Source organism: Streptomyces sp. NPDC127129 (assembly GCF_042671585.1).
In the GTDB taxonomy this organism is placed as follows: Bacteria; Actinomycetota; Actinomycetes; order Streptomycetales; family Streptomycetaceae; genus Streptomyces.
The window spans coordinates 55396-111514 of the sequence record NZ_JBHXTV010000014.1 but is presented as its reverse complement, the minus strand read 5'-3'; the positions used below and the strand labels follow the sequence as shown (position 1 = coordinate 111514).

Sequence of the window (56119 nt, the reverse complement as noted above, 5' to 3'; positions counted from 1 at the left end):
CCTGGTGGTTCATCGCCATGGAGCGGTGCGCCCGGGTGCAGCTGACCGCGCGGGCCGCGGGGAAGCCCGTTCCGATCGGGCACAAGGACGCGATCGCCACCCGCGAGCAGCTCGGCACCGACCTGGCCGCCTGGATCAACTACCAGCCGCTGTGGCGCAGAATCAGCCGCTCCGAGCCCGAACTGCTGTCGTAGAAGGTGGCCTTAACTGTCCTTACGTCAATGTGATGACGGTTCAATCACTCTCGTGCGGGGCGCTCGGAGCAGTCCGGCGGCTCTCGGGTGCGGCACAATTCCCAGAACTGGACGGCCAGTTGACCCATACATCGGGAAGTGAGCTCCGTGGCGGTGCAAGAGGCGAGACAGTGCGGTGACCACGCGGGATGCGCGGAGGGCGGGCGCGCGGGTCACCGGCGAGCGGTAGCCGCCTTCCTCGCCCGGCGGGACGAGCTGGCGGCCGGCCAGGGGGTACCCGCGGCCGTCGCCCATTCGCCGGGCGCCTCGCGGCAGTGGGTCTCCGACGCGCTCGCCCAGTCCGCCCGCGCGGTCGCGGCACGGGGCCGCGCGGCGGACGACGCCTGGCTGCGCCGGGTCCGGTACGGCACGCTCGGCGCCGTCTGGGGCGGGGTGCTCGCCCTGCTCCTCGGACAGGCCCTCACGGCGACCGGCACCGGATGGACGGGTCCGCGTACGGCAGGACTCCTCGCCGCGCTCGTCCTCGCCGTCCCGCTCACCTTCGCCGCTCACGCCCACCGGGACCGCGGCGGCGTCCTCGCCCCGCTGATCGGGGAGGACAACCGGCTCTCCACCTCCCGCGCGGTGGCCGCCGGCTGGCTGCTCTTCGCCGTCTACACCGTCCTCTTCCTCGCGCTGCGCCTGGTCACCGGCGCCGACCGGGTCGGTCTCGGGATCGGCCGGGGCGCCGGACTGCTGACCGTCTTCGCGCTCACGACGGCGGTCGCCGTCGCCGCCCGCCGGATCGTGCGGGCCCGCGTCGTGGGGCAGCGGCTCCAGAAGGTCCGCGCCGACCGGCCCCGCGCCGCCGACCTGCTCTGCGACGACAGCGGCCGGGGCAGCCTCACCGACATCGCCCACGTCCTGGTCTCCGCCGCCGTCCTCGTCCTCGCCGCCGTACGGCTCGGGCGCGACCCCGACCGGCTGCCCGGGGTGCCGTGGTCCCTCGTGCTCCTCGTCGCCGTGGCGGCGGCCGGATACCTCGCGGCCACGTGCACCGAGGGCGGCCGGCCCGCGATCCTCTCCGTCGTCCGGTCCCGCGAGGCGGGCGACCTGGACGCCGCGATCCGCACCGGTGACGACATCGAGATCCGAGGGACCGGTTTCGTCCCGGCCGGGGCCGCGGGACCGGACCCGTTGACCCGATTGGTCGTGCGCGTCGGCTCCGTCCACGCGCACGTTCCCCTCGTCCCCGTCCCGGGCGGCTTCGCCAACCCCACGGACACGGTCCTGACCGTTCCCCTCCCGGTCGACGTGGAGCCGGGGCGGGTCGAGGTGTCGGTGGTGACGGCCTCCGGCGTGGAGACCAACCGGGTCACGATCGACGTCGTCGACTGAACCTTCCGCGTGTCCTCCACGTATCCACGGGGAGGGGGTCCGGGGACAATCGATTCCGCGGACAGTGGCGTGGAGAGGCAGGCCGACGATGGCACAGCACGGCAATGGAACGTCAGGGGCGCCGGGGGCTTCCGGCCCCGCGGGTCCGGCGCGCTCGAACGGTTCGTACGGAACGCCGGGCGGCGGTCACGGGAGCCATGGCGGGCGCGGGGGTCACGGCGGCTCCGGCGGTCCGGGCCGGTCCGGCGGGCTCACCGCGTGGAAGGCCGCCGCCTCGCACTACGCACTGCTGCCGCTGCGTATCTTCCTCGGCGTCACCTTCGTCTACGCCGGGCTCGACAAGCTCACCGACTCCGCCTTCATGTCCGACACCGGCACCGGCTCCATCGGCGAGATGATGCGCGGCGTCCGGGACACCTCGGCCATCCCCGCCCTCGTCGACCTGGCGCTCAAGAGCCCCGTCGGCTTCGGGTACGCCATCGCCTTCGGCGAACTGGCCGTCGGCATCGGCACCCTGGTGGGCCTCTTCGCCCGGGTGGCCGCGCTGGGCGGGGCGCTGATCTCCCTGAGTCTCTGGCTGACGGTGAGCTGGCAGGTCGACCCGTACTACTACGGCAACGACCTCGCCTATCTCATGTCCTGGCTCCCGCTCGTGCTCGCCGGAGCCGCGTACTTCTCGCTCGACGCCGTCCTCGCCGAACGACGGCGCACCCGGTAGGCCACCCAGGTCGCCAGCGCGGCCAGGCCCAGGCCGCCGAAGAGCACCGGGACCACCTCGTACCAGGGTGTCTCCCAGGCGTCCGTGGCATCCCCCGCGTAGAGGGCGGCGAGGGCGAGCGCTGTCGCGCCGGCGATCAGACGGCCCGGCCGGAACTCATGAAGCAGCACGGGTGACCTCCACCTGTCCGAGACCGACCTCCAGAGAGAGGTCGACCGTTCCACCGGGCGTGGTGCCTTCGGCGGGGGGCAGCGTCCGGCGCTCGTCGCGGTCGGGCGCGATGTCGATGTCCTCGGGGCGCTGCTGCGGCAGCTGCACATCGCCCAGGCCCACCTGGGCCCGCAGCTTCACCGTGACGTTCTTCGGCACGATCACCTCCAGCCTGCCCGCGCCGACCTCGGCCTCCGTGCCGACGGTCGTGCCCGCCGGGACCGCGAGCCGTGACAGGTCGAGCGTGCCGACGCCGGTGCCCAGTTCGTAGCGGGGCTCCACGGCGGCGACCGACGCCGGGCTCCAGGTCGTCCGCGCCCACTCCGTGGAGATCTCCTTCGGCAGCGCCGCCGCCGCCGCGAGCAGGCTCGCGGTGACCACCGTCAGGAAGATCGTGCCGAACCCGGTCCGGCCGAGGAAGCTGCTGACCGCCAGACCGAGGCCGAACACCGCCAGCGCGGCGACCAGACCGATCTGCAGGCTCGTGCCGAACGGATGCGTCTCCCAGGACAGTCCGGTGCCGAGGCCGCCCGCGAGCAGCGCGAGGAGGAAGACCAGGCCGCCGATGGAGCGCGGCCCGCGCCGGGCCGCCGCCGTCTCGGGCCGCCGCCCGTACGCCGGGTCGTCCGAACCCCACTGGCTGCCGGGCACCGGGATCTCCCCGTTCGGGAGCCGGCCGTCCGGTCCCACGCCGTGCGGGCCCCAGAGGTAGCCGATGGCGACCTTGCCCGTCGAGCCGTCCTTCACTATGGGGTCCTTCCACCAGGAGGGGAACTCCACGAGCGGCGGCGCCTTCGTCTCCGGCGGAGCCTCCGCGACCGCGGCCGCCGTCGCCGCGTCCATGCGGCCGCCCTCGGCCTCGCCCGTGGTGACCTGCGCGCGCCGCTGCGACCAGACCGCCGCGCCGCACACCGCTATCGACAGCATCACCGCGAACGCGAGCGTCCCGCCGTTGCGCAGCATCGACAGCAGGGCGCCGCACCCCACCAGGGCCATCAGCACGGCCACGAGCGCGGCGCCGTCGACCCGGCCCGCGAGCAGTCTGCGGCCCTCGTTCTCCTCCTCGCCCGCGAGCGGCACGAGCAGCCACGCGAAGCCGTAGAAGATCAGCCCGAAGCCGCCGGTCACGGACAGCACACCGATCGCGATACGGAAGATCACCGGATCGAGGTCGAAGTGCCGTCCGAGGCCACCGCACACACCGGCCACGACCCGGTGCTGCCGCGAGCGGCGCAGGGGCGCGGCAGGGGGAGCCTCCGCCGGCGGCGGGGCCTCGTGCGAAGAAGGCGTCGAACTCGTCATGCGTCCATGGTGACGGCCGCCGTCCCGCCGCGGCACCGGGGCCGACCCTGGCCCGACCCTGATATTCCGGGGGCGGTCCACCCTGAGAACGTCCCCGGGGCCGCCTCCTAGGGGCGATCTCAGGGATCGACCCTGATGTACCCGCCCGGCCGTACGTGTGACGATCGGTGCATGCCAGCAGCCGCCCATGTCACCGAGACCGACGAACCGCCCGTGCGCAAGCTCTACCGGAGCGCCGACGGACGGTGGCTCGGCGGTGTCGCGCGCGGCCTCGCGGGACATCTCGGAGTGCCCGTGGTCTGGGTCCGTGTCCTGTTCCTGGTCCTGCTCCTCGCGGACGGCCTGGGCGCTCTGCTGTACGCGGTGTTCTGGATCGTCGTCCCGCTCGGCGTCGGCGGCCGGAGCACGCCCCGCCCCGTCTTCGAGACCACCGCGGACGGCAGACGCCGGCTGCGCAAGCCCGACCGGGGCCAGCTCTTCGCCCTGATCGCGCTGGCGATCGGCGCCGCGGTCTTCGCCGGCAACATCGACTGGGGCAACCGGACCGACCGCTACGTCTGGCCGACGCTCCTCATCGGCGTCGGCGTCGTCCTCGTCTGGCGGCAGGCGGACAATGCCCGCCGCGAGAGCTGGACCGAGCCGGGCCGCCGCCGGCGCACGCTCCAGCTCGCCCGCGGCTTCGCGGGGGTCGCCCTCGTCGGCATGGGGCTCACGGTCTTCATGGTGGTCCGGGGCTCCGCGGCCCAGCTGGGCACGGCGCTCACCGCCGCGATAGCCGTGCTCACCGGCATAGCGCTGCTCGCCGGGCCGTGGCTGGTGCGGATGTCGCAGGACCTCTCCGAGGAGCGGACCATGAGGATCCGCGCGCAGGAGCGCGCCGAGGTCGCGGCCCATGTCCACGACTCCGTCCTGCACACGCTCACACTGATCCAGCGCAACGCGGACGAGCCGGGCGAGGTGCGCCGGCTGGCCCGCGCGCAGGAGCGGGAGCTGCGGAACTGGCTGTACAAGCCGGAGGGCACCGGCAAGGACGAGAGCGAGGAGCCCGAGACGCTCGCCGAGGCGGTGAAGCGGGCAGCGGCCGAGGTCGAGGACCAGCACGGTGTCCCGCTGGAGGTCGTGGTCGTGGGGGACTGCCCGCTCGACGAGAAGCTGGTCGCACAGATGCAGGCCGCGCGCGAGGCGATGGTCAACGCCGCCAAGTACGGTGGCGAGGGAGGGGCGGTGCAGGTCTACGCGGAGGTCGAGGGCCGTACGGTGTTCGTCTCCGTGCGGGACCGCGGCCCCGGCTTCGACCTCGACGCGGTGCCCGACGACCGGATGGGCGTACGAGAATCGATCATCGGCCGGATGCAGCGCAACGGCGGTTCGGCCCGGCTTCGGTCCGTGCCGGACGGCGGCACCGAAGTGGAGCTTGAGATGGAGAGGGCGGACGGATGAGCGACGAGACCGGAACCGGGACGACGGCGGCACCGACCACGGAGCGTCGGGTGCGGGTCGTGCTCGTCGACGACCACCGGATGTTCCGCACGGGGGTGCAGGCCGAGATCGGCCGGACCGACGTCACCGGCGTCGAGGTGGTCGGGGAGGCCGCCGACGTCGACCAGGCGGTCACCGTGATCACCGCGACCCGCCCCGAGGTCGTCCTGCTCGACGTGCACCTGCCGGGCGGGGGCGGGGTGGAGGTGCTGCGCCGCTGCTCGAGCCTGATGACGGCGCCCGAGAACCCGGTGCGGTTCCTGGCCCTCTCGGTCTCGGACGCCGCCGAGGACGTGATCGGGGTGATCCGGGGCGGCGCCCGGGGCTACGTCACCAAGACGATCACGGGCACCGACCTGGTCGACTCGATCTTCCGGGTCCAGGAGGGCGACGCCGTGTTCTCGCCCCGGCTCGCCGGCTTCGTGCTCGACGCCTTCGCGTCCACCGACGCCCCGCCGGTCGACGAGGACCTCGACCGGCTCACCCAGCGCGAGCGGGAGGTCCTGCGGCTGATCGCCCGGGGATACGCGTACAAGGAGATCGCCAAGCAGCTCTACATCTCGGTGAAGACGGTCGAGTCGCACGTCTCCGCGGTGCTGCGCAAGCTCCAGCTGTCCAACCGGCACGAGCTGACCCGCTGGGCCACGGCCCGCCGGCTGGTCTGAGGCCCGAGCGGGCCGCAGAGCCTCACGGGCCGAGGACTTCACGGGCCTCACGAGACGCGGGTCGCCCCCGCGAAGGGCATCTCGTCGATCGGCGCGACCCGCACCGGCGCGCCCGGCCGGGGCGCGTGGATCATCTGGCCGCCGCCGATGTAGAGCCCGACATGGCTGATTCCCGAGTAGAAGAACACCAGGTCGCCCGGGGCCAGTTCGGAGCGCGAGACCCGCTGCCCCGCGTTGATCTGCGTGTACGTCGTCCGGGGCAGCGCCACCCCGGCCGAGCGCCAGGCGGCCTGCGTCAGCCCCGAGCAGTCGTAGGCCGACGGCCCCGTCGCGCCCCACACGTACGGCTTGCCGAGCTGGGCCCGGGCGAAGGAGATCGCCTGCGCGGCACGGCTGCTGGGCGCCGTGACCGGACCGCGGATCCCCGAGGCCCGGTCGGCCCGGCTCCCCGTCGTACCCGTGGAGGAGCCGTCGGCGTCACTCCGCCCCGCCCCGGACACCGACGCCTCGTACCGCGCCCGCTCCTCGGCGGTCAGCCGGGCCAGCAGGGAGCGCGCCTCGCCGAGCCTGCCCTGCACCGCCGCCTTCTGGCGCCGCAGATCGGCCTCGTGCCCGCGCAGCTGCGTCAGCCGCTCGTCCGACTCGGCCTTCAGCTGCCTGATCCCGGCCAGCTCCCGCCGTACCGAGGTGACGGTCGCCGCCTGCCGCTGACCGGCCTTCTCGGCCAGCGCGGCGCGCTCCAGGTACTGCTCCGGGTCGGAGGTGAGCGCGAGCTGCACGGCGGGGTCGAGGCCCCCGGAGCGGTACTGCGCGGTGGCGACGGAACCGAGCCCGTCGCGCGCCGTGTTGAGCCGGGCGGTCCTCCGCGCGGCCTCGTCCCGCAGTCGGTCGAGGGCGTCCCGTGCCGCGTCCGCCTTCTCCTTCGCGCCGTTGTACCTCTCCGTGGCGACCTCGGCTTCCTGGTACAGCCGGTCGACCTTCGCCTTGACCTGCGCGGGGGTGAGCCGGGGCTCGGCGTGCCCGGAGCCCTCGAAGACGGTCGCCGTCGCCGCGGAGGCGAGGGCGAGCGTGGCGGCGGTCCGTGCCGCCTGGCCACCGAGGGGGGAGTTCCTGGGCTTCCGGTGCGCTGCCACGAGGGCGGGTCACATCCTCTCCCTGAGGGGGTCGTTGCCCACCGGGTCCGGCGATGGACCGCACAGGGGAGACGGCCCACCGCCGGATTCTCGGCGGGGGCGGCCGGCTGCCGCCGGAGGACCGGCGGTGGTGGGGAGCCGGCCACCTGGGGGAGGACGCTAAACCTGCCCGTCACGGGGCGGCGGGGCCTTGACCGCTATTGGCGCCAGTTGTCCCTTCGGGACCGTTCCGCTCCGGCCGCGGCGACGGGTGGGCGCCGTATTCCGGCGCGGGCATGACCGAAGGTCCGGACAAGCTGGACCCGGCCGAACGGGGGTGCTATGCGCCCGGTTAGGCTCCGCCCCATGGACGTACTCATCAATGTCTTCGTCGCCCTGCACATCATCGGAATCGCCTCGCTGCTCGGCGGGTTCCTCACCCAGATGAAGGCGATGGGCGCGGGTACGGCCCGCTTCACGCCTGCCATGCTCCACGGCGCGCTCACCATGCTGGTGACCGGAATCGCCCTGGTCGGCCTCAATCAGGCGGACGACCAGAGCGTCAACAACGTGAAGATCGGCATCAAGATGGCGGTGCTCGTCGTCATCCTCGCCCTCGTGTACGTGAAGCGGGACGAGGAGAGGGTCGACAAGGGCCTCTTCGCCGCCGTCGGCGGCCTGACGATCGCGAACATCTTCATCGCGACCCTCTGGACCTGACGGAGCCGGCCGGGCCCGACGGATCGCCGGGCCCGACGGATCGCCGGGCCCGACGGATCGCCGGGCCTGCGAGATCCGGCTCAGGCCGGGCGGACGCTGCCGTAGATCGGCATGTAGTAGATCGACTCCTCGCGGACGTTCGCGCCCGGCTTCGGCGCGTGGATCATCTTGCCGCCGCCGATGTAGAGACCGACGTGGCTGATGTCGTCGTAGAAGAAGACGAGGTCCCCGGGGAGCAGATCGGCCGTCGCCACCCGGGTGCCCACCTCCACCTGGTCCCAGGTGGTGCGGGGCAGGTCGACGCCCGCGGCGCGCCAGGCGGCCTGGGTGAGCCCCGAGCAGTCGTAGGAGCTGGGGCCGGTCGCGCCCCACACGTACGGCTTGCCGATCTGGGCGCGCGCGAAGGCCAGGGCCTTCTCCGCCTTCGCCGCGTACGTCGAGCCGGTCGATCCACCGGTCGATCCACCGGGCGCCGGCGTGGTGGGCTGCTGCTCCTTCGCCGCCTCCTCCTGCCTGCGCCGCTCGGCCTCCTCCGCCTCGGCCCTGGCCGCGGCCTCCGCCTTGGCCCGCGCCTCCGCCTTGCGCTGCGCCTCCGCCTCCCGCTTGCGCTCCAGCTCCGCGAGCCGCGCCTTCTCCTCGGCCGTCAGCTGGGCCAGCAGCGTCCGCGCCTCGCCCAGCTTGCGCTGGACGGTCTGCTTGGTCGTACGGAGCGTCGCCTGCGACTCGGTCAGGGTCTCCAGGCTCTTCGTCGCCTTCGCACGCTGCTTCGCCGCGGCGACCCGCTTGCTCTCGTACTCCGACACCGCGCTGCGCTCGCGCTCGGTGAGCCGGTCCATGAGATGGGTCTGGTCGAAGTACGACTGCGGGCTGTCCGCGAAGATCAGCGCGGCGGTCGGGCCGACGGCCCCCGCCCGGTACTGCGCCGCCGCGTACGAGCCGAGTGCCCGCCGTGACTCGTTGATCTCGTCCGTCCGCTTGGCCACGTCGTCCAGGAGCCCGTCGACCTTGCGACGCTGCTGGTCGGTGGCCTCCTTGGCGCGGTTGTACTCCTGCGTCGCCGTGCCGGCCTGCCGGTAGAGGTCGTCGACCTTCTTCTGGATCTCCTCCACCGTCGGCTTGGCCGGGGCGGCGGGCGAGGCCTGGGCACTCTGCGTGGTCAGCAGCGTGACCCCGGCGAGTGCCGCCGTCGTGACCCCGACGGCGGGGGAGTGCGACCGGGTGGTGCGCGGCTTGCGATGGGACGCCAAGACCGGCATCTCCTTCCGTGGCCGCCGAGGGGAACGACCGGCGTCAACTGCCGTGGGGCAGGGCCGGCTTCGGCGTGAGCGGCCCGCTCGGCGCGTTTCGCCGTCGGAGCGGACGGGCTGCCTGGGCGAGCACGCTAGCCAACCGGTGAGGGTGCTGTGAAGGCCGATGTTCGATATGCCCGATACTTTTCCGTGACCTTATGTGGATCGTCACCTTCCGTAATCTTCCCCTCACTTCGGGAGGTGGGGGCGGGCTGTCGGTGCGGCGGCCTAGACTCGTGAGTGCGATGAGCAGCCTCTTTGACGACAGCTTCCTGGCGAGCCTCCAGAACCACTCCTCGGAGGAGCCTCCGCCCCCGCCCGAGGACGACGAGCACCACGCGCACGGCGCACCGGCCGCGGAGGAGGTCCCGCACGACCTCTTCGGGGGGCGCTTCGACGCGCCGCCGACCCGAGACGCGTACTACCGCGACGGAGCCGCGCGCCCCGTCGTGGACGCCGCCGCGCTCCTGGACGGGCTGAACGAACAGCAGCGCGCCGCTGTGGTCCACACCGACACCCCGCTGCTCATCGTCGCGGGCGCCGGCTCCGGCAAGACCCGGGTGCTCACCCACCGCATCGCCCACCTGCTGGCCACCCGGCACGTGCACCCTGGCCAGATACTGGCGATCACCTTCACCAACAAGGCCGCCGGCGAGATGAAGGAGCGCGTCGAGCACCTCGTCGGCCCGCGCGCCAACGCCATGTGGGTCATGACGTTCCACAGCGCCTGCGTCCGCATCCTGCGCCGGGAGAGCAAGAAGCTCGGCTTCACGTCCTCCTTCTCGATCTACGACGCCGCCGACTCCAAGCGCCTGATGTCGCTGGTCTGCCGCGACCTGGACCTCGACCCGAAGAAGTTCCCGCCGAAGTCCTTCAGCGCCAAGATCTCGAACCTGAAGAACGAGCTGATCGACGAGGAGACCTTCGCCGACCAGGCCGCCGACGGCTTCGAGAAGACGCTCGCCGAGGCGTACCGGATGTACCAGGCACGGCTGCGCGAGGCCAACGCCCTGGACTTCGACGACATCATCATGACGACGGTCCACCTGCTCCAGGCGTTCCCGGACGTCGCCGAGCACTACCGCCGCCGCTTCCGCCACGTCCTGGTCGACGAGTACCAGGACACCAACCACGCCCAGTACACCCTCGTACGGGAGCTGGTCGGCACCGGCTACGAGGACCTGGACCCGGCCGAGCTGTGCGTCGTCGGTGACGCGGACCAGTCGATCTACGCCTTCCGCGGCGCGACCATCCGCAACATCCTCCAGTTCGAGGAGGACTACCCGAACGCGACGACGATCCTGCTGGAGCAGAACTACCGCTCCACCCAGACGATCCTCTCCGCCGCCAACGCCGTCATCGAGCGCAACGAGTCCCGCCGTCCCAAGAACCTCTGGACCAACGCGGGTGCGGGCGCGCAGATCACCGGCTACGTCGCCGACACCGAGCACGACGAGGCGCAGTTCGTCGCCGACGAGATCGACCGGCTCACGGACGCGGGCGACGCGAAGGCCGGAGACGTCGCCGTCTTCTACCGGACCAACGCCCAGTCCCGTGTCTTCGAAGAGATCTTCATCCGCGTCGGCCTGCCCTACAAGGTCGTCGGCGGCGTGCGCTTCTACGAGCGCAAGGAGGTCCGCGACGTCCTCGCCTACCTGCGCGTCCTCGCCAACCCCGAGGACAACGTGCCGCTGCGCCGCATTCTGAACGTGCCCAAGCGCGGCATCGGCGAGCGCGCCGAGGCGATGATCGACGCCCTCTCCCTCCGGGAGAAGATCACCTTCCCGCAGGCGCTGAAGCGGGTGGACGAGGCGTACGGCATGGCGGCGCGGTCCGCGAACGCGGTCAAGCGCTTCAACGCCCTCATGGAGGAGCTCCGTACGGTCGTCGACTCCGGCGCCGGCCCGGCCGTCGTCCTGGAAGCCGTCCTGGAGCGGACCGGGTACCTCGCCGAACTGCAGGCCTCCACCGACCCGCAGGACGAGACCCGTATCGAGAACCTCCAGGAACTGGCAGCCGTGGCGCTGGAGTTCGAGCAGGAGCGCGGCGAGGAGGAGACCGGCACCCTGGCCGAGTTCCTGGAGAAGGTCGCGCTCGTCGCCGACTCCGACCAGATCCCAGACGAGGACGAAGAGGGGTCGGGCGTCATCACGCTGATGACGCTGCACACCGCCAAGGGCCTCGAATTCCCGGTGGTGTTCCTGACCGGCATGGAGGACGGCGTCTTCCCGCACATGCGCGCGCTCGGCCAGGCCAAGGAGCTGGAGGAGGAACGGCGGCTGGCGTACGTGGGCATCACCCGTGCCCGCGAGCGGCTGTATCTGACGCGCTCCTCGATGCGCAGCGCCTGGGGCCAGCCCTCGTACAACCCGGCCTCGCGCTTCCTGGAGGAGATCCCGGCGTCGTATCTGGAGTGGAAGCGGACCGGTCCCATGGTCAAGCCCGCCGGGCCGACCTCGGGGATCACCTCCTCGCTCTCCTCCTCCCGCGCGCGCTCCGGCCCCTCGGGCTTCGCGACCCGGCGGACCAGCGACAAGCCGGTGATCACGCTCCAGGTCGGCGACCGGGTCACGCACGACCAGTTCGGCCTCGGCACGGTCATGCAGGTGACGGGTGCGGGCGCCGACGCGCAGGCGACGATCGACTTCGGTGACGAGAAGCCCAAGCGGCTGCTGCTGCGGTACGCGCCGGTGGAGAAGCTGTAGGACGGCACATGGGAGAGGGCCCCGGCTGCGGCCGGGGCCCTCTCCCATGGTTCTGCGGATGTGTCAGCCGGTCGGGTTGAGACCGTGGCTGCGCAGCCACGCCTCGGGGTCGATCGCGGCACCGCCGCCCGGACGGACCTCGAAGTGGAGGTGCGGGCCGGTGGAGTTGCCCGAGTTGCCCGAGTACGCGATGACGTCGCCGGCCTTGACCTTGCCCGAGCGGATCTTGGTGCTGCTCAGGTGGCAGTACCAGGTCTCGGTGCCGTCCGGGGCGGTCACGATCGCCATGTTGCCGTAGGCGCTGTTCCACTGGGTGCGGACCGTGCCGTCGGTCGCGGCCATCACCTTCGTGCCGTACTGGACGGGGAAGTCGATGCCGGTGTGCACGGACATCCAGTTGACGCCCGCCTGGCCGTAGCTCGCGCTGAGCTGGTGCAGCTTCACCGGGAGCGTGAACTTGGGACGCATCGCCTCCTTGCGGGCGGCCTCCTCCTCGCGCTTCTTCTTCTCCGCATCCTGGCGCGCCTTGAGGTCGATGCGCTCCTGGGTGCGGCTGGCGCGGTCGCCGAAGTCGCGGGCGTCGGCGCTGAGCGCCGCGAGCTGGGTGTCCAGCTTGTTGTTGGCGGCGACCGGCTTGACCGAGGCGGGGTCGGCGGCGGCGAGCGCCGTCGTGTCGTCCTTGTCCGCACCGGCGTCCGCGAGCCCGCCGACGGAGGCGGCGGCGATCCCGGCGACGCCCATCACACAGGCGGAGGGGACCGCGACGGTCAGGAGCGCGGAGCGCTTGGCGGGCGTACGGCGCCGTCCCCGGCTGCCACCGGAGGAGCGGCGCACGGGGCGGCCGACGGTGGCGGCGGCGGTGGGGGCGGGTTCCGGGGCGGCCGGAGACTCCTCGGGGAACTCGGCGGCCGGTTCCTCGGACTCCGCGGCGGCGTCGTAGTCGTACGCGTAGGTGTAGTCGCCTTCGTGCGACTCCTCGTACGACGCCTCCTCATGGGGCTGGTCGTACGGCTCTTCGTACGCCTGCTGGTATGTGTCCTCGTGGGGCGCTTCGTACGGCGCCTCGTAGGCGTCCGGCTGCTCGGTTTGCGCCTCGGGCGCGGGGACGAACTCGTACTCGGGCGTGTACTGCTGGGGGACGACGGGGTCCGCGACGAGGACGTCCTGCTGTGCCGTGGCGTAGTTCCAGGCCGTGGCGTCGTACGTACCCGTCTCGAAGGCGGGGGTCGTCCACTGGCCGGTGGTGTCGTACGAGGCGAAGTGCGCGGTCTCGTACTGACCCGTCTGCTGGGCCTCGGTCCAGGCGGAGGCATCCCATTGACCGGTGGTGTCGTACTGCCCGGTGGTGTCGTACTGCCCGGTGGTGTCGTACTGCCCGGTGGTGTCGTACTGCCCGGACATGTCGTACTGGCCCGTCGTGGCGTACTGCCCGGTGGTGTCGTACTGACCGGTGGTTCCGTACGCGCCGGACTCCCACTGGTGGCTGCCGCTCCACTGCGTGGTGTCGTACTGGCCGCTGTGACCGGCGTCGTAACCGCCCGGGAGGGCGCCGAAGAGCGGGTCCGTGGCGAAGCCGCCGGTGCTGTGGGCGTCGTCTCCGACGTACCCGGCGTGGGGGTGCTGGTCGTTCACCAACTTCTCTCTCGCCTCGGCGGCAGGACCAGTCCGGGGCGGGCCCGTCGAGGGGTGTCCCGGGGTTAAGCAGTGGCGCGACTGTACCCGGCGGTATACGTGACCGACAATCTTCCGAGGGTTTTGGTTCCACAGGAAACGGGCAATCGGCCGTGTTTCGGCGGCCTCGGGGAAGAGCTTTGGCTTGTGTTCGAGGAACGTTCGAAGAACAGATGCCTTCTGGCGGGTCGTCAGACCCTCTGGAGCCCTCCCGGCTCAGGCGACGGACGCGGCTCCCGGTTCGGCCTCCGGTGTGGCGCCCGGCTCGTCGACGTCCAGCGCCTCGCAGATCCCCGCCGTGACGGTCGGATGCACCGGCAGGGCGAGATGGCCGATGCCGCTGACCTGAACGTTGTGCACCCGCAGATCGGGGTGGTCGAGGCGGGCCGTCTCCACCGGCACCATCACCTGGTCCAGGTCGCTCCAGAAGCTGACGCAGCGCGTCCGGCAGCCCGGCGCGGGCTCGGCGAGCTCCTGCAGTACCTCGGAGCCGGGGCGCATCTGGCGGATCAGGGGATGGGCTCCGACCCAGGCGACGGCGGTGGTGCCGGCGTGCGGGGTCCCGAGCATGACCAACGTCCGCACCCGCGCGTCGCCGCCCAGGCGCTGTACGTAATAACGGGCGATCAGGCCGCCCAGGCTGTGCCCGACGACGTCCACCTCGGTCCGGCCCGTGCGGGCGCAGACCTCTTCGACGTGGCGGCCGAGCAGCTCGGCGGCGGCGCGCAGGTCGCAGGTGAGCGGTGAGTAGTTGAACGACTCGACGGGGTGATGGCCGTGCCGGGCCAGGGCGCGGCGCAGCAGGACGAAGACGCTGCGGTTGTCCACGAAACCGTGGAGGAGGACGACGGGGCGACCCTTCCCGGTCCCGGTCCCCGGCGCGGCGTCGGGATCGGCGGCGGCATCGGGGCGCTCGGAGGCGATGCCTGAGGGGTAGAGGAGCAGATGGCCGGTGAGGATCGCCAGCTCGAGGGCGTTGGCCTTCAGTGCTGTGGTGACCTTGGTGAGCCTGGTGAGCTCCATCGGCTACCTCCGAGCGGCACGCGGGCGCCGAACGGTAGTCCGGTGAGCCGTACGTCCGGGCCGCCGGCTGACGGCCCGGACGTACGGCTACCCCGTTGCGGCTCCCTGGCGCACGACCCTTGCGGCTGGTGGGCCCAGGAGGAGGGCCCGGGGGTCCGGCGCAGGCGAACAATGTCCCACCGTGTGATTTCCCCCTCGCTGCCCACCGCGAAACAGCGGCGTGCGGGATGCTGGCGATAACGTTCGTTCACCTCCCCGGGCAATGAAGCGCGGGGGTCGCATGTGGAGGCAGTGATGGGTGTGACCGGTCCGATCCGCGTGGTGGTGGCCAAGCCGGGTCTCGACGGCCACGATCGCGGGGCCAAGGTGATCGCGCGGGCACTGCGCGACGCCGGCATGGAGGTCATCTACACGGGACTGCACCAGACGCCGGAGCAGATCGTGGACACGGCGATCCAGGAGGACGCCGACGCGATCGGCCTGTCGATCCTCTCGGGTGCGCACAACACGCTGTTCGTGAAGGTCCTGGAGCTTCTGAAGGAGCGCGACGCGGAGGACATCAAGGTCTTCGGCGGCGGCATCATCCCCGAGGCCGACATCGCGCCGCTGAAGGACAAGGGCGTGGCGGAGATCTTCACCCCCGGTGCGACGACGACGTCCATCGTGGAGTGGGTCAACGCGAACGTCCGCGTCGCCGCGTAAGCCCTGCGGGGCGGGCCGGGCCGGCGCGGGCGACCCCGGCGCGGGCCGCTGCCGCGCGCCCTCGTGCCCGACCGCCGTGCCTGACGTCGCCTGACTGCCGGGCCGCTTCCGGACGGGGTGGCACGCGGCCGGAACCGTGGCGGGCTTTCACCCGAACGGCTCAATCCGGCGCCCCGCGGGGCCACCGGCCGCACTGCCTCGCGGTTACCCCGGTGGGGTTGCCGGATCCGTCGGGTCCGTGAGTTCCGTCTGCATCTGCGCGCGCAGGCGGAGCGTCGACACCAGGCGCTGGAACGCCTCCGACCAGTACCCCCCGGCTCCCGGGGACGCGTCCTCCGGGTCCGTCGTCAGGGCGGTCAGTGACTCCAGCTGGCCCGCCGCGTCGGGCGAGAGGCAGCGTTCGGCGAGGCCCATCACTCCGCTGAAGCTCCAGGGGTAGCTGCCCGCGTCCCGCGCGATGTCCAGGGCGTCGATCACCGCCCCGCCCAGCGGCCCGGACCAGGGCACCGTGCAGACCCCGAGGAGCTGGAAGGCCTCCGACAGGCCGTGGGCCGCTATGAACGAGGCGACCCAGCGGGCCCGCTCCTCGTGGGGGAGTATCGAGAGTAGCTTCGCCCGCTCCGCCAGGGACGACGTGCCCGGGCCGGTCGCCGGAGGGGCGGACGGGGCGCCGAGCAGCGCCCGCGACCAGTCGGCGTCCCGCTGGCGGACGGCGGCACGGCACCACGCGGCGTGCAGCTCCCCCTCCCAGTCGTCGGTGACCGGCAGCGCGACGATCTCCTCGGGGGTGCGTCCCGCGAACCGCTCCGGCCAGCAGGACAGCGGCGCCGACTCGACGATCCGGCCCAGCCACCAGGACCGCTCGCCCCGTCCCGTCGGCGGGACGGCGACGACTCCGTCCCGCTGCATACCGGCGTCGCACTCGTGGGGCGCCTCGACGGCGATTCTCGCGGGCCCTTCCGTACGGTCCAGGGAGACGCAGGACGACGCGCGGCCCGCCATGCGGTCGGCGAGGGCCGACGCGGGCAGGGCGGAGAGCAGCTCGGCGGCGGTGGACCGCACGTTACGGCTGCGGTCGGACAGAGCCTCCTCCAGGAACTCCTCGTCCGCGCCGGAGAGTCCGGCCCGCAGCGAGTCCAGGAACATCAGCCGGTCCTCGGCCCGCTCCGCCGTCCAGGTGGAGCGCAGCAGCGCCAGACCGGCCGCGGGATCCTCGGCACGTACGGAGGCGAGCAGCGCGACCCGCTCGGCGAACAGGCCCTCCTCCCAGAGCGCCTCGACCGCCTCGCGGTCCCGGGCGCCGGGGAGCGCGGCGCTGCCTCCCGCCCCGCGCAGCGCGAACTTCCAGTCCGGGTTGAGCCGGGCCAGCCAGAGCCCGCGCGGCCCGGCCAGCGTCAGCGCCTGCGGCCGCAGGTCCGTACGGGCGCGGGCGGCGTCGAGGAGCGCGGGCAGGGCGGACGCGGGTGCCTTGTAACCGTGTTCGTTGGCTGTGGCGAGCCACTGGGGAAGCAGCTCGGCGAGGTCGGGCGCGGCCCCGCGCCGACCGCCGGACGGGGCAGGGGCGGCGCGGCCGGCGAGCAGCTGGCCGAGTCGGTGGCGGGCGGCCTCGGGCAGAGGGCGGCGGTGGTCCTCCGGCGCGGGCTCGGGCGCCGGGGCGGCGGGACCGGGGCGCAGGCCCGCCCTGCGCCGTACGGTGTGGCGCGCGGCGGCGTCGAGCAGGGCGACGGGAGCGCCGCCTGCGGCCGTCGCGGGGAGCGCCGGCGGCCGGCGGTCCGTGCCGAGCAGCGCCGAGGTGACGAGTTCTTCCCAGGCGTCCATGAAGGCCTCCAGGCTGTCGTCGGGCATACGGAGTCGGGCATACGGGGTCGGGCGTACGGGGTCGGTTCGTGGACGTCGCACGGAGTCGGGTTCGTGGACGTCGCACGGAGTCGGGCGGGCGGAGTCAGTGGAGCGGGACCGTCTCGCCGGGAGCGTCCGCCGACCAGGCGGCGAGCGGAGTGAACCCGCGGTGTCCGCACTCGCCGAAGACGGTCACCGGCCCGCCCCCGGAGAGCGCGGCCAGGCGCCACAGGCCCGGCCGGCCGAGCGCGGGGCCGCTGATGGGCAGCGCCGCGCCGCCGTCCGTGGACGGGGCCGCGTCGGCGAGCTGCCAGCCGTGGTCCGTCGGTATCGGTACGACGTCGGAGAGCGTCACCGGCCAGGAGTCCAGCCAGGGGTCCTCGCGCAGGGCGCGGCCGTACACCGCGAGCGCGTCGCCGACGGTGCCGCCGCGGGGTGGGGCGTCGAGCGGGGCCGGGGCGGCGAACCGCTCTCCCAGCTCCGCCCTGAGCGCCCCGGCGCCCGCGTGCGGGACGATCGCGGCGTCGATCACCACGCCCACGGGCAGAGCCAGTTGGGGCGCGCGTCCGACCGCTCCGAAGGAGAGCAGCAGAGCCGTGCGCCCGGTGTCGCGGCCGTGCAGCCAGATGCGCCGCGTCGTCAGCTTGCCGTCACCGGTGTCGTACTGGGCGAGGACGAGCCAGCGGTCCCGCACCGAGGGGCCCTCGGCGGGGGCCGTGAGGCCCACCCGGGTCCGCACCGTCGCCGCGAGCGGATCGGGGAGCCGGTCCACCGAGAGCCAGGCCCGGTCGAGGAGATGGGTCAGGGCGCACTCCTCCAGGAGCCGGACCGGCCAGCCCTGGCCCGAGCCGGGAATGGCGCCCAACTCCCGGACCCGGCCCGCCAGTCCCGGCGCCTGGGCGTCGACCATGCGGGCCGCCGTCTCCTCCCACAGTCCGTATCCCGACTGCTCCGCCGAGGCCAGGCCGCCGCGGAGCAGATCGGCGAGCCGCTGCTCCAACTCCTCGGCGCCCGAGGTGATCCGGGCCGAGCGCCGCTCGGCCCTGCGGCGCGCGGCCTCGGGGTCGGCGGGGGCCGCAGGAGCCGCGCCGTCCGCGCCCTTCGCGCGGACGGCCGCGCGCTCGCGTCTGCCCTCCAGCCAGCCGGAGGCCCAGTCGGGCACGCCGGCGGCCGTGACGGCCGCCGTGTCCGACGCCCAGAGCAGGAGCAGCCCCAGCGCGTGCTTGCACGGGAACTTCCGGCTGGGGCAACTGCACGTGTACGCCGGTCCCGTGGTGTCGACGACCGTCCGGTACGGCTTGCTGCCGCTGCCCTTGCACAGCCCCCACACGGCCCCGTCGCCGCTGCCCGTTCCCGACCAGGGTCCGGCCGTGCCGAGCTTGCTTCCCGCTCTGCGCGAGGCGTCGTCAGGAGCCAGTGCCAGCACCTGATCCGCCGTCCAGCGCACCCCCTGTGTGTTCATGTCCCCGACGGTAGGGGGCCCCACTGACAATGGACTTGACCTGCTCGTTCGAACACGGAGAGGGCCGCGCCGGGTATTTGACTTTGCCTTATCTTTACGATTGTCTGCCCCCGACCCGCCACACGACTCGTACACAGGGGGACCCCTCATGAAGCGCACCATCCGCACCGCCGTCTCGGCGCTCGCCGTCACCGGTCTCGCCTTCGGCCTCGGCGCCTGCTCGGCCGCGGACAAGGCCGCGGACCAGGTCGACAAGGCCGTGAACGAGACCTTCGAGGTCACCTACGAGGTCTCCGGCAAGGGCATCGAGTCGATCGAGTACCACGGCGGCAGCGGCACGGCCATGGAGCCGAAGCTCGAGAAGGAGACGAAGCCGGCCACGCCGTGGAAGAAGACGGTGACGCTGAAGGGGATCATGCCGCCGGCCGTCATGCCGATCGCGCTCGACCCGTCCGACCTCACCTGCAAGGTCATCCACGAGGGCAAGGTCATCAAGGAGGCGAAGGGCCCGGAGGCGATGGCCGGAGGCTGCGTCGCGGTCTCCCCGATCGCCGGCTGATCCCGCGGGCACAGCCGGTTTCGGCCCCTCCGGCCGGCGGCCGGGGCCGACTGTCAGTGCCATGGTGCACGGTGGATCCCACATCAGGTCGACGATCTGGAGGGGGATCCATGACCGTGTCCGAAACCATCGCGAGCGCCGTGCCCGGTGCCGGAACCGACACCGGGGCGGGCGCCGTTCCGGCCGTCCCGGACCTCGGCTCCGAGGTCCTGCGGCCGCACGCCGAACAGGCCTTCGCGGACGAGCTCAAGGCGCTTGCCGCGGCCGACGACCGGCCGCGGCCCGCCCGTTGGCAGCTCTCGCCGTGGGCCGTCGCCACCTATCTCCTCGGCGGGACGCTCCCGGACGGAACGGTGATCACACCGAAGTACGTCGGACCGCGCCGCATCGTCGAGGTCGCCGTCACCACACTCGCCACCGACCGGGCGCTGCTGCTGCTCGGCGTGCCCGGCACCGCCAAGACCTGGGTCTCCGAGCACCTCGCGGCCGCCGTCAGCGGTGACTCGACGCTGCTGGTCCAGGGCACCGCCGGGACGCCCGAGGAGGCGATCCGGTACGGCTGGAACTACGCCAAACTGCTTGCCCACGGCCCCAGTCGGGACGCGCTCGTGCCCAGTCCCGTCATGCGCGCCATGTCCGAAGGGCTGACCGCCCGCGTCGAGGAGCTCACCCGCATCCCCGCCGACGTGCAGGACACGCTCATCACGATCCTGTCGGAGAAGACCCTGCCCGTGCCGGAGCTGGGCCAGGAGGTCCAGGCGGTACGGGGCTTCAACCTCATCGCCACAGCCAACGACCGGGACCGCGGGGTCAACGACCTCTCCAGCGCGCTGCGCCGCCGCTTCAACACCGTGGTGCTGCCGCTGCCCGCCACGCCGGACGCCGAGGTCGACATCGTCGCGCGCCGCGTCGACCAGCTCGGCCGCTCGCTCGATCTGCCGGCCGTGCCCGAGGGGGTCGAGGAGATCCGGCGGGTCGTCACCGTCTTCCGCGAGCTGCGCGACGGTGTCACGACGGACGGCCGCACCAAGCTCAAGTCCCCCTCGGGGACGCTGTCCACGGCCGAGGCCATCTCCGTCGTGACCGGCGGCCTCGCGCTCTCCGCCCATTTCGGCGACGGAGTGCTGCGCCCGGCCGACGTCGCCGCGGGCATCCTCGGCGCCGTCGTCCGCGACCCGGCCGCGGACCGCGTCATCTGGCAGGAGTACCTGGAGACGGTCGTCCGGGAGAGAGACGGCTGGAAGGACTTCTACCGCGCCTGCCGCGAGGTGAGCGCATGACAGCGCCTCGGACGGCGGAGGCACCCCCGCCGATCACGGCCTCTCAGGCCCCCGGCGAGGCGGGGACGCCGGGGCGTTCGCGAGGGGCGGCCGGCCCTGAGGGCGGGGCCGGGACGCTGTTCCTCGGGGTGCGGCATCACGGGCCCGGGTCGGCTCGGGCCGTCCGGGGGGCGTTGGAGGCGCGGCGGCCGGCGGTCGTGCTGATCGAGGGACCGCCGGAGGCCGACGCCCTCCTCGCGCTCGCCGGTGACGACGGGATGCGGCCGCCGGTCGCCCTGCTCGCCCACGCCGTGGACGACCCCGGCCGGGCCGCGTTCTGGCCCTTCGCGGAGTTCTCGCCCGAGTGGGTGGCGATCCGCTGGGCCCTCGGCCACGGCGCCGCCGTCCGCTTCATTGACCTCCCCGCCGCCCACACCCTCGCCGCCGCCGCCGACCCCACCTGGGGCGACGGCGAGGAGGACGAGGCCGACCAGGGGCTGCGGATCGACCCCATCGCCGAGCTCGCGCGCGCCGCCGGGTACGACGACCCCGAGCGCTGGTGGGAGGACGTGGTCGAACTGCGCGGCGCCGCCGACCCCGTCGCCCCCTTCGGGGCGCTCGCCGACGCCATGGGCGCCCTGCGCGAGACGTACGGCCACGGCGGCCACGCCCGCGACCTGATCCGCGAGGCGTACATGCGGATCCAGCTCCGGGCCGCCCGCAAGGAGTTCGGGGACGACGCCGTGGCGGTCGTCTGCGGCGCCTGGCACGTGCCCGCGCTGCTGGGCAGGACGACCGCGACCGCCGACCGCGCCCTGCTCAAGGGGCTGCCCAAGGTGAGGACCGAGATGACCTGGGTGCCCTGGACCCACCGCCGCCTCGCCCGCCGCTCCGGATACGGGGCGGGCATCGACGCCCCCGGCTGGTACGGACACCTCTTCGCCGCCCCCGACCGTCCGGTCGAGCGCTGGATGACCAAGGTCGCCGGCCTCCTCAGGGCGGAGGACACGATGGTCTCCTCCGCCCATGTCATCGAGGCCGTGCGTCTCGCCGAGACCCTCGCGGCGATGCGCGGCAGGCCGCTCGCAGGGCTCGGCGAGACCACCGACGCCGTGCGGGCCGTGATGTGCGACGGCTCCGACCTGCGGCTCGACCTCGTGCGGGACCGCCTCGTCGTCGGAGACGTCCTCGGCGAGGTCCCGGCCGCCGCCCCCGCCGTGCCGCTCCAGCGCGACCTCACCCGGCTCCAGCGCAGCCTGCGCCTCAGGCCCGAGGCGCAGGAGCGGGAGCTGGAGCTCGATCTGCGCAAGGAGAACGACGCGGCACGCAGCCGCATGCTGCACCGGCTCACCCTGCTCTCCGTCGGCTGGGGCACACCCGTGGCCGGACGCGGCAGCACCGGCACCTTCCGGGAGAGCTGGCGGCTGCTCTGGGAGCCCGAGCTGCACGTCCGTGTCGCCGAGGCCGGCGTCTGGGGCACCACCGTCGAATCCGCCGCCACCGCCAAGGCCGAGGCCCGCGCCCTGGAGGCGACGACCCTCGCCGACGTCACCGCGCTCGCCGAGCAGTGCCTGCTCGGCGGACTCGGCGCCGCCCTGCCCGTCGTCATGACGGCCCTCGCCGACCGCGCCGCGCTCGACACCGACGTCGCCCACCTCGCGCAGGCCCTTCCCGCGCTCGCCCGCTCCCTGCGCTACGGAGACGTACGCGCCACCGACACCGCCGCGCTCGGCGAGGTCGCCGCCGGGCTCGCCGAACGGATCTGCGTCGGCCTGCCGCCCGCCTGCACAGGGCTCGACACCGACGCCGCCGTCGAGATGCGCGGCCATCTCGACGGCGTCCACGGCGCGCTCCAGCTGCTCCCCGACCACGCGGAGCTGACCGGCAGATGGGCCGGCGTCCTGCGCGGGCTCGCCGACCGCGACAGCGTGCCGGGCACCATCCGGGGCCGGGCCGCCCGGCTGCTCCTCGACGAGGGCGGCCTCGACGAGGACGAGGCCGCGCGGCTCATGGGCCTCGCCCTCTCGCCCGGCACCCCGCCCGCCGACGCCGCCGCCTGGATCGAGGGGTTCGTCGGCGGCGCGTCCGGCGGAGGCATGCTCCTCGTCCATGACGAACGGCTGCTCGCACTGGTCGACACCTGGCTGACGGGCGTCACGGCGGACGCCTTCACCGACGTCCTGCCGCTGCTGCGCCGCACGTTCTCGGCGTACGAAACCGGCGTGCGCCGCACCCTGGGCGAGCTGGTGGCCCGCGGCCCGTCCGCCGCATCCGGCCGTACCGAGACCGGCCTGCCCGGCTTCGGCGCCGGCCTCGACGACGAGCGGGCCGACGGAGTCCTGCCGGTGCTCGCGCTGATCCTGGGAGACATCGACATGGCGGGGGCGGACCGATGACCGGAACGACCGGAGGAACGGGGCACGACGAGCGGCTGCGCCGCTGGCGCATGGTCCTCGGCGGCGGCGAGGCGGACGGCACCGGCCGCTCCCTCACCGGCACGGACGCCGCCATGGACGGCGCCCTGACCGCGCTCTACGGAGGAGGGACGAAGAAGACCGGGGCGAACGGCACCGGGCGCGACCGGTCCGCCGGACTCGGCGCTTCCGCACCCTCCGTCGCCCGCTGGCTCGGCGACATCCGGACGTACTTCCCCAGCTCCGTCGTCCAGGTCATGCAGCGCGACGCCATCGACCGCCTCGGGCTCTCCACCCTCCTCCTGGAGCCCGAGATGCTGGAGGCCGTCGAGGCGGACGTCCACCTCGTCGGCACGCTGCTCTCCCTGAACAAGGTCATGCCCGAGACGACCAAGGAGACGGCCCGGGCGGTCGTACGGAAGGTCGTCGACGACCTGGAGAAGCGGCTCGCCACCCGGACCCGGGCCACTCTCACCGGTGCGCTCGACCGCTCGGCCCGGATCAGCCGCCCCCGGCACCGGGACATCGACTGGAACCGCACGATCCGCGCCAACCTCAAGAACTATCTGCCCGAGTACCGCACGGTCGTCCCCGAGCGGCTCGTCGGCTACGGCCGGGCGGCGCAGTCGGTCAAGAAGGACGTCGTCCTCTGCATCGACCAGTCCGGCTCGATGGCGGCCTCCGTCGTCTACGCCTCCGTGTTCGGCGCCGTCCTCGCCTCCATGCGGTCGATCGCGACCCGGCTCGTCGTCTTCGACACGGCGGTCGTCGACCTCACCGACCAGCTCGACGACCCCGTCGACGTGCTCTTCGGCACCCAGCTCGGCGGCGGCACCGACATCAACCGGGCCCTCGCCTACTGCCAGTCCCAGATCACCCGGCCGGCCGACACCGTCGTCGTCCTCATCAGCGACCTCTACGAAGGGGGCATCCGCGACGAGATGCTGAAGCGGGTCGCGGCCATGAAGGCGTCCGGCGTGCAGTTCGTCGCCCTCCTCGCGCTCTCCGACGAGGGAGCTCCCGCCTACGACCGCGAGCACGCGGCCGCGCTCGCCGCGCTCGGCGCCCCCGCCTTCGCCTGCACCCCGGATCTCTTCCCCGAGGTGATGGCGGCGGCGATCGAGAAGCGTCCGCTGCCCGTGCCGGACACGGCGGGGACGCTGCGGAATCCGTAGCCGATCCACCACCCGACCGGGCGCGCCCGGGCACACTGAGGCCCATATCACATCGGGGCCCTCGGGGCCCTCACCTCGCTTCCGGGCGCGTCGTGAGGGCCCTACACCCCTGTTCCCACCTGTGCCAGGGGCCCCCAGGTCACCGCCGGGTACCCCTACGGACCGCCCCGGAGTCCCTACGATCTGTGACCCGTATCACCGCTCCGGTGTGAGCTGCGATTTAGGGACCCACGGCCTGCGGGGATAACCTGCGAGACGGACATGCCGCGTCCACGGACACCGTGTACGCCTCCCTTGTGACAGCGCAGTCACGTTGCCCTTCGCGGCACGCCCACGCAGACAACGAACCGCGATCATCAGAAAAGGGACGGACGCGCGTGGACCTGTTCGAGTACCAGGCGAGGGACCTCTTCGCCAAGCACGGTGTACCGGTGCTGGCCGGTGAAGTCATCGACACGCCTGAGGCGGCGCGCGAGGCCACCGAGCGTCTTGGCGGCAAGTCGGTCGTCAAGGCGCAGGTGAAGGTCGGCGGCCGCGGCAAGGCCGGCGGCGTGAAGCTGGCCGCCAACCCCGACGAGGCCGTCGCCCGCGCGACGGACATCCTCGGGATGGACATCAAGGGCCACACGGTCCACAAGGTGATGATCGCCGAGCTGTCCCCGGAGATCGAGGCGGAGTACTACGTCTCGTACCTCCTCGACCGCACCAACCGCACCTTCCTCGCGATGGCGTCGGTGCAGGGCGGCATGGACATCGAGGAGGTCGCGGAGAAGACCCCCGAGGCCCTCGCGAAGGTTCCGGTCAACGCCGTCGACGGCGTCGACATCGAGAAGGCCCGCGAGATCGTGGCCCAGGCGCAGTTCCCGGCCGACGTGGCCGAGGGCGTCGCCGAGGCGATGGTGACCCTGTGGAAGACCTTCGTCGCCGAGGACGCGCTCCTCGTCGAGGTCAACCCGCTGGTGAAGACCAAGGACGGCCGCATCCTGGCCCTGGACGGCAAGGTGTCCCTGGACGCCAACGCCGACTTCCGTCAGCCCGGGCACGAGGCGCTCGAGGACAAGGACGCAGCCAACCCGCTCGAGGCTGCGGCCAAGGCCAAGGGCCTCAACTACGTCAAGCTGGACGGCGAGGTCGGCATCATCGGCAACGGCGCCGGCCTGGTCATGTCGACCCTGGACGTCGTCGCGTACGCCGGTGAGAACCACGGCGGCGTGAAGCCGGCCAACTTCCTCGACATCGGCGGCGGCGCCTCCGCCGAGGTCATGGCGAACGGCCTGGAGATCATCCTGGGCGACCCGGACGTCAAGTCCGTGTTCGTCAACGTCTTCGGTGGCATCACCGCCTGTGACGAGGTCGCCAACGGCATCGTCCAGGCGCTGGAGCTCCTCGCCTCCAAGGGCGAAGAGGTCACCAAGCCGCTGGTCGTGCGCCTCGACGGCAACAACGCGGAGCTGGGTCGCAAGATCCTGTCGGACGCGAACCACCCGCTCGTGCAGCGTGTGGACACCATGGACGGCGCGGCCGACAAGGCCGCCGAGCTCGCGGCTGCGAAGTAAGGGACGAGGTCAGAACACCATGGCTATCTTCCTGACCAAGGACAGCAAGGTCATCGTCCAGGGCATGACCGGTGCCACGGGCATGAAGCACACCAAGCTCATGCTGGGTGACGGCACCAACATCGTCGGTGGCGTCAACCCGCGCAAGGCCGGTACGTCCGTCGACTTCGACGGCACCGAGGTCCCGGTCTTCGGCTCCGTCGCCGAGGCGATGAAGGAGACCGGCGCCAACGTCTCGGTCCTCTTCGTCCCGCCGGCCTTCGCCAAGGCCGCCGTGGTCGAGGCGATCGACGCCGAGATCCCGCTGGCCGTCGTCATCACCGAGGGCATCGCCGTCCACGACTCCGCCGCCTTCTGGGCGTACGCGCAGTCGAAGGGCAACAAGACCCGCATCATCGGCCCGAACTGCCCCGGTCTCATCACCCCGGGCCAGTCCAACGCCGGCATCATCCCGGGCGACATCACGAAGCCGGGCCGCATCGGCCTGGTCTCGAAGTCCGGCACGCTGACGTACCAGATGATGTACGAGCTCCGTGACATCGGCTTCTCGTCCGCCGTCGGCATCGGTGGCGACCCGGTCATCGGCACCACGCACATCGACGCCCTCGCGGCGTTCGAGGCCGACCCCGACACCGACCTGATCGTCATGATCGGCGAGATCGGCGGCGACGCCGAGGAGCGTGCGGCGGACTTCATCGCGAAGAACGTCACCAAGCCGGTCGTCGGCTACGTCGCGGGCTTCACCGCGCCCGAGGGCAAGACCATGGGCCACGCCGGTGCCATCGTCTCCGGCTCCTCCGGCACCGCCCAGGCGAAGAAGGAGGCCCTCGAGGCCGCCGGCGTCAAGGTCGGCAAGACGCCGACGGAGACCGCCAAGCTGGCGCGCGCGATCCTCGCGGGCTGAAGCAGCGTCTGAACCGCACAGGTGGGCCCCGCCCCCGCCCGGGAGACCGGGTGGGGGCGGGGCCCACTCGCGTACCGCGGGGCGGGAGTCAGTGCGAGTCGGGGATCAGCCGCTCCGGCCCGTTGTGGGGCTGGGAGCGGAGCCGGTCGTGCAGCCTCACGTCCTCGGGGGTGAGTTTCGGCGAGCCGCCGCGGACCGGGACGCCGTTGACCCTCTCGCCGGGGTGGATCAGCGGCAGGTACTGCGTCGGCGCGGTCGCGGCCGTCAGGGCCGTCACCGCGATGAGGGCCGCCGTCACCCCGACCACCGCGCGCGTCCACATCCGGCTGCTCCGCTCGCTGCCGTCCCGTACGGACCGCGGCTCCGCGAGCGTCGCCGTCGGGGTCTCCGCGACCAGCGCGCCCAGCGTCCGGTGGAGGGCGTCGGGGTCGGCGAGCCCGGACACGCGCTCGCCGATGGCGGCACGGGCGTGCAGGACGCGGTTGGCGGCGGCGGGGGTGCTCGCCTCCGTCTCGGCCGCCGTCTCGGGCAGGTCGAGGCCGAGACCGTCGTAGAGCAGGACGGTACGGCGGTACGGCGGCGGCAGTTCCAGGAGCGCGCCGAGCAGCTCGCGTCGCCCGGGGTCGGCGGGCGGGGCGTCCGGGTGCTTGTGGGTGCGGCGCAGCCGGTGCCAGGGGGAGAGCGCGTACTCGTACGCCGCAGCCCGCACCCAGCCCACCGGGTCCCGGTCGACCGCGACCTCGGGCCAGCGCTGCCAGGCCTGCTGGAAGGCGCGCTCGACGGCCTCCCGGGAGAGCCGGCGGCGGCCGGTCAGCAGGTACGTCTGGTGGAGGAGTCCGGGCGCCGCGTGGGCGTAGAGCGCGTCGAAGGCCTCCTCCGGAGTGAGAGTGGGCCCCGCGGGAGCCTCGTGGGCGTCGTGGGCTTCGTAGACGTCGTAGACGTCGTAGACGTCGTGGGTGTCGTGGGTGTCGTGGGCTTCGGGGGCCTCCGAGGCCGGAACCTCGGGGAACTGCTCGGCCGGCGGGTCCGCGGGCCGTGGGGGAGTCTCCACCGGTTTCAGTCTCTCCAGGGGCTGCTGGGCGTCGGGCGAGCCCGCTCGGACGGCTCGCGGGGCCTTCCGGCCTCCGCCGATGCCACCCGTGCCATCGAAGGCACCGAAGGCGCCGAGGCCTCCTCCGATGCCGAGGGTGGCTGCCGCGGGGGCCTTGGGCGGCTTCGCCGCGCGCTTGGTCGCGGCCCTCGGACGGGTGGGGGCGTTCGGGGCGGCCGGCGGCGGATCGGAGGGCGTGTGCTGCTCGTCGTACGCCCCGATCAGCTTCGCGTACGCCTCCTGCTTGCGCCCCCGTGGCGAGGTGCGGCCGGTCTCCCAGGACCGGACCGTCGCCCGCGTGACACCCATGGCCTCCGCGACCTGGTCCTCGCTCAAACCTCTGGCCTCGCGCAGTCTGCGCCGCTCCTTGGGGGAGGGGATGCTCCGGTTCATGGGCGACGACCTCCCGCAGGGTTCCGGGCGGAAAAGTACATAAACGTATATTGAGCGACACAACGGCGTTTTGCCTGTTACGCGAGAAAGGCGCGTGTCGTTGGCAGCATGGGCGCGTGACCCATCTGACCGAACGGCCCTCCTCGACGGCAGCCGAGACCGTGCTCCGGAGCGGCCGGTCCGCCGCCCTGGCGACCGCCTTCGTGCGCGGCGGGGTCGCCGCGGGACTCGGCCTCGGGGCGCTGGCGGTCCTCGTGACCGGACTGTGGATCAGCTCGCCGTACCCCGACAGCGGCCCCGGCGGGGCCCTGCACGCGGCGGCCGGGCTGTGGCTGCTCGCCCACGGCGTCGACCTGGTCCGCGCGGAGGCCATGGCCGGGGCGGGCGCGCCCGTGGGCGTGGCGCCCCTGCTGCTCATGGTCCTGCCGGGCTGGCTGCTGCACCGCGCCGCGCGGGACACGATGGAGCCGTACACCGAGGAGCCGATCGGCCCCCGGTCGTCCGCGAGTGCCGCGGTGGCCGCCATGGCCGGCGGATATCTGCTGGTCGCGGTCGGTGTCGTGGTCTACGCGGCGAGCGGTCCGCTGCCCGCGGACCCGGTGGCCGCGGGCCTGTGGCTGCCCGGAACGGTGGCCGCGGCGACGGGTCTGGGCGTCTGGACGGCGGCCGGACGACCCCTGCCCGAGCAGGAGCAGACGGCCGTGGCGCTGCGCGCGGCCGGACCGGCGGTCGTGGCCCTGCTCGGTGGCGGAGCGGTCGTGTTCGCGGCCTCGCTGGTCTGGCACGCGGGCGCGGCGCACGAGTCCTTCGCCGGGCTCGCCGGGCCTTCGGGGGAGTGGTCGGGGCGCCTGTCGGTCCTGCTGCTCGCCGCCGCGCTGGTGCCGAACGCGGCGGTCTGGGGTGCGTCGTACGGCCTCGGGCCCGGATTCGCGCTCGGTACGGGCGCGTCCGCGACCCCCCTGGGCCTCACCGGAGCCGCTGCCGTCCCGCCCTTCCCCCTGCTCGCCGCCCTCCCCGCCGAGGGCCCGGGGAGCTGGCCCCACTGGGCCGCGGCGGCCGTCCCGCTGGTGGCGGCCGTGATCCTCGGGGCGGGTGTGGGGCGCTCGGCGGGGACCTGGACGGCCCGGGACACGGCGCTGACGGCTCTGATCGGCGCCTGGGTGTGCGGGGCGGCGACAGCGCTGCTCGCGGCCGCCGCCGGAGGCCCGCTCGGCACGGGCCGGCTGGCGGAGTTCGGCCCGGTGTGGTGGCAGGCCGGCGCGGCGACGGTGCTGTGGTGCGCGGCGGTGGGAGTACCGGTGGCGCTGGCGGTACGGGCCTGGGCCCGGCGCGGCACGAGGCCGGCGCCCGAGCCGCGGGCGACGGAGCCGCCGAGCGCCTTCGCCGCGGCGCAGGGCCCCGCTCCGGATCCCGTACCCGTACCCGTGCCCGTGTCCGCCCTGCTCCCCGAGGAGGTGGAGCAGGACGACGACGATGCGGAGTTCGAGCCGTACGACTACCTGCCGGCGGCCTGGGAACCGGCCCTGCCGCCGCTGCCCCTGCCGCCCCCGCCACCGGCCCCGTCCCTGCCGTCCCCGCCTGGGTCGCCCGAGGCTCCGGCGCAGGCTCCCGACGGCGACGGCGACGGCGACGGCGACGGCGGCGACGCGTAGGGCAGGCCTACTTCGGTACGCCGAACGGCTCCCGCAGCGGTTCCGGCAGCAGGTCGTTGCAGGCCAGCTGGCCCGACTTGGTCAGAGCGTCGTCGCGGCAGGTGTAGAAGTCGCGGTAGACCATCTGCATGGTGAAGCCGCCCGCCACGATCAGCAGGGACAGCGCCGCGGCGACCAGACCGCTCACTGCGGCCGTGCGCTGCGCGCGGGCGGCGATGCGCGAGGTCCCCGGCTGGGCGGACGGCTGGGGGCCGCTCGCCGACAGGGGCTGCGGCTGAACGGGTGAAGGGCCGGGCGCCCCGGGGGCCTGCCCCTGTCCCTGCGCCTGTCCCTGCGCCTGTGCCCTCGGCTTGGACCGCAGCGCGCTGACCGACCAATAGATGCCCAGTGCGCCGAGCAGCAGCGCCAGCTCAGGGATGTCGAAGATCGCGAAGAAGAACGCCCACATGCCCGCGAGCAGCGCGTACCGCGCCCGCCGCTGCGTGGGGTCCGTGGGGTCCCATCGGGGCCCCTGGCCCTGGCCCTGGCCGTCGGGGCCGGTGGGGCGCTCCGGGCGCCGGCCGAAGCCGTCGGAGGAGCGGCCGGGCTGGCGGCTGCTCCAGCGGCCCGGGGCCCCGGAGCGGTCGGAGCCGTCGGAGGTCCCGGACGACCCGGACGACGGGTCGTCGTCCGAGCCCTCCGGCCGCCGCGGCTGCCACGGCTGGTCCGGCTGCCCCTCGGGCGGCGGCGCGAACGGGTTGTTGTCGTCCGTGGACTGGCGTTCCGGCATCTGCTGAACGTCTTCCCTCTGTCGTCGCAACTGCTGTCTCAACTACGGGCTGAACTGTCGTCGAACCCCGACGCTACCCCCCGGCCACGCCCCCGTCCCGTGGGGGCCTTCCCGTGTGCCGGTATCGTTGCTGACGGTCGGGCCCTTCGTAGGGTTCCCCGTATCCCGAGGCACGATTCGTTCGTGCGACCGTACAAACACCACGGAAAGAGTGACCCAGTGGCCGCCGCCCGCCTCGTCGTCCTGGTCTCCGGCTCCGGCACCAACCTTCAGGCGCTGCTCGACGCCATCGCCGCCGATCCCGAGGGGTACGGCGCGGAGATCGTCGCCGTCGGCGCCGACCGCACCGGCATCGCGGGTCTGGACCGGGCCGAGCGCGCCGGTCTCCCCACCTTCGTCTGCCGGGTGAAGGACCACGCGACCCGCGAGGAGTGGGACCGCGCCCTGACCGAGGCCACCGCCGCGTACGAGCCCGACCTCGTCGTCTCGGCCGGCTTCATGAAGATCGTCGGCAAGGAGTTCCTCGCCCGCTTCGGCGGCCGGGTCGTCAACACCCATCCGGCGCTGCTCCCCAGTTTTCCCGGTGCCCATGGAGTGCGGGACGCACTCGCGTACGGCGCGAAGGTCACCGGATGCACCGTCCACTTCGTCGACGACGGTGTCGACACCGGCCCGATCATCGCCCAGGGCGTGGTCGAGGTCCGGGACGAGGACGATGAAGCCGCTCTCCATGAGCGCATCAAGGAAGTCGAGCGCTCGCTGCTCGTCGAGGTCGTGGGGCGTCTGGCCCGGCACGGCTACCGCATTGAGGGACGAAAGGTAACAATCCCGTGACCGCCGAAGGTACGAAGCGCCCCATCCGCCGCGCACTCGTCAGCGTCTACGACAAGACCGGCCTTGAGGAGCTGGCCCGCGGCCTGCACGAGGCGGGTGTCGCCCTCGTCTCCACCGGCTCCACCGCCTCGAAGATCGCCGCGGCCGGTGTCCCGGTCACCAAGGTCGAGGAGCTCACCGGCTTCCCCGAGTGCCTGGACGGCCGGGTCAAGACCCTCCACCCGCGCGTGCACGCCGGCATCCTCGCCGACCTGCGCCTGGAGGACCACCGCAACCAGCTCGCCGAGCTGGGCGTCGAGCCCTTCGACCTGGTGATCGTCAACCTGTACCCGTTCAAGGAGACCGTCGCCTCCGGAGCCACCCCGGACGAGTGCGTCGAGCAGATCGACATCGGCGGCCCGTCGATGGTCCGCGCCGCCGCCAAGAACCACCCGTCCGTGGCGGTCGTCACCAGCCCGGCGCGGTACGCCGACGTCCTCGCGGCGGCCAAGGAGGGCGGCTTCGAGCTCGCCACCCGCAAGCGCCTGGCCGCCGAGGCCTTCCAGCACACCGCCGCGTACGACGTGGCGGTCGCCTCCTGGTTCGCCGACGACTACGCCGCCGCCGACGACTCCGGCTTCCCCGACTTCCTGGGCGCCACCTACGAGCGCTCCAACGTGCTGCGCTACGGCGAGAACCCGCACCAGGGCGCCGCGCTCTACGTCGACGGCACGGGAGGCCTCGCCGAGGCCGAGCAGCTGCACGGCAAGGAGATGTCGTACAACAACTACACGGACACCGACGCCGCGCGCCGGGCCGCGTACGACCACTCCGAGCCGTGCGTCGCGATCATCAAGCACGCCAACCCGTGCGGCATCGCCGTCGGCGCGGACGTCGCCGAGGCGCACCGCAAGGCGCACGCCTGCGACCCGCTGTCCGCCTTCGGCGGCGTGATCGCGGTCAACCGTCCGGTCTCCGTCGCGATGGCCGAGCAGGTCGCCGAGATCTTCACCGAGGTCGTCGTCGCCCCCGGTTACGAGGACGGCGCCGTCGAGATCCTCGCCAAGAAGAAGAACATCCGCGTGCTGCGCGCCGAGGGCGCCCCGGCCAACCCGGTCGAGGTCAAGCCGATCGACGGCGGCGCGCTGCTCCAGGTCACCGACCGCCTCCAGGCCGAGGGCGATGACCCGGCGAACTGGACGCTTGCGGCGGGCGAAGCCCTGTCCGCCGAGGAGCTGGCCGAGCTCTCCTTCGCCTGGAAGGCGTGCCGCGCGGTCAAGTCCAACGCGATCCTGCTGGCGAAGGACGGCGCCTCGGTCGGCGTCGGCATGGGCCAGGTCAACCGCGTCGACTCCGCGAAGCTCGCGGTCGAGCGGGCGGGCGAGGAGCGCGCGCGGGGCTCGTACGCGGCCTCGGACGCGTTCTTCCCGTTCCCGGACGGCCTGGAGATCCTCACGGCGGCGGGCGTGAAGGCGGTCGTGCAGCCCGGCGGCTCCGTGCGCGACGAGCAGGTGGTCGAGGCGGCGAAGAAGGCGGGCGTGACGATGTACTTCACGGGCACGCGCCACTTCTTCCACTGACCGGAGCGGTACGACGGACGGCCCGCCGGTACGTGACGTACCGGCGGGCCGTCCGTCTCGGTCCGGGGGGCCGCCCGAACGCTCTGGTCTAATGGGTTGCTCTTTTGTCGGCGGCTGGTGGGTGGGGGCGCGGTGTTGGATGTACAGAGCGGGACGGTGGAGACCTCCGCCCCGGAGACCGGCCGCGCGGAGCCGCCGGTGCGCGGCCTCGCCGAGGCGCCCATACGTCCGTACGCCCTGGTGGCGGGCGTGCTGTGCGCGCTGTACTTCCTCTACTCCTGGGTCCAGTACGCGCACTTCCGCACGCCCTCCTGGGACCTCGGGATCTTCAACCAGTCCGTCCGGGCCTACGCCGAGTTCCGGGCGCCGATCGTCGACATCAAGGGCCCGGGCTTCCTCATACTCGGGGACCACTTCAGTCCCGTGACGGCGCTCCTCGCGCCCCTGTACTGGATCTGGTCCTCCCCGCTCGCCCTTCTCTTCGCGCAGGCAGCGCTCTTCGCCGCCTCCGCGGTCGTCGTCGGCCGCACCGCCCACCAGGTGCTCGGCAGCCGCGCCGCCGGCCTGGGGCTCACCGTCGCCTACGGGCTGTCCTGGGGTCTCCAGGAGGCGGTCAAGTCCGACTTCCACGAGATCGCCTTCGCCGTCCCGCTGCTCGCGCTGGCCTGCCGCGCCCTGCTCCTCGGGCGCTGGACGGCGGCCGCCGCCTGGTCCGCGCCGCTGGTGCTGGTCAAGGAGGACATGGGGCTCACCGTCGCGATGGTCGGCGCCGTCCTCTTCCTCAAGGGGCAGAAGCGTCTCGGCGCCTCGCTGGCCGCCTTCGGCGCCGGCTTCTTCGCCCTGACGGTCCTGGTCCTGATCCCGGCGGCGAGCCGGGTCGGCCAGTACGACTACTGGGCCAAGATCGAGAAGTCGAGCGAGGGCGCCGACGTCTCCTTCGTCCAGGTGCTGCTCGGCTCGCTGGGCTCCGGCGTCAAGTGGGAGATGATCTTCTTCCTCGTCGGCATCACCGGCTTCCTGGCCCTGCGCTCCCCGCTGATGCTCCTCGTGCTGCCGACGCTCGGCTGGCGCTTCCTCTCCCAGGACCCGAACCACTGGGGGATGATCTGGCACTACAGCGCCATCCTGATGCCGGTCGTCTTCCTCGCCCTCGTCGACGGCGTCCGCGCCGTCCGGACCTCCCCGCGAGCCTGGCTCGTGGCGTACGGCAGGGTCGTCGTCCCGGTCGTCACGGCGGTCGCGATCGTGATCGCCCTGGACCTGCCGCTGCGGGAGCTGCTGCGCTCGGAGACGTACCGTACGGACGCCCGGACCGTGGAGGCCCGGAAGGCGGTCGACGCGGTGCCGGCGGGGGCGAGCGTGGAGACGAACGTGACGCTGATGGCGCACCTCACCGCGGACCGGAAGGTCTACTGGGTGGGCGGGGCGAAGGGCGTCAGCCCGGACTACCTGGCCCTCGACCTGGCCTCGGGCTGGTCCCAGCCGGTGACGGACCCGGTGCAGCTCGCCTCCCAGCTGCACCCGGAGGCGCGGTACGAGGTGTCGGCGCAGTCGGGACAGTTCGTGGTGCTCAAGCGGAGCTGAGCGCGGGGTGACCTCGCGGGGTGACCGCGCGGGGTACCCGTGCCGAAGGGGCCCGGTTCCTTGCGGAACCGGGCCCCTTCGGTGTGTCGGCGCGAGGGTCAGTACTGCGCGCGCTGACGGTTGAACCAGGCCGAGCCGTCACCCTTGCCGACGAAGACGGCGACGAGGATGGCCATCACGGTGTGGGCCAGACCGACGACGACGAACGGGTAGATGCCGAGGATCGCCGTGATGATGCCGAAGACCAGGGCCGTGACGCGGACGCCGTTGCCGCCGCTGCCGAACTTGGCACCGAGCACGATGGCGAGGACACCCCAGGCGAGGATCAGGACGGTGACGCCCCAGACCGCGCCGACGGACCAGTCGGCCACCTGCTGGAACTGGACGTCGTCCTTCAGCGCGGGGTCGTTCTTGGCGGCGCTGACGCCGACCGCGGCGAGTGCGGCGAAGATGGCGCCGAGGATCTGGAGACCGCCGATGACGAAGAGCATCACGCGGGCCGCCTTCACACCGCCCGGCATCTCCGTGACGCCCGGGTAGCCGCCGCCGTACGGCTGCTGGACCGGGGGAGCCTGCGGGTAGCCGTAGCCCGGCTGCTGACCCTGCTGCTGGGGGTAGCCGTAGCCCGGCTGCTGGCCCTGCTGCTGGCCGTAGGGGTTGTTCGGTTCACCGAAGCTCATCGCGGGATTCCTCCGTTGGTCTGTGCGGGGACAACGCGGCCCGCGACGGAGGAGATTTCACAGCGTATGAGCGATTTGCCCCCCGGCACTGCCCGCGGCAGTTCGCGGACATCGTCGTCGTAGCGTCGACTTTTTGTCCAGTCGGTTCGCACGGGTGTTGTGCGAGTGCAACTTTCCGACCGCCTCCGTGCGGCCGGTGCCGACGCGAATTGGAACAAGCGAGGGGTCATCCGGGAGGATGGGCCCATGAGCGCCCAGATTCTCGATGGCAAGGCCACCGCAGCCGCGATCAAGACCGATCTGACCGCCCGCGTGGCGGTTCTGAAGGAGAAGGGCGTCACGCCCGGCCTCGGCACGATCCTGGTCGGCGACGACCCGGGCAGCCAGAAGTACGTCGCGGGCAAGCACCGCGACTGCGCGCAGGTCGGCATCGCCTCGATCCAGCGCGAGCTGCCCGCGACGGCCACGCAGGAGGAGATCGAGGCCGTCGTACGGGAGCTCAACGAGGACCCCGAGTGCACCGGCTACATCGTGCAGCTCCCGCTGCCGAAGGGCATCGACGAGAACCGCGTCCTGGAGCTGATGGACCCGGCCAAGGACGCCGACGGTCTGCACCCGATGAACCTGGGCCGTCTCGTACTGAACGAGCCGGCGCCCCTGCCCTGCACCCCCAACGGCATCATCACGCTGCTGCGCGGTCACGGTGTGGAGATCAAGGGCGCGGAGGTCGTGGTCGTCGGCCGCGGTGTCACCATCGGCCGCCCGATGCCGCTGCTGCTCACGCGGCGCTCGGAGAACGCGACGGTGACGCAGTGCCACACCGGTACGCGTGACCTGGCGGCGCACCTGCGGCGCGCGGACATCATCATCGCGGCGGCGGGCGTGCCGCACCTGATCAAGGCGGAGGACGTGAAGCCGGGCGCGGCCGTCCTGGACGTCGGCGTCTCGCGCAACGGCGAGGGCAAGATCGTCGGTGACGTGGACCCGGGCGTGAACGAGGTCGCGGCCTGGATCTCCCCGAACCCGGGCGGTGTGGGCCCCATGACCCGCGCCCAGCTGCTCGTCAACGTCGTCGAGGCCGCGGAGCGCGCGGCCGAGGCGCTCTGACCATGACGTCGCGCATGACGGGCGGCGGCACGTCGGACGCCCCGGGCACCCCGGACGCTTCTGGCGCGGGTGCCTCGGGCGCCGGTGCTCGGGACACGTCGGACGCCTCGGACGCCGGCGCTCGGCACGCCTCGGACGCCTCGGACGCCTCGGCGGTCGAGGGCCCGGACGGCGCACCGGAGGCCGAGGGCGATTCCGGTACGGCGGCGTCCGGTGACGCGTCCGGACGGTCTCGGCGGCCTCCGGCGCTGACGACCGACACCGCGCGGCCCGAAGGCGGCGGACGGGCCGCGGCCGGCGGGGCCCCGGCGCCCGCGCGCCAGTGGCCGCTGCTGACCGTGCTCGGGCTCGCCGCGCTGGGACTGCTGGTCGTCGGGACGGATCTCTTCCCGCAGGCGTTCCGGGTCGGGACGATCCTCGTCGGGGTGGCTCTGCTCACCGGCGCGGGGCTGAGGCGCGCGCTGCCGTCGGTGGGCATGCTCGCCGTACGGTCGCGGTTCACCGACATGGTGACGTACGGCGTCATGGGCGTGCTCATCGTGCTGCTCGCACTGATGGTGCAGCCGGCCCCCTGGCTGAAGATCCCGTTCCTGGAGGACATCCTCCATCTGACGATCACCTAGGGCCGGCGATCACCCGGGCCTCGACGGCGGAACGGCGCCCGTCCTCTCCCCCGAGGGAGGACGGGCGCCGTTCCTCTTTTGAGGATCATGTACGCGCCAACGTGGTTCAAGCGTCCCTGGTGCCCTGTGGCACGGAAGTGACCATTCCGCTACTCCGTCACGCTCCGGGGCGCGCGCTCGACGCCTACGCACCCCTGCGCCCCCGCCCCCGAGCTGTCATCCTGGCCCGAGCATCTTCCGGGGGTCGTCCAGGGTGACGAGGGGGAATCGCACATGGCTCGTGGGAAGGCGCCGCCCGACGAACCCGATCCGCGCGTACGCGAGTTCGTGAGCCACCTGCGACGGCTCGTCGACCGCAGCGGGCTCAGCGTCGCCGCCGTCGCCGACCGCACCGGCCACAGCAGGGCCGCCTGGGAGCGATACCTCGACGGACGGCTCCTCGCGCCCCGGGGCGCCGTCGTCGCGCTCGCCGAGGTGACCGGCACGGACACCGGCCGGCTCACGGCGATGCGGGAGCGGGCCGAGCGAGCCTGGAGCCGTACCGACGGGCGCGACGAACCCGTCGCGGACCCGCGGCGGCCCTCCCGGAGCCTGTCCGCACACGGCGCGAACGTCTCCACGGAGACCAGCGGCAGCAGCGGCGGCGGTCCGTACGGTGCCGGTACGGGACCCGGCGCCGGCCCCCGTACGGGCTCCGCCCCACCGCGCCGCCCCGACGCCCCCGCGGGACCGGCGGTCACGCCGCCGGCCGCCCCCGTACCGCCGCGCCGCCGCGCCCTCCTGATCGTCACCGGGGTCCTCGGAGCGCTGCTCGTCGTCGCCGCCGCCGTCCTCCTCACGGACGTCGGCTCCGGTGGCGGCACCGCCGGCCGCGGCGGCACCGCCGCGGGCCCCTCCACCACCGCCCCCGGCGCCACGCCGAGCACGGCGCTCCCCGTCGGCGTGAAGTGCACCGGCGCCGGCTGCACCGGCCAGGACCCGGAAGCCATGGGGTGCGGCGGCACGTTCGCCACCACCGTCTCCCGGACCCCGGTCGGCGCCGCAGGGCTGCTCGAAGTGCGGCACAGCAGGACCTGCGCCGCCGCCTGGGCCCGGATCACCGGGGCCGCACCCGGCGACACCCTGCGCGTCACCGCCGGGGGCGCCGACGCGGGCCGGGACGCCGTCGGCCAGGACGCCACCGTGGGCGCCGACCCCGACGCGTACAGCCCGATGGTCGCCGTCACGAACGCGGCGGACGCGACCGCGTGCGTGGCGCGGGCGAGCGGCGCGCGGGTGTGCACCGGCGGTGGCCGACCCGGTCGGGTGGCAGTGAGCCGGACCACAAGGGGGTGGGGGTTGGACGGGTCCCGGGTCGGATAGCCTGACCGCTGGATATCTCTTCACGTCGAGACATCGGGGCGACCGATCGATCGTCGATCAGGAGAGGTGTCCGACACCAGGGGCAGGGACCCCCACCGCCAGCTGTCTTACGGAGATCGCCATGACCCGCACTCCCGTGAATGTCACCGTCACCGGCGCGGCCGGCCAGATCGGCTACGCGCTGCTCTTCCGCATCGCCTCCGGCCACCTGCTCGGCGCGGACGTGCCGGTCAAGCTGCGCCTCCTCGAGATCCCGCAGGGCGTCAAGGCCGCCCAGGGCACCGCCATGGAGCTCGACGACTGCGCCTTCCCGCTGCTCAAGGGCATCGACATCTTCGACGACCCGAACCAGGGCTTCGAGGGCGCGAACGTGGCCCTGCTCGTGGGCGCCCGCCCGCGTACCAAGGGCATGGAGCGCGGTGACCTGCTCGCCGCCAACGGCGGCATCTTCAAGCCGCAGGGCAAGGCCATCAACGACCACGCCGCGGACGACATCAAGGTCCTCGTCGTCGGCAACCCGGCCAACACCAACGCCCTGATCGCCCAGGCGGCGGCCCCGGACGTCCCGGCCGAGCGCTTCACCGCGATGACCCGCCTGGACCACAACCGCGCGCTCTCGCAGCTCGCGGCCAAGACCGGCGCGTCCGTCGAGGACATCAAGCGCCTCACCATCTGGGGCAACCACTCGGCGACCCAGTACCCGGACATCTTCCACGCGGAGATCGCCGGCAAGAACGCCGCCGAGGTCGTCGACGACGAGCAGTGGCTGGCCGACACCTTCATCCCGACCGTCGCCAAGCGCGGCGCCGCGATCATCGAGGCCCGTGGCGCGTCCTCGGCCGCCTCGGCCGCCAACGCCGCCATCGACCACGTCCACACGTGGGTCAACGGCACCGCCGCGGGCGACTGGACCTCCATGGGCATCCCGTCGGACGGCTCCTACGGCGTCCCGGAGGGCCTGATCTCCTCCTTCCCCGTCACCTGCAAGGACGGCAAGTACGAGATCGTCCAGGGCCTGGACGTCAACGAGTTCTCCCGCGCCCGCATCGACGCCTCGGTGCAGGAGCTGGCGGAGGAGCGCGACGCCGTCCGCGAGCTCGGCCTCATCTGAGACCACCGCGCGGCGCGACCGACGCGCTGACGCACTGACGACCGCCCCCGGCCTTCGAGGCCGGGGGCGGTCGTGCGTGAGCCGACCCGCCGACCCGCCGACCCGCCGACCCATCGAGACCGCCGAGACCGCGGCACCCGCCGAAAGCCGCGGAGACCCGCGGAACTACGGGAGCTCTGCCGCCAGTTCCTCGGCCAGCCCGGCGACACCCTTCAGCGTCCGCAGCAACAGCCCGGGCCCGAACGTGATCCGGGTCGCGCCCAGCCGTCCCAGCTCGGCGAACGACGGTCCGTCGGGCAGGGCCAGGACGTTGACCGGGACGTCGATCCCGGCGCACAGCAGCGGGAGATGCGCCGCGGGCGCCTTGATCGGATAGACGCAGTCCGCACCCGCCGCCGCGTAGAGCCGCGCCCGTTCGATCGCATCGTCCACGTCGTCCACGTCGTCCACGTCGGTCACACCGCGCACATACGTGTCCACGCGCGCGTTGACGAAGAGCAGCGGCCCGGCCTCCGCCCGTACCTCCGCCAGCCGGTCGGCCTGCTCCCGGGGGTCCCTCAGCCCGCCCGTCCGGTCGCCGTCCTCCAGGTTCACCCCGGCCGCGCCCGTCTCCAGGGCCCGCTCCACGAGCTCCTTGGGCGGCAGCCCGTAGCCGCCCTCCAGATCGGCCGTGACCGGTACGGAGACGGCGCGGACGATTCTCGTCACCGCCGCGAACATCTCCTCGGCCGGCGTCTGCCCGTCCTCGTACCCGAGGGAGGCGGCGATCCCGGCGCTCGGCGTGGCGAGCGTCGGGAATCCGGCCTCCTCGAAGACCCGGGCGGAGGCGGCGTCCCAGGGGCCGGGGACGATCAGCGGCGCTCCGCCCGTCCGCCGGGCGTGCAGGGCACGCACCGCCCGGGCGGCGGGCGCCTCGGGGGCCGCCCCGGTCACTTCTTGTACTGCCCGGGGGTGTAGTGGCCGGGGGTCATGCGGGTGGTGACGGCGATCCGGTTCCAGGCGTTGATGACGGTGATGGCGCCGATGACCTGGGAGAGCTCCGTCTCGTCGAAGTGGGCGGCGGCCCGCGCGTACACCTCGTCCGGGACGAAACCGTCGGTCAGGACGGTGACGGCCTCGGTCAGGGCGAGGGCGGCGAGCTCGCGCTCGGTGTAGAAGTGCCGCGACTCCTCCCACGCGGACAGCTGGACGATCCGCTCGACCGACTCGCCTGCCGCGAGCGCGTCCTTGGTGTGCATGTCGAGGCAGAACGCGCAGTGGTTGATCTGCGAGGCCCGGATCTTGATCAGCTCGTAGAGGGTGGGGTCGATGTCCTTCGCCGCGGCCTGTTCGAGCCGGCGCATCGCCCGGTAGAACTCCGGAACGCGCTCGGCGAGGTTGAGGCGGGGGGCGTGCTCGTCGGCGTGGACGTGGGGGGCGAGGTCCGTCGTCGTGGTGGTCATGGCTCTCACCGTACGAGCGCGATGGCACAGGAGTATGGTCCATTCGCATGGCAGAAGACTGGGCCACTCTCGGGGTCGACCTCCATCTGGACCTGCGTGGATCCGGCCTGCGTACGGGGCTGATGGACGCCCTGCGGGAGGCGGTGCGCAGCGGGCGCCTGAAGGCGGGCGTACGACTGCCGTCCTCCCGCTCGCTCGCCGCCGACCTGGGGATCGCGCGCAACACCGTCGCCGACGCCTACGCCGAGCTGGTCGCGGAGGGCTGGCTGACCGCACGGCAGGGGTCCGGGACCCGGGTCGCCCCGCGGGCCGTGCCGCGCCGGCAGGTCGCGTCGGGCGTCCGCCCCACGACGGTGGCCCGGCGGGAGGCCGCGCGGCCGGCGTACGACCTGAAGCCGGGCTCGCCCGACCTCGCGGCCTTTCCGCGCGCCGAATGGCTCAAGGCCGCCCGGCGCGCCCTGACCGCCGCGCCCAACGAGGCCTTCGGGTACGGCGACCCGCGCGGCCGGATCGAACTGCGCACCGTGCTCGCCGAGTACCTCGCACGCGCGCGGGGCGTCCACGCGCGGCCCGAACGGATCGTCATCTGCTCGGGGTTCGTGCACGGGCTGATGCTGATGGCGCAGGTGCTGCGGGCGCGGAAGGTGCGGGAGGTGGCGGTCGAGTCGTACGGGCTCGACGTGCACTGGGAGCTGCTGACCGGGGCCGGGCTGGGGCTGCCCGCCCTGCCCTTCGACGAACTCGGCACCCGGACCGAGGGGTTGTCCGGGATGAAGGGTGTGGGGGCGGTGCTGATGACGGCCGCCCACCAGTTCCCCCTGGGCGGTGCGCTCCACCCCGACCGGCGGGCGGCGGCGGTCGACTGGGCGCGGGCAGCGGGCGGGCTCGTCCTGGAGGACGACTACGACGGGGAGTTCCGCTACGACCGGCAGCCGGTGGGCGCGCTCCAGGGCCTCGACCCCGAGCGCGTGGTCTATCTGGGCACCTCCAGCAAGTCCCTGGCGCCCGGGCTGCGGCTGGCGTGGATGGTGCTGCCGGAGAGCCTGGTGGACGAGGTGGTGGCGGCGAAGGGCCAGGTGGACTGGGTGTCCAGCTCGCTGGACCAGCTGACCTTCGCGGAGTTCCTGGGCTCGGGAGCGTACGACCGTCATGTACGGGCGATGCGGCTGCGCTACCGGCGCCGGCGGGACGAGCTGGTGGCGGCGGTGGCCGAACGGTCCCCGCAGACGCGGGTGAGCGGGATCGCGGCCGGTCTCCACGCGGTCCTGCGACTCCCGCCGGGCCGGGAGCAGGAGGTTCTGCGGGCCGCGGCCTGGCAGGGCCTCGCCCTCGACGGCCTCGACCGCTTCCGCCATCCGGACGTCCCGCGGACCCAGGACGGCCTGGTGGTCGGCTACGCGACCCCTCCGGACAGCGCCTGGTCCGGCGCGCTGGCGGCCCTGTGCCGCGTCCTGCCGTAGGACGGCGGGGCCCGCCGTCCGGGCTCGCGGCGGGGCCTGCGGTCCGGGCTCGCGGCCAGGCCTGCGTCCGGGCTCGTAGCCAGGCCTGCGTCCGGGCTCGTAGCCAGGCCTGCGGCCGGGCGTGCGGCCAGGCCCGCGTCCGGGCTCGTGGCCAGGCCTGCGGCCGGGCGGGCGGCCGGACCCGCGGCCGGGGTCGCTCAGGGCTGGTCCGGGGTCGCTCGGCGCTCGTCCGGGGTCGCTCGGCGCTGGTCCGGGGTCGGGGGTTCCCCGAAGCGGGCCAGGAGCAGTGCGCCCGCCACCGCCACCGTGAAGCCCAGGACCGCGAGCCACCCGAAGCCCTCACGCGTACGGTCGCCCAGCCAGATCACGCCGACCAGCGCCGGGCCGATCGTCTCGCCGACGACCGCACCGGCCGTCGCCGTCGTCACCGAGCCCCGCTGGAGCGCGGAGGTCAGCAGGACGTACGCCGACCCGCCGCCCAGGAGCAGCGCGTACACCGCGGGGTTGGCGAGGTCCCAGCTGTCGATCAGCCGGACCGCCACCTCCACCACCCCGAAGCCGAAGCCCGCGCAGAGGCCGAGCGCCAGAGCCCGCGGCCGGCCGGGCAGCCGCCCGGCGGCCGCACCGAGGCCGAGGACCGCGAACGCCGCCCCGAGCATCGCCCACCGCAGCGCTTCCGACGAGCTCTGCTCGCCCTCCGCGCCCGAGGCGAGGGCGAGCATCACGAGCCCCACGCACACCACGGCCACCGCCGCCCACTCCATCCGGTGCAGCCGGACCTTGAGCAGCCAGGACGCGGCCACCGCCGTGACCGCCAGACTCGCCGCGAGCGCCGCCCCCACCACGTAGATCGGCAGCGTCAGCAGGGCGACGATCTGAAGCCCGAAACCGATGCCGTCGAAGGAGAGTCCGAGCAGATATCGCCACTGCCGCATCACCCGCAGTTGCAGGGCCACGTCGACGCCGGCGCCCGTCCCGGGCTCGGTCGCCCGTGCGCCGAGCGCCTGCAACACCGACGCCATGCCGAAGAAGACCGAGGAACCCAGAGCGCAGATCATCCCAAAGAGCACGAATGGACTCTAGTGCGGGGCCGCTCGGCCACAGGCCTAAACTGTGCGGTCGCGACCACGGGATGGGGAGGCTGTTTCATGCGCAGGCTGAGGTCGAGCACGGTCGTGCTCGGCGGTATGGGGATACTCGCGGCGACCATCACGTCCTGCGGCTCCGAGCCCGACAGGCGGTGTGTCGACCCGCTGACCCGCGAGAAGCTGCCGAGCTACGAGTGCGAGAGCGGCAGTGGCAGCGGCAGCAGTGGAAGCAGCGGCACGGCCCGCGGCTCGTACTACTACGGCGGCAGCGTGAGCGACAACAGGGTCAGCGGCGGCAGCTTCGACAAGACGGCCGTCGACACCGGCGGCTTCGGCTGCTCCGGTTCCGGCGGCGGCTGAGCCACGGACGACGGACGGACGGACGGACCGAGCGACATGCGGCGGCACACGATCGACCCCCGGCCGGGGTGGCAGCAGACGGTGGAGGAGCAGGGGCTCGTCTACCCGCTGACCCGCTACCCCGACGGCTCCCTGCGCCCGTACTGGGACGAGAGCGCGTACTACTCCTTCACCCTGCCCGAGGTCGAGGCCCTGGAGGAGGTCGTCGAGGAGCTGCACGCGATGTGTCTCGTGGCGGCCGCCCACATCGTCGAGAAGGATCGATTCGCCGATCTCGGCCTCACCGACCCCCGGCTCGCCTCGCTCGTCGCCGAGTCCTGGCGCCGCCGGGCCGAACTGCCGTCGCTCTACGGCCGGTTCGACCTCCGGTACGACGGCACGGGCCCGGCCAAGATGCTGGAGTACAACGCCGACACGCCGACCTCCCTGGTCGAGGCGGCGAGCCCGCAGTGGTTCTGGATGGAGGAGCGCTTCCCCGGCGCCGACCAGTGGAACTCGCTCCACGAGCGGCTCGTCGACGCCTGGAGGCGGCAGGCGAAGCTGCTGCCGCCGGGCAGTCCGGTGCACTTCGTCCACTCCGACGGGGACGAGCTCGGCGAGGACCTGATGACGGTCGCGTACCTGCGTGAGACCGCCCAGCAGGCCGGGCTCGACACGGAGGCGCTGTCGGTCGAACAGATCGGCTGGGACCGGCTGTCTGGGCGGTTCGTGGACGACCGGCTGCGGTTCGTCCGCAGCTGCTTCAAGCTCTACCCGTGGGAGTGGCTGACGACGGACCGCTTCGGCCCGTACGTCCTCGACACCCTCGACAACGGCGGTGGTACGGGCACGACCTGCTGGATCGAGCCCGCCTGGAAGATGCTGCTCTCCAACAAGGCCCTCCTCGCGATCCTCTGGGACCTCTACCCGGGTCACCCGAACCTGCTGCCGGCCTACCTCGACGGCCCGCGCGAACTCGCCGCGACCGGAGGCTACGTCGCCAAGCCGCTCCTCGGCCGCGAGGGCGCGGGCGTCACCGTCCACGAGCCGGGCGCGGCGCCGGTCGTACGCGACGAACCCTGCTGCTACCAGGCGTTGGCCCCGCTCCCGGACTTCGAGGGCAACCGTGTCGTGCTCGGCGCGTGGGTCGTCGAGGACGAGGCGGCGGGGCTCGGCATCCGGGAGTCGGCGGGCCTGATCACGGACGAGTACGCCCGCTTCCTGCCGCACGTCATTCTGTGACGTACTCCCTGAGTGGTGCGGGCTTCAGGCCGGCGGCCTCCGCGGCGGCCAGGGCGCGCGTCAGATCCTGCTCCAGCGTCTCGTTGAAGTGCAGCAGGATGATGTCGCCGGCCCTGAGCGTCGGCGCCGGCGGGGTCCACTGACCCCAGGTGGTCAGGTCGTACGTCCAGGTGACCACGGCCTTCGCCCCGCAGGCGCGGGCGGCGGTACGGGTGGTCTCGTCGTACGTCCCGTAGGGCGGGCGCAGCAGACGGGGCCCGTCGCCGAACTCGGCGAGGTGCCGCTCGCGCGCCCCGCAGACCTCCGCCTTCTGCCCGGCCGCGTCGAGCGTGGTCAGGTCCGGGTGGTTGACGGTGTGGTTCTCGACGCGGGAGGGGCCCTGGTCGAGCAGGGTGTGGAAGTAGCCGGAGTCGTACGAGTAGGCGCCGGGGAGCAGGAAGAGCGAGGCGGGCACCCGGCGGTCGAGGAGGACCTTCGCGGCCGCGGGGTCGTGGAACCAGCCGTCGTCGATCGTGATGAAGACGACCGGGTCGGTGGTCTCGACGCGGGAGACGACGGGGACGGGCTCGGGCCAGGCCGCCGCGGGGGCGGCGTGCGCCGGGCCCCCGAACGCGCCGAGCAGCGCGAGCGGGACGAGGGCGGCGACGGCGCCGCGCAGCGCGCGGCGGGGACGGGGTCTCGGTCTCGGCATGGCCGCATCATTGGCCTAGACCAACTCTGCTGTCAATGCCCCGAGTTGCCACCACCGCCGGCGCGGCCGCCACCGCCCTCGAGCGGACCGGATCACTCCGAGAGAACCGCCCGCAGCTGCTCAAGACCCCAGTCCAGGTCCTCCTTGCCGATCACCAGCGGAGGCGCGATCCGGATCGTCGAACCGTGCGTGTCCTTCACCAGCACCCCCCGCTCCATCAGCTTCTCGGAGATCTCCCGGCCCGTGCCCTTCGACGGCGCGATGTCGACCCCGGCCCACAGACCGCGCCCCCGCACCGCCTCCACCGCGCCCCCGCCCACGAGCAGCCGCAGCTCCGCGTGGAGATGCTCGCCCAGCTCCGCCGCCCGCTGCTGGTACTCGCCCGTCCGCAGCATCGCGATCACCTCCAGGGCCACCGCGCAGGCCAGCGGGTTCCCGCCGAACGTCGACCCGTGCTCACCCGGGCGGAACACCCCGAGCACGTCCCGGTCCGCGACCACCGCCGAGACCGGGACGACACCGCCGCCCAGCGCCTTGCCCAGGACGTACACGTCCGGCACCACGCCCTCGTGCTCGCACGCGAACGTCCGCCCGGTCCGGCCGAGGCCCGACTGGATCTCGTCCGCGATGAACAGCACGTTCCGCTCACGGGTCAACTCCCGCACCCCGCGCAGATATCCGGCCGGCGGGACCAGAACCCCCGCCTCGCCCTGGATGGGCTCGATGAGCACCGCCACCGTGTGCGCGGTGACCGCGCGCTCCATCGCCGTCAGATCGCCGTACGGGACGATCTCGAACCCCGGCGTGTACGGGCCGTAGTGGTCGCGGGCCTCGTGGTCCGTGGAGAAGCTGACGATCGTCGTCGTCCGGCCGTGGAAGTTGTTCGCCGCGACCACGATCTTCGCGTGCCCGTCCGGCACGCCCTTCACCTCGTACCCCCACTTGCGGGCGGTCTTCACGGCCGTCTCGACGGCCTCGGCGCCCGTGTTCATGGGCAGGACCATCTCCTTGCCGCACAGCTCCGCGAGCCGGGTGCAGAACTCCGCGAACCGGTCGTGGTGGAACGCCCGGGACGTGAGCGTCACCCGCTCCAGCTGCGCCCGCGCGGCATCGATCAGCCGCCGGTTGCCGTGCCCGAAGTTGAGCGCCGAGTACCCGGAGAGCATGTCGAGGTAGCGGCGCCCCTCGACGTCGGTCATCCAGGCCCCGTCCGCCGAGGCGACGACGACGGGAAGGGGGTGGTAGTTGTGCGCGCTGTGCGCCTCCGCGGAAGCGATCGCGTCTTGCGTACTCGACACGGGATCTCCGTTCGTCCTGCGGGCCAGGGGCGTGTGTGGCTCCCTTTCCTATCGTCGCTCGGATGCCGGACGAAGAAACCTGTGCGACGGCGCGCCCGCTACTCTGGAAACACGCACGGCGACTGGCGTACGGGGAATCGACCCTGGGGGAGCCGTGCGGGGCAGACCACACGAGATGCCGCCCGCCTGGGCATCTTCGGGACCGAACATCCCGCGTGGTGCCGCCCAGCAGGACTGAGCCGTGCCCCGGGATCCAGCGAACGCCCGGAGGAACCGCCATGACCGTCACCCCGCAGCCCGCCGATCTCGCCGCCCGCCACCCCGCCCTGGCCGCCGCCGACCCCGAACTCGCCGCGCTCGTCGGCGCCGAGGAGCTGCTGCAGGCCGAGACCCTCCGGCTGATCCCCAGCGAGAACTACGTCTCCCGGGCCGTCCTCGAAGCCTCGGGGACCGTCCTGCAGAACAAGTACAGCGAGGGCTACCCCGGCCGCCGCTACTACGAGGGCCAGCAGATCATCGACCAGGTCGAGACCCTCGCCGTCGAGCGCGCCAAGGCCGTCTTCGGTGTCGACCACGCCAATGTGCAGCCGTACTCCGGCTCGCCCGCCAACCTCGCCGTCTACCTCGCCTTCGCCGAGCCCGGCGACACCGTGATGGGCATGGCCCTGCCCATGGGCGGCCACCTCACCCACGGCTGGGGCGTCTCCGCCACCGGCAGGTGGTTCCGCGGCGTGCAGTACGGCGTACGCCAGGACACCGGGCTCGTCGACCTCGACCAGGTCCGCGAGCTCGCCCTCAAGGAGCGGCCGAAGGTGATCTTCTGCGGTGGCACCGCGCTGCCCCGCACGATCGACTTCGCCGCCTTCTCGGAGATCGCCCACGAGGCCGGCGCCGTGCTCGTCGCCGACATCGCCCACATCGCCGGCCTGATCGCGGGCGGCGCCCACCCTTCTCCGGTCCCGCACGCCGACGTCATCTCGACCACCACCCACAAGACCCTGCGCGGCCCGCGCGGCGCCATGCTGATGTCCCGCGAGGAGCATGCCAAGGCCCTCGACAAGGCTGTCTTCCCCGGCCTCCAGGGCGGCCCGCGCAACCAGACCACCGCCGCCATCGCCGTCGCCCTGCGGGAGGCGGCCCAGCCCTCCTTCCGCGACTACGCCCACGCGGTCGTCGCCAACGCCAGGGCCCTCGCCGAGGCGCTCCTCGCGCGCGGCTTCGACCTGGTCTCCGGCGGTACCGACAACCACCTGATCCTGATGGACCTCACCCCCAAGGAGGTCCCCGGCAAGGTCGCCGCCAAGGCCCTCGACCGCGCCGGGATCGTCGTCAACTACAACACCGTCCCCTACGACACCCGGAAGCCCTTCGACCCCTCCGGCATCCGCATCGGCACTCCCTCCCTCACCTCCCGCGGCCTCGGCACCGCGCACATGGAGCTGGTCGCCGACTGGATCGACCGCGGCGTCGCCGCCGCCGGCTCGGGCGACGAGGACGCGCTGCACGCCATCCGCAAGGAGGTCGCCGAACTGATGGCGGCCTTCCCGGCCCCGGGCCTCCCGGCCTGACCCACCCCCGCGTCGTCCTGCCCGGCCGGGCGCCCGGCCGGGCAGGACGAGCCCGGCGATCGTCCCGGCTCAGTCCGCCGACTCGGCCACGGCCCGTGCCCGCTCCAGGGACGGCTCGCCCTCCAGGCGCAGCGTCAGGGCTCCCGCGTTCCTCGTCCACAGGAGCGTGGGGCCCGCCGTGCGTATGGAGTGCGACCAGGTCCGCCCGCTCGCGTCCGTCATCGGAAAGCGCAGCAGATGCGGCTCGGCGAACCAGTAGCCCTCCGCGCCGTCCGGCAGGTCCACCCACTGCGGATGCGTCCGCACCTGCTTGGCGAAGCCGGCCTCCAGCCGTGCGGAGAACTCGTCCAGCCGGACCGTCCGGCCGCCGGCCCCGCGCCAGCACAGACTGATCACCGCCCGCCCCCGCTCCGCCGAGCCCGTCACCGAGACCGCGTCCGGGGCGCCGAGCGCGCCCGGAACCAGCGGCTCGAACCCGGCCCTCCGCCCGGCCTCCTCCAGCGGAACGGGCGACGGGCACCCCGGCACCGCCGCGCCCGGCGCCGGACGCGCACCGGGGTCGTACCGGACCTCGACCCCGCCGAAGCCGAACCAGTCCGTCACCGTCGCCCGCACCGGCGGCGTGAGCACCAGCACCACCAGGATCCCGGAGAGCGCCGCGAGCAGAGCCTTCCAGCGCCTGCGCAGGGACGCGAAGCGGCTCTGCCGCACCGGCGTGGGCACCCGCTCCGCCAGGAGCTGAGCGAGCACCCGCTCGGCCATGGACTCCCCGTCCACGTCCGGCACCTTCAGCCGGCGTCCCAGCTCCCGCAGCTCATCCGGGAGCCCGTCGCCGTCCCTCGTGTCCTTCATGCCCGTCACCTCCCTCCAGCGCCGGTCCCAGCTTCTTCAGCGCCCGGCTCAGCCGGGACTTCACCGTCCCCCGCGGCCAGCCCAGTGCGGCCGCCGTCTCCGTCTCGTCGAGCTCCAGCAGATACCGGTGGATCACCACCTGCCGGTGGTCCTCGCTCAGTCCGTCGAGCGCCGTGAGCAGCTGACGGCGTCTCTCCTGCTCCTCGGCCGCGACCGCCGGGTCCGCCCCGTCCGGTATCCGCGGCTCGGCCGCCAGCAGCTCCGCCTCCCGCCCCGCGACCGCCCGCTGCCGGCCCGCCGCCCGCACTGTGTTCCTCGTCTCATTGACCACGATCCGCAGCAGCCACGGCCGGAACGCAGCCCCCTCCTTGAACCGCCCCAGCGACCGGTACGCCTTGAAGAACGCCTGCTGCACGACGTCCTCCGCCTCCGCGCCCGCGCCGCACGCCACCGCCGCCCTCAGCGCGACCGCCGTGTGCGCGCGGACCAGCGCCGCGTACGCCTCCGCCTCCCCGGCGCGTACGCGGGCGATCACCGCGGCCTCGGCTCCGTCGTCGACGACCCGGCCCCCCTCCAGCGTCCTCACACCTTTGATACACCGGCGGAAGCGGATCGGTTCCCGGTCCGGGATCAGTTCGTTCCGGCACCTGAGAGAATGTGGGACATGGCCTCTGACAGTCCCCGTGTGCTCTCCGGAATCCAGCCCACCGCAGGCTCGTTCCACCTCGGCAACTACCTCGGTGCCGTCCGCCAGTGGGTCGCCCTGCAGGAGTCCCACGACGCCTTCTACATGGTGGTGGACCTGCACGCGATCACGGTCCCGCAGGACCCCGCGGAGCTCCGTGCCAACACCCGGCTCGCCGCCGCGCAGCTGCTCGCCGCCGGCCTGGACCCCGAGCGGTGCACCCTCTTCGTGCAGAGCCACGTCCCCGAGCACGCACAGCTCGGCTGGGTCATGAACTGCCTCACGGGCTTCGGCGAGGCCTCCCGCATGACCCAGTTCAAGGACAAGTCCGCCAAGCAGGGCGCCGACCGGGCCACCGTCGGCCTCTTCACGTACCCGATCCTCCAGGTCGCCGACATCCTGCTCTACCAGGCCAACCAGGTCCCGGTGGGCGAGGACCAGCGCCAGCACATCGAGCTGACCCGCGACCTCGCGGAGCGCTTCAACGGCCGCTTCGGCGAGACGTTCACGATCCCGGCGCCGTACATCCTCAAGGAGACGGCGAAGATCTACGACCTTCAGGACCCGGCGATCAAGATGAGCAAGTCGGCGTCGACGCCGAAGGGCCTGATCAACCTCCTCGACGAGCCGAAGACGACCGCGAAGAAGGTCAAGAGCGCCGTCACCGACACGGAGACGGTGATCCGCTTCGACCCGGAGACCAAGGCCGGCGTCTCCAACCTGCTCACGATCATGTCCACGCTCACCGGGACGAGCATCCCCGACCTGGAGAAGAGCTACGAGGGCAAGATGTACGGAGCGCTGAAGACCGACCTGGCGGAGGTCATGGTGGACTTCGTCACGCCGTTCCGGTCCCGTACGCAGGAATATCTGGACGACCCGGAGACGCTGGACGCGATCCTGGCCAAGGGCGCGGAGAAGGCCCGCGCGGTCGCCGCGGAGACGCTGGCGCAGACGTACGAGCGGATGGGCTTCCTGCCCGCGAAGCACTGAGACCGAGGACTCTGGCCTCAGGGGTGGTGCAGGCCGCACACTGGCGGCTGCACCACCACCGTCCCGATATGACACGACTATGGAGGAGAACGACGTGGGGACCGTAACGCTCGGCGTTTCGATCGCGGTCCCGGAGCCCTACGGCAGCCTGCTCCAGGAGCGGCGCGCGGGCTTCGGGGATCCCGCCGCGCACGGCATCCCCACGCACGTCACCCTCGTGCCGCCGACCGAGGTGGACGAGGCGCGGCTGCCCGCGATCCAGGCACACCTCGCCGAGGTCGCCGCGGGCGTCCGCTCCTTCCCGGTGCGCCTCAGCGGCACGGGAACGTTTCGCCCGCTCTCCCCGGTCGTCTACGTGACGCTCGCCGAGGGCGTCTCCGCCTGCGCCTGGCTCCAGGAGCGGGTACGGGACGAGTCCGGGCCGCTGGTGCGCGAGCTGCAGTTCCCGTACCACCCGCACGTCACCGTCGCGCACGGCATCGCCGAGGAGGCGATGGACCGGGCCTACGCCGAGCTGGCCGACTTCGAGGCCGCCTGGACCTGCTCCTCCTTCGCCCTGTACGAGCAGGGCGCGGACGGGGTGTGGCGCAAGCTCCGGGTGTACGAGTTCGGCGACGCGCGCCCCGTCACCGCCGTCCCGGCCCAGGGCGGCGCGCCGGTGGACGAACCGTCCCCGACGGCGGGCTGACCCGGCCCGGCCTCCCCGCCCTGCTCGCGCGCCCGGCCCGGCCTCCCGGCCCGGCCTCCCGAGCTGCCGGTGTCAGACCGGCAGCCGCCGGAACACCGGCCTCGGCACGTGCCGCAGCGCCGACATCACCATCCGCAGCGCCCCCGGCACCCACACCGTCTCCGAGCGCCGCCGCAGCCCCAGCTCGATCGCCGTCGCGACCGCCTCCGGCGTGGTCGCCAGCGGCGCCTCGTCGAGCCCCGCGGTCATCCGCGACCGTACGAAGCCGGGGCGTACGACCATCACATGCACCCCGGTCCCGTGCAGCGCGTCCCCGAGCCCCTGGGCGAACGCGTCGAGGCCGGCCTTCGACGAGCCGTAGATGAAGTTCGCGCGGCGGGCGCGCTCACCGGCCACCGACGACAGCACCACCAGAGAACCGTGCCCCTGCGCCTGCAGCGCGCCCGCGCAGATCAGCCCCGCCGAGACGGCGCCCGTGTAGTTGGTCTGGGCGACCCGGACGGCGGCGAGCGGATCGGCCTCGTCGTGCGCCTGGTCGCCGAGGATCCCGAAGGCGAGCAGCACCATGTCGATGTCGCCCTCGGTGAAGATCTTGCCGAGCCGTTCCTCGTGCGACGTGGTGTCGAGCGCGTCGAACGGCACCGTCCGCACGTCCGCGCCGAGCGCCCGCAGCGACTCCGCGGCGGCCGTCAGGGCGGGCGAGGGGCGTCCGGCGAGCCATACCGTGCGGGTACGGCGGGCGATCAGCCGGCGGGCCGTGGCGAGCCCGATCTCGGAGGTGCCGCCGAGCAGGAGCAGGGACTGCGGGGCGCCGAAGGCATCCTTCATGACGATCAAACTCCTCGGAGAGCGCGATGCGGAGGGCGGTTCGGAGAAACGGTTCGGAGCGGCGGTTCGGAGAAACGGTTCGCGGGACGGTTCAGAGGGCGAGGCGACGGGAGAGGTCGGACCTGAAGACGGAGCGCGGGTCGAGCGTGGCCCGCAGCGCGCGGAACTCGGCCAGCCGCGGGTACATCGCGTCCAGCAGCTCCGGCCGCAGCCGGGAGTCCTTCGCGAGGTAGACCCGGCCGCCCGCGTCCGCCACCTCCTCGTCGAGTTCGTCGAGGAAGGCGCCGAGACCGGAGAGCCGGGTCGGGATGTCGAGCGCGAGCGTCCAGCCGGGCACGGGGAAGGAGAGCCAGCCCGGGTCGCCCGTGCCGAAGCGCTTGAGCACGGCGAGGAACGACGGACAGCCGCGGCGCGCGATCCGCTTCACGATCCGGCGCAGCGTCTCCTCGTGCCCGTGGCCGACGACGAACTGGTACTGGACGAACCCGCCGCGCCCGTAGATCCGGTTCCAGTGCGGGACGCCGTCCAGGGGGTGGAAGAACGTGGACATCCGCTGGAGTTCGCCGGTGCGGCGGCGGGGCGCCCGGCGGTACCAGAGCTCGTTGAAGAGACCGACGGCCGGGCGGCCGAGCAGACCCTCGGGGACGAGCGCGGGCGCGGCCGGCAGCCGGCCGGGGCGGAAGGCGAGGGGCGCGCGGCGGGCGCGGCGCTCCCGGACGGGGATCGCGTCGTACGGGGCGTGGTCGCCGCGGGTGAGGACGGACCGTCCGGTGGCGGCGCCGCGCGCGAGGAGGTCGATCCAGGCGACCGAGTAGCGGTAGCGGTGGTCGGTGGCGGTGAGCCGGGCCATCAGCTCGTCGAGGTCCGCGGCGCGTTCGGTGTCGACGGACATGAGGGAGGTCTCGACGGGGAGCAGCCGGAGGGTCGCGGAGAGGATCACGCCCGTCAGGCCCATGCCTCCGGTGGTGGCGTCGAAGAGGTCCGTGCCGGGGAGGACGGTGCGGATCTCCCCGTCGGCGGTGAGGAGTTCGAGGGCGGTGACATGGCGGCCGAAGGAGCCGGAGACGTGGTGGTTCTTGCCGTGGATGTCGGCGCCGATCGCGCCGCCGACCGTGACGTACCGGGTCCCGGGGGTGACGGGGACGAACCAGCCGAGCGGAAGCAGCACCTCCATCAGGCGGTGCAGGCTGACGCCGGCGTCGCAGACGACGGTGCCGCCGACGGCGTCGACCGAGTGGATCCGGTCGAGGCCGGTCATGTCGAGGACGGAGCCGCCGGCGTTCTGCGCGGCGTCGCCGTAGGCGCGGCCGAGGCCGCGCGCGATGGAGCCGCGGGCACCGCAGGCGCGGACGGCTTCGGATGCCTCCTCGTACGTCCGGGGGCGGTGCACGCGCGCGAGGGTGGGAGCGGTGCGACCCCAGCCGGTGAGGGGCTCGTCGTCGGTGTGGGCAGCCATGAGGGCGACCGTATCGCCCGATCTAGGCGTTATGACTGGTTTGCTCTCGGTTCGTCGAAATGGGTGATTAAAGGAGTGTCAGGAAAGATTGCCGTGCGGTGACCGGGCCGCCGGGTCAGAGTCACCCCGGGTCGACGGAGGAGCCCGTCGAGAACCGGGGAGGCGGAGCCGATGCGAAACGCGGACTGGGCCGGGGCCGAGAGGAGACTCCTGGCCGTCCTGCGCGGCTGCGGACGCCGCGCGCCCGTGGCCACGGCCGCCCGCGCGCTGTCCTCCGGCGGCGAGCACGGCGCCCTCTGGCTCGCCGCCGGCCTCGTCGGCGCCGCGCTGGACCGGGAGAGGCGATCCGGCTGGCTGCGCGGTACGGCCCTCGTGGCGGGCGCGCACCTGGCGAGCATGGGCGTCAAGCGGGTGGTCCGGCGGCCACGGCCGGGGGAGGCGGAGTACGAGCCCCTGGTCCGCACGGCGGGCCGGCACTCCTTCCCCAGCTCCCACGCCACGTCCGCCGCCGCGGCGGCCGTCGCCTTCGGCGCCCTCCACCCCGCGGCCCGCCGCCTCGCCGCCCCCGCGGCGGCCGCGATGTGCGTCTCCCGCCTGGTCGTCGGCGTCCACTACCCGACGGACGTGGCGGCGGGCGCCCTCCTGGGCGCGGTGACGGCCGCCCTCGCCCGCCCCTGGCTCCGGACGCCGCCCACGGCCCTCGCCGCGTCCGCCGGTGCGTGCCGTGGCTGAGCGCTCCGCCGGCGCCGTCCTCGACAAGCCCGTCGGCGTACGAGACCACCGGCGTGGGCGCGGGCGCCGGCGGTCGTACGCCGTGGCCGCCGGGCTCGTCAGGACCGCACGGCCCCGGCAGTGGGTCAAGAACGCGCTCGTCGTCGCCGCGCCCGTCGCCGCCGGCCAGCTCGTCTCCTGGCACACGGCCGCCCGACTCGCCCTGGTCTTCGCCCTGTTCACTGCCGCCGCGTCCGCCGTCTACCTCGTCAACGACGCCCGCGACGCGGCCGCCGACCGCGCCCACCCCGTGAAGTGCCTCCGCCCCGTGGCCGCCGGCCTCGTCCCCGTACCCCTCGCGTACGCCACCGGCACCCTCCTCGGCGTCGGGGCCGCCGTCGCGAGCGCGGTCCTGTGCAACCCGATGACCGCCGCGCTCCTCATCGCGTACCTCGTCATGCAGATCGCGTACTGCCTGCGGCTCAAGCACGTCCTCGTCGTCGACCTCGCCGTCGTCACCACCGGTTTCCTCATGCGGGCCATGGTCGGCGGGGTCGCGCTCGCGATCCCGCTCTCCCGCTGGTTCCTGATCACCACCGGCTTCGGCGCGCTCTTCATGGTCGCCGCCAAGCGCTACTCCGAAGCCGTCCAGATGGAGGACGCGCGCGGCGCGACCCGCGCGCTGCTCACCCAGTACACGACCGGATACCTACGCTTCGTCTGGCAGTTGGCGGCCGGGGTCGCCGTCCTCGGCTACTGCCTCTGGGCCCTGGAGAGCGGCGGTGTCGCCACCGGCAGCCTGCTGCCCTGGCGCCAGCTCTCCATGATCGCCTTCATCCTCGCCGTCCTGCGCTACGCCGTCTTCGCCGACCGCGGTTCCGCCGGCGCCCCCGAGGACGTCGTGCTGCACGACCGCCCGCTCGCGGTCATCGGCCTGGTCTGGGCGGCGATGTACGGCATGGCGGTCGCGGACCTGTGAGGCCGCCGGAAGCACGCCGTATCGGCACGAGATCAAGGGGTACGCGTACGACATGGACTGGCTGAGCAAGCTCCCCGTCATCGGCCCCTGGGTCACCCGCCTCATGAAGACGCACGCCTGGCGTTCGTACGAGACCCTCGACGCCGCCCACTGGACCCGGCTCGCCGCAGCCATCACCTTCATCAGCTTCCTGGCGCTGTTCCCCCTGATCGCCGTCGCCGCGGCGGTCGGCGCCGCGTTGCTCAGCCAGGAGCAGCTCGACAAGATCGAGGACAAGATCACCGACCAGGTCCCCGGCATCTCCGACCAGCTGAACATCGGCGGCCTCGTGGACAACGCGGGCACGATCGGCCTCGTGGCCGGTGTCCTGCTGCTCTTCACGGGCATCGGATGGATCGGCTCGATGCGGGACTGCCTGCGCGCGGTGTGGGGGATCGACGACCAGGACGAGGGCAACCCCGTCGTACGCAAGGGCAAGGACGCGCTCGTCCTGCTCGGGCTCGGCGCCGTCGGGCTCTGCTCGCTCGCCGCGTCCTGGCTCGGCTCCACCGCCGTCGGCTGGTCCGCCGACCGGGTGGGGATCTCCGGCGAGGGGGCCACCGGGATCCTGCTCCAGGTGGCCTCCGTCGCCGTCGCCGCCATGGCGGGCTTCCTCGTCCTGCTGTACCTGCTGACGCTGCTCCCGGGCGTCCACCCGCCG

Annotated in this window: 51 protein-coding genes and 1 riboswitch (2 of these 52 running past the window's edge); of the genes, 31 read left to right on the top strand and 20 right to left on the bottom strand. The window is 73.1% G+C overall.

The window, feature by feature from the left end; translation table 11 throughout:
* From ACFVGW_RS25765 to ACFVGW_RS25755, 3 genes are all read left to right on the top strand, one after another.
* Nucleotides 1–194 carry the 3' end of a class II aldolase/adducin family protein gene (locus tag ACFVGW_RS25765; RefSeq protein ID WP_385853640.1) on the top strand. Its footprint begins 595 nt before the window's first position, so 194 of the gene's 789 nt are visible here — the last part of the coding sequence; its start codon lies off the left edge, out of view; it ends in the stop codon at nt 192–194.
* Nucleotides 195–341: 147 nt separating this feature from the next.
* Complete coding sequence (locus ACFVGW_RS25760; protein WP_385853639.1) at nt 342–1571, top strand: hypothetical protein; 1230 nt, start codon at nt 342–344, stop codon at nt 1569–1571.
* Between the two features lie 88 nt (nt 1572–1659).
* A complete protein-coding gene (locus ACFVGW_RS25755) occupies nt 1660–2289 on the top strand; it encodes a DoxX family protein (RefSeq protein WP_385853638.1) in 630 nt (209 codons plus the stop codon).
* On the opposite strand, the gene ACFVGW_RS25750 is transcribed toward ACFVGW_RS25755, so the two are convergent.
* Nucleotides 2199–2459, bottom strand: a complete 261-nt coding sequence (locus ACFVGW_RS25750) for a hypothetical protein (RefSeq protein ID WP_385853637.1) — start codon at nt 2457–2459, stop codon at nt 2199–2201. The two genes, ACFVGW_RS25755 and ACFVGW_RS25750, sit on opposite strands and share 91 nt — an antisense overlap.
* Nucleotides 2446–3801, bottom strand: a complete 1356-nt coding sequence (locus ACFVGW_RS25745) for a PspC domain-containing protein (RefSeq protein WP_385853636.1) — start codon at nt 3799–3801, stop codon at nt 2446–2448. The genes ACFVGW_RS25750 and ACFVGW_RS25745 overlap by 14 nt, the downstream gene beginning before the upstream one ends.
* Before the next feature lie 171 nt (nt 3802–3972).
* Here ACFVGW_RS25745 and ACFVGW_RS25740 point away from each other — a divergent pair, with 171 nt between their 5' ends.
* Nucleotides 3973–5241, top strand: a complete 1269-nt coding sequence (locus ACFVGW_RS25740) for a PspC domain-containing protein (protein WP_385853635.1) — start codon at nt 3973–3975, stop codon at nt 5239–5241.
* Nucleotides 5238–5945 carry a LuxR C-terminal-related transcriptional regulator gene (locus ACFVGW_RS25735; protein ID WP_383223209.1) on the top strand — a complete coding sequence of 236 codons (708 nt, stop codon included), beginning with the start codon at nt 5238–5240 and terminating at the stop codon, nt 5943–5945. Before ACFVGW_RS25740 ends, ACFVGW_RS25735 begins: the two co-directional genes overlap by 4 nt.
* Nucleotides 5946–5992: 47 nt before the next feature.
* Here ACFVGW_RS25735 and ACFVGW_RS25730 read toward each other — a convergent pair whose 3' ends face one another.
* A complete protein-coding gene (locus tag ACFVGW_RS25730) occupies nt 5993–7078 on the bottom strand; it encodes an NlpC/P60 family protein (RefSeq protein WP_385853634.1) in 1086 nt (361 codons plus the stop codon).
* Between the two features lie 345 nt (nt 7079–7423).
* On the opposite strand from ACFVGW_RS25730, the gene ACFVGW_RS25725 reads away from it, so the two are divergent.
* On the top strand, nt 7424–7777 hold the full coding sequence (locus ACFVGW_RS25725; protein ID WP_352192185.1) for a hypothetical protein: 354 nt from the start codon (nt 7424–7426) through the stop codon (nt 7775–7777).
* Between the two features lie 80 nt (nt 7778–7857).
* Here ACFVGW_RS25725 and ACFVGW_RS25720 read toward each other — a convergent pair whose 3' ends face one another.
* On the bottom strand, nt 7858–9024 hold the full coding sequence (locus ACFVGW_RS25720; protein ID WP_383223215.1) for an NlpC/P60 family protein: 1167 nt from the start codon (nt 9022–9024) through the stop codon (nt 7858–7860).
* 287 nt (nt 9025–9311) lie between these two features.
* Here ACFVGW_RS25720 and pcrA point away from each other — a divergent pair, with 287 nt between their 5' ends.
* Complete coding sequence (gene pcrA / locus ACFVGW_RS25715) at nt 9312–11771, top strand: DNA helicase PcrA (RefSeq protein WP_383295535.1); 2460 nt, start codon at nt 9312–9314, stop codon at nt 11769–11771.
* 63 nt (nt 11772–11834) lie between these two features.
* On the opposite strand, the gene ACFVGW_RS25710 is transcribed toward pcrA, so the two are convergent.
* Both ACFVGW_RS25710 and ACFVGW_RS25705 read right to left on the bottom strand, forming a co-directional pair.
* Entirely contained in the window at nt 11835–13403 is a 1569-nt protein-coding gene (locus tag ACFVGW_RS25710) for a M23 family metallopeptidase (protein ID WP_385853633.1), read from the bottom strand.
* A 255-nt stretch (nt 13404–13658) separates the two neighbouring features.
* The gene (locus ACFVGW_RS25705; protein WP_385853632.1) at nt 13659–14465 is read right to left on the bottom strand and encodes an esterase/lipase family protein; all 807 of its coding nucleotides are present in this window, start codon (nt 14463–14465) and stop codon (nt 13659–13661) included.
* A gap of 294 nt (nt 14466–14759) precedes the next feature.
* Between ACFVGW_RS25705 and ACFVGW_RS25700 the strand changes: the two genes are divergently transcribed.
* A complete protein-coding gene (locus tag ACFVGW_RS25700; RefSeq protein ID WP_352192180.1) occupies nt 14760–15167 on the top strand; it encodes a cobalamin B12-binding domain-containing protein in 408 nt (135 codons plus the stop codon).
* 204 nt (nt 15168–15371) lie between these two features.
* Here ACFVGW_RS25700 and ACFVGW_RS25695 read toward each other — a convergent pair whose 3' ends face one another.
* Both ACFVGW_RS25695 and ACFVGW_RS25690 read right to left on the bottom strand, forming a co-directional pair.
* Nucleotides 15372–17012 (bottom strand): DUF5691 domain-containing protein, encoded by a 1641-nt coding sequence (locus tag ACFVGW_RS25695; RefSeq protein WP_385853631.1) that lies wholly within the window; start codon nt 17010–17012, stop codon nt 15372–15374.
* Between the two features lie 97 nt (nt 17013–17109).
* On the bottom strand, nt 17110–18468 hold the full coding sequence (locus ACFVGW_RS25690; protein WP_385853630.1) for an SWIM zinc finger family protein: 1359 nt from the start codon (nt 18466–18468) through the stop codon (nt 17110–17112).
* A gap of 148 nt (nt 18469–18616) precedes the next feature.
* On the opposite strand from ACFVGW_RS25690, the gene ACFVGW_RS25685 reads away from it, so the two are divergent.
* The 6 genes from ACFVGW_RS25685 to sucD all read left to right on the top strand — a co-directional run bounded on the left by ACFVGW_RS25685 (nt 18617) and on the right by sucD (nt 26335).
* On the top strand, nt 18617–19027 hold the full coding sequence (locus tag ACFVGW_RS25685; protein ID WP_352192177.1) for a hypothetical protein: 411 nt from the start codon (nt 18617–18619) through the stop codon (nt 19025–19027).
* Between the two features lie 110 nt (nt 19028–19137).
* The gene (locus ACFVGW_RS25680; RefSeq protein WP_352192176.1) at nt 19138–20307 is read left to right on the top strand and encodes an AAA family ATPase; all 1170 of its coding nucleotides are present in this window, start codon (nt 19138–19140) and stop codon (nt 20305–20307) included.
* On the top strand, nt 20304–22682 hold the full coding sequence (locus ACFVGW_RS25675) for a DUF5682 family protein (protein WP_385853629.1): 2379 nt from the start codon (nt 20304–20306) through the stop codon (nt 22680–22682). Before ACFVGW_RS25680 ends, ACFVGW_RS25675 begins: the two co-directional genes overlap by 4 nt.
* The gene (locus ACFVGW_RS25670; RefSeq protein WP_385853628.1) at nt 22679–23875 is read left to right on the top strand and encodes a VWA domain-containing protein; all 1197 of its coding nucleotides are present in this window, start codon (nt 22679–22681) and stop codon (nt 23873–23875) included. The genes ACFVGW_RS25675 and ACFVGW_RS25670 overlap by 4 nt, the downstream gene beginning before the upstream one ends.
* A gap of 377 nt (nt 23876–24252) precedes the next feature.
* Complete coding sequence (gene sucC / locus ACFVGW_RS25665; protein ID WP_383223234.1) at nt 24253–25431, top strand: ADP-forming succinate--CoA ligase subunit beta; 1179 nt, start codon at nt 24253–24255, stop codon at nt 25429–25431.
* Nucleotides 25432–25450: 19 nt separating this feature from the next.
* Nucleotides 25451–26335, top strand: a complete 885-nt coding sequence (gene sucD / locus ACFVGW_RS25660; protein ID WP_385853627.1) for a succinate--CoA ligase subunit alpha — start codon at nt 25451–25453, stop codon at nt 26333–26335.
* 88 nt (nt 26336–26423) lie between these two features.
* Here the strand turns inward: sucD and ACFVGW_RS25655 are convergent, their stop codons facing one another.
* Nucleotides 26424–27818 carry a sigma factor-like helix-turn-helix DNA-binding protein gene (locus ACFVGW_RS25655; protein ID WP_385853626.1) on the bottom strand — a complete coding sequence of 465 codons (1395 nt, stop codon included), beginning with the start codon at nt 27816–27818 and terminating at the stop codon, nt 26424–26426.
* Nucleotides 27819–27934: 116 nt separating this feature from the next.
* Here ACFVGW_RS25655 and ACFVGW_RS25650 point away from each other — a divergent pair, with 116 nt between their 5' ends.
* Nucleotides 27935–29470, top strand: a complete 1536-nt coding sequence (locus tag ACFVGW_RS25650; RefSeq protein ID WP_385853625.1) for a DUF6350 family protein — start codon at nt 27935–27937, stop codon at nt 29468–29470.
* Nucleotides 29471–29477: 7 nt separating this feature from the next.
* Here the strand turns inward: ACFVGW_RS25650 and ACFVGW_RS25645 are convergent, their stop codons facing one another.
* Nucleotides 29478–30239, bottom strand: coding sequence for a hypothetical protein (locus ACFVGW_RS25645; protein WP_383223238.1), 762 nt, complete (start codon nt 30237–30239; stop codon nt 29478–29480).
* Between the two features lie 219 nt (nt 30240–30458).
* On the opposite strand from ACFVGW_RS25645, the gene purN reads away from it, so the two are divergent.
* The 3 genes from purN (at nt 30459) to ACFVGW_RS25630 (ending at nt 34216) form a co-directional block, all read left to right on the top strand.
* A complete protein-coding gene (gene purN / locus ACFVGW_RS25640) occupies nt 30459–31073 on the top strand; it encodes a phosphoribosylglycinamide formyltransferase (RefSeq protein WP_352192417.1) in 615 nt (204 codons plus the stop codon).
* Nucleotides 31070–32632 (top strand): bifunctional phosphoribosylaminoimidazolecarboxamide formyltransferase/IMP cyclohydrolase, encoded by a 1563-nt coding sequence (gene purH / locus ACFVGW_RS25635; RefSeq protein WP_385853624.1) that lies wholly within the window; start codon nt 31070–31072, stop codon nt 32630–32632. The genes purN and purH overlap by 4 nt, the downstream gene beginning before the upstream one ends.
* A gap of 132 nt (nt 32633–32764) precedes the next feature.
* Nucleotides 32765–34216 (top strand): DUF2079 domain-containing protein, encoded by a 1452-nt coding sequence (locus ACFVGW_RS25630; protein ID WP_383223242.1) that lies wholly within the window; start codon nt 32765–32767, stop codon nt 34214–34216.
* A 98-nt stretch (nt 34217–34314) separates the two neighbouring features.
* Here the strand turns inward: ACFVGW_RS25630 and ACFVGW_RS25625 are convergent, their stop codons facing one another.
* Entirely contained in the window at nt 34315–34896 is a 582-nt protein-coding gene (locus ACFVGW_RS25625; protein ID WP_352192415.1) for a hypothetical protein, read from the bottom strand.
* A gap of 246 nt (nt 34897–35142) precedes the next feature.
* On the opposite strand from ACFVGW_RS25625, the gene ACFVGW_RS25620 reads away from it, so the two are divergent.
* The 4 genes from ACFVGW_RS25620 to ACFVGW_RS25605 all read left to right on the top strand — a co-directional run bounded on the left by ACFVGW_RS25620 (nt 35143) and on the right by ACFVGW_RS25605 (nt 39099).
* On the top strand, nt 35143–36003 hold the full coding sequence (locus tag ACFVGW_RS25620) for a bifunctional methylenetetrahydrofolate dehydrogenase/methenyltetrahydrofolate cyclohydrolase (protein ID WP_383223245.1): 861 nt from the start codon (nt 35143–35145) through the stop codon (nt 36001–36003).
* A gap of 2 nt (nt 36004–36005) precedes the next feature.
* Nucleotides 36006–36626, top strand: coding sequence for a DUF3017 domain-containing protein (locus ACFVGW_RS25615; RefSeq protein WP_385853623.1), 621 nt, complete (start codon nt 36006–36008; stop codon nt 36624–36626).
* Between the two features lie 273 nt (nt 36627–36899).
* Nucleotides 36900–37988 carry a DUF2690 domain-containing protein gene (locus ACFVGW_RS25610; RefSeq protein ID WP_385853622.1) on the top strand — a complete coding sequence of 363 codons (1089 nt, stop codon included), beginning with the start codon at nt 36900–36902 and terminating at the stop codon, nt 37986–37988.
* A gap of 121 nt (nt 37989–38109) precedes the next feature.
* Nucleotides 38110–39099 (top strand): malate dehydrogenase, encoded by a 990-nt coding sequence (locus tag ACFVGW_RS25605; RefSeq protein ID WP_385853621.1) that lies wholly within the window; start codon nt 38110–38112, stop codon nt 39097–39099.
* A 165-nt stretch (nt 39100–39264) separates the two neighbouring features.
* Here ACFVGW_RS25605 and ACFVGW_RS25600 read toward each other — a convergent pair whose 3' ends face one another.
* Entirely contained in the window at nt 39265–40032 is a 768-nt protein-coding gene (locus tag ACFVGW_RS25600; protein WP_385853620.1) for an isocitrate lyase/phosphoenolpyruvate mutase family protein, read from the bottom strand.
* Nucleotides 40029–40541 (bottom strand): carboxymuconolactone decarboxylase family protein, encoded by a 513-nt coding sequence (locus ACFVGW_RS25595; protein ID WP_383223255.1) that lies wholly within the window; start codon nt 40539–40541, stop codon nt 40029–40031. Before ACFVGW_RS25595 ends, ACFVGW_RS25600 begins: the two co-directional genes overlap by 4 nt.
* 47 nt (nt 40542–40588) lie before the next feature.
* On the opposite strand from ACFVGW_RS25595, the gene ACFVGW_RS25590 reads away from it, so the two are divergent.
* Complete coding sequence (locus ACFVGW_RS25590; protein WP_385853619.1) at nt 40589–42001, top strand: PLP-dependent aminotransferase family protein; 1413 nt, start codon at nt 40589–40591, stop codon at nt 41999–42001.
* Nucleotides 42002–42198: 197 nt separating this feature from the next.
* Here the strand turns inward: ACFVGW_RS25590 and ACFVGW_RS25585 are convergent, their stop codons facing one another.
* Nucleotides 42199–43059 (bottom strand): hypothetical protein, encoded by an 861-nt coding sequence (locus tag ACFVGW_RS25585; protein WP_385853709.1) that lies wholly within the window; start codon nt 43057–43059, stop codon nt 42199–42201.
* A gap of 90 nt (nt 43060–43149) precedes the next feature.
* Between ACFVGW_RS25585 and ACFVGW_RS25580 the strand changes: the two genes are divergently transcribed.
* Nucleotides 43150–43449, top strand: coding sequence for a hypothetical protein (locus ACFVGW_RS25580; protein ID WP_383223259.1), 300 nt, complete (start codon nt 43150–43152; stop codon nt 43447–43449).
* Between the two features lie 36 nt (nt 43450–43485).
* The gene (locus ACFVGW_RS25575; protein WP_385853618.1) at nt 43486–44670 is read left to right on the top strand and encodes a glutathionylspermidine synthase family protein; all 1185 of its coding nucleotides are present in this window, start codon (nt 43486–43488) and stop codon (nt 44668–44670) included.
* Here ACFVGW_RS25575 and ACFVGW_RS25570 read toward each other — a convergent pair.
* Together ACFVGW_RS25570 and rocD are read right to left on the bottom strand one after the other, a co-directional pair.
* Nucleotides 44660–45361: a polysaccharide deacetylase family protein gene (locus tag ACFVGW_RS25570; protein ID WP_385853617.1), complete on the bottom strand. Its 702-nt coding sequence runs from the start codon at nt 45359–45361 to the stop codon at nt 44660–44662. The two genes, ACFVGW_RS25575 and ACFVGW_RS25570, sit on opposite strands and share 11 nt — an antisense overlap.
* A 92-nt stretch (nt 45362–45453) precedes the next feature.
* Nucleotides 45454–46659 (bottom strand): ornithine--oxo-acid transaminase, encoded by a 1206-nt coding sequence (gene rocD / locus ACFVGW_RS25565; protein ID WP_385853616.1) that lies wholly within the window; start codon nt 46657–46659, stop codon nt 45454–45456.
* Nucleotides 46660–46767: 108 nt separating this feature from the next.
* Nucleotides 46768–46858: riboswitch (ZMP/ZTP riboswitch) on the top strand.
* 79 nt (nt 46859–46937) lie between these two features.
* Here rocD and glyA point away from each other — a divergent pair.
* The gene (glyA, locus tag ACFVGW_RS25560; protein ID WP_385853615.1) at nt 46938–48227 is read left to right on the top strand and encodes a serine hydroxymethyltransferase; all 1290 of its coding nucleotides are present in this window, start codon (nt 46938–46940) and stop codon (nt 48225–48227) included.
* Between the two features lie 69 nt (nt 48228–48296).
* Here glyA and ACFVGW_RS25555 read toward each other — a convergent pair whose 3' ends face one another.
* Nucleotides 48297–49079, bottom strand: coding sequence for a hypothetical protein (locus tag ACFVGW_RS25555; protein ID WP_385853614.1), 783 nt, complete (start codon nt 49077–49079; stop codon nt 48297–48299).
* Entirely contained in the window at nt 49042–49665 is a 624-nt protein-coding gene (locus ACFVGW_RS25550; protein WP_383223272.1) for an RNA polymerase sigma factor, read from the bottom strand. The genes ACFVGW_RS25555 and ACFVGW_RS25550 overlap by 38 nt, the downstream gene beginning before the upstream one ends.
* Nucleotides 49666–49743: 78 nt before the next feature.
* Between ACFVGW_RS25550 and trpS the strand changes: the two genes are divergently transcribed.
* Together trpS and ACFVGW_RS25540 are read left to right on the top strand one after the other, a co-directional pair.
* Nucleotides 49744–50757 (top strand): tryptophan--tRNA ligase, encoded by a 1014-nt coding sequence (trpS, locus tag ACFVGW_RS25545; RefSeq protein WP_352191950.1) that lies wholly within the window; start codon nt 49744–49746, stop codon nt 50755–50757.
* Between the two features lie 94 nt (nt 50758–50851).
* Nucleotides 50852–51445, top strand: a complete 594-nt coding sequence (locus ACFVGW_RS25540; protein ID WP_383223279.1) for a 2'-5' RNA ligase family protein — start codon at nt 50852–50854, stop codon at nt 51443–51445.
* 72 nt (nt 51446–51517) lie between these two features.
* Here the strand turns inward: ACFVGW_RS25540 and ACFVGW_RS25535 are convergent, their stop codons facing one another.
* Together ACFVGW_RS25535 and ACFVGW_RS25530 are read right to left on the bottom strand one after the other, a co-directional pair.
* Nucleotides 51518–52273 (bottom strand): decaprenylphospho-beta-D-erythro-pentofuranosid-2-ulose 2-reductase, encoded by a 756-nt coding sequence (locus tag ACFVGW_RS25535; protein WP_383223280.1) that lies wholly within the window; start codon nt 52271–52273, stop codon nt 51518–51520.
* A gap of 91 nt (nt 52274–52364) precedes the next feature.
* Nucleotides 52365–53729: an FAD-binding protein gene (locus tag ACFVGW_RS25530; protein ID WP_385853613.1), complete on the bottom strand. Its 1365-nt coding sequence runs from the start codon at nt 53727–53729 to the stop codon at nt 52365–52367.
* Between the two features lie 171 nt (nt 53730–53900).
* On the opposite strand from ACFVGW_RS25530, the gene ACFVGW_RS25525 reads away from it, so the two are divergent.
* The 3 genes in view from ACFVGW_RS25525 to ACFVGW_RS25515 are tightly spaced (at most 52 nt apart) and all read left to right on the top strand, a layout consistent with a single transcriptional unit that may run on beyond the window.
* Entirely contained in the window at nt 53901–54461 is a 561-nt protein-coding gene (locus ACFVGW_RS25525) for a phosphatase PAP2 family protein (RefSeq protein ID WP_385853612.1), read from the top strand.
* Nucleotides 54454–55419 (top strand): decaprenyl-phosphate phosphoribosyltransferase, encoded by a 966-nt coding sequence (locus ACFVGW_RS25520; protein ID WP_385853611.1) that lies wholly within the window; start codon nt 54454–54456, stop codon nt 55417–55419. The genes ACFVGW_RS25525 and ACFVGW_RS25520 overlap by 8 nt, the downstream gene beginning before the upstream one ends.
* A 52-nt stretch (nt 55420–55471) precedes the next feature.
* Nucleotides 55472–56119: the 5' portion of a YihY/virulence factor BrkB family protein gene (locus tag ACFVGW_RS25515; RefSeq protein WP_385853610.1), read on the top strand. Its footprint extends 357 nt past the window's final position; only the first 648 of its 1005 coding nucleotides appear in the window; the start codon lies at nt 55472–55474; its stop codon lies off the right edge, out of view.

Excerpts from the sequence above, each read along its gene's own strand:
- ACFVGW_RS25755 (WP_385853638.1), top strand. The coding sequence starts at position 1,660 with ATGGCACAGCACGGCAATGGAACGTCAGGGGCGCCGGGGGCTTCCGGC.
- ACFVGW_RS25745 (WP_385853636.1), bottom strand. The coding sequence starts at position 3,801 with ATGACGAGTTCGACGCCTTCTTCGCACGAGGCCCCGCCGCCGGCGGAG.
- ACFVGW_RS25740 (WP_385853635.1), top strand. The coding sequence starts at position 3,973 with ATGCCAGCAGCCGCCCATGTCACCGAGACCGACGAACCGCCCGTGCGC.
- ACFVGW_RS25735 (WP_383223209.1), top strand. The coding sequence starts at position 5,238 with ATGAGCGACGAGACCGGAACCGGGACGACGGCGGCACCGACCACGGAG.
- ACFVGW_RS25725 (WP_352192185.1), top strand. The coding sequence starts at position 7,424 with ATGGACGTACTCATCAATGTCTTCGTCGCCCTGCACATCATCGGAATC.
- pcrA (WP_383295535.1), top strand. The coding sequence starts at position 9,312 with ATGAGCAGCCTCTTTGACGACAGCTTCCTGGCGAGCCTCCAGAACCAC.
- ACFVGW_RS25705 (WP_385853632.1), bottom strand. The coding sequence starts at position 14,465 with ATGGAGCTCACCAGGCTCACCAAGGTCACCACAGCACTGAAGGCCAAC.
- ACFVGW_RS25700 (WP_352192180.1), top strand. The coding sequence starts at position 14,760 with ATGGGTGTGACCGGTCCGATCCGCGTGGTGGTGGCCAAGCCGGGTCTC.
- ACFVGW_RS25695 (WP_385853631.1), bottom strand. The coding sequence starts at position 17,012 with ATGCCCGACGACAGCCTGGAGGCCTTCATGGACGCCTGGGAAGAACTC.
- ACFVGW_RS25690 (WP_385853630.1), bottom strand. The coding sequence starts at position 18,468 with ATGAACACACAGGGGGTGCGCTGGACGGCGGATCAGGTGCTGGCACTG.
- ACFVGW_RS25685 (WP_352192177.1), top strand. The coding sequence starts at position 18,617 with ATGAAGCGCACCATCCGCACCGCCGTCTCGGCGCTCGCCGTCACCGGT.
- ACFVGW_RS25680 (WP_352192176.1), top strand. The coding sequence starts at position 19,138 with ATGACCGTGTCCGAAACCATCGCGAGCGCCGTGCCCGGTGCCGGAACC.
- ACFVGW_RS25675 (WP_385853629.1), top strand. The coding sequence starts at position 20,304 with ATGACAGCGCCTCGGACGGCGGAGGCACCCCCGCCGATCACGGCCTCT.
- ACFVGW_RS25670 (WP_385853628.1), top strand. The coding sequence starts at position 22,679 with ATGACCGGAACGACCGGAGGAACGGGGCACGACGAGCGGCTGCGCCGC.
- sucD (WP_385853627.1), top strand. The coding sequence starts at position 25,451 with ATGGCTATCTTCCTGACCAAGGACAGCAAGGTCATCGTCCAGGGCATG.
- ACFVGW_RS25655 (WP_385853626.1), bottom strand. The coding sequence starts at position 27,818 with ATGAACCGGAGCATCCCCTCCCCCAAGGAGCGGCGCAGACTGCGCGAG.
- ACFVGW_RS25645 (WP_383223238.1), bottom strand. The coding sequence starts at position 30,239 with ATGCCGGAACGCCAGTCCACGGACGACAACAACCCGTTCGCGCCGCCG.
- ACFVGW_RS25625 (WP_352192415.1), bottom strand. The coding sequence starts at position 34,896 with ATGAGCTTCGGTGAACCGAACAACCCCTACGGCCAGCAGCAGGGCCAG.
- ACFVGW_RS25620 (WP_383223245.1), top strand. The coding sequence starts at position 35,143 with ATGAGCGCCCAGATTCTCGATGGCAAGGCCACCGCAGCCGCGATCAAG.
- ACFVGW_RS25615 (WP_385853623.1), top strand. The coding sequence starts at position 36,006 with ATGACGTCGCGCATGACGGGCGGCGGCACGTCGGACGCCCCGGGCACC.
- ACFVGW_RS25610 (WP_385853622.1), top strand. The coding sequence starts at position 36,900 with ATGGCTCGTGGGAAGGCGCCGCCCGACGAACCCGATCCGCGCGTACGC.
- ACFVGW_RS25605 (WP_385853621.1), top strand. The coding sequence starts at position 38,110 with ATGACCCGCACTCCCGTGAATGTCACCGTCACCGGCGCGGCCGGCCAG.
- ACFVGW_RS25595 (WP_383223255.1), bottom strand. The coding sequence starts at position 40,541 with ATGACCACCACGACGACGGACCTCGCCCCCCACGTCCACGCCGACGAG.
- ACFVGW_RS25590 (WP_385853619.1), top strand. The coding sequence starts at position 40,589 with ATGGCAGAAGACTGGGCCACTCTCGGGGTCGACCTCCATCTGGACCTG.
- ACFVGW_RS25585 (WP_385853709.1), bottom strand. The coding sequence starts at position 43,059 with ATGATCTGCGCTCTGGGTTCCTCGGTCTTCTTCGGCATGGCGTCGGTG.
- ACFVGW_RS25580 (WP_383223259.1), top strand. The coding sequence starts at position 43,150 with ATGCGCAGGCTGAGGTCGAGCACGGTCGTGCTCGGCGGTATGGGGATA.
- ACFVGW_RS25575 (WP_385853618.1), top strand. The coding sequence starts at position 43,486 with ATGCGGCGGCACACGATCGACCCCCGGCCGGGGTGGCAGCAGACGGTG.
- ACFVGW_RS25570 (WP_385853617.1), bottom strand. The coding sequence starts at position 45,361 with ATGCCGAGACCGAGACCCCGTCCCCGCCGCGCGCTGCGCGGCGCCGTC.
- glyA (WP_385853615.1), top strand. The coding sequence starts at position 46,938 with ATGACCGTCACCCCGCAGCCCGCCGATCTCGCCGCCCGCCACCCCGCC.
- ACFVGW_RS25555 (WP_385853614.1), bottom strand. The coding sequence starts at position 49,079 with ATGAAGGACACGAGGGACGGCGACGGGCTCCCGGATGAGCTGCGGGAG.
- trpS (WP_352191950.1), top strand. The coding sequence starts at position 49,744 with ATGGCCTCTGACAGTCCCCGTGTGCTCTCCGGAATCCAGCCCACCGCA.
- ACFVGW_RS25535 (WP_383223280.1), bottom strand. The coding sequence starts at position 52,273 with ATGAAGGATGCCTTCGGCGCCCCGCAGTCCCTGCTCCTGCTCGGCGGC.
- ACFVGW_RS25530 (WP_385853613.1), bottom strand. The coding sequence starts at position 53,729 with ATGGCTGCCCACACCGACGACGAGCCCCTCACCGGCTGGGGTCGCACC.
- ACFVGW_RS25525 (WP_385853612.1), top strand. The coding sequence starts at position 53,901 with ATGCGAAACGCGGACTGGGCCGGGGCCGAGAGGAGACTCCTGGCCGTC.